The organism is Nonomuraea sp. H19 (genome assembly GCF_052068215.1).
GTDB lineage: Bacteria > Actinomycetota > Actinomycetes > Streptosporangiales > Streptosporangiaceae > Nonomuraea.
Window position 1 is genome coordinate 1 of record NZ_JBQHCV010000039.1, and the last position, 51,344, is coordinate 51,344.

The window sequence follows — 51,344 nt, forward strand, 5'->3', positions numbered from 1 at the left end:
CCCCGCGTCCGCTACGACCAGCTCATGTCTCTGGGCTGGAAGGTGCTGATTCCGGTCAACCTGGCGTGGATCCTGCTGGTGGCCGCAGTGCGCAATGTGGTGGTCAACGACGGCGACAAGACGCTGGGCATCGGGCTCGGCGTGATCATCGTGATCGGCGCGCTGGCCGTCTGGATGCGGTTCGACACCGTCAACCAGCGGCGCAAGGAGGTCAAGAAGGAACAGGTGGAGACCGAGTTCGAGGAACTGTCCAACGAGCCGACGGCCAGCGGCTTCCCGGTGCCACCGCTCGACCTGCCGCACTACCACGGCGTTTCCCGGCCGTGAGCGACTCGGACAGGACGCGTCGCGGTTCGTCGTCTTCCGGCTTCCAGCTCGGCTCGCGCCGTTGGCTGTTCGATGGCCAGGCGGCCCGTCGCGTCCCGGTACGCCCGAGCGTCCCCGGCCGAGCACGACCCCGGCACAGCGGGTCCACGTACCAGATATTGAGTGAGTGCTTGATCGCGGGAGTTTCGTCGCTCAGCCCTTCCCGCTGACCAGAGCGAGCATCTCCCGGTTGTCGGGTTGAGCCGGCTTCGGCCCGCGGGCCGGGCGCTCGGGCCGCATCCAGATGCTCACGTACTCGGCGTCGGTCACCGTTTCACCCCCTCAGTTGCGTACGTGATACCCAGTAACTTAATCTGGCCACCCATCATCGCGTACAAAGTACCCAGTAGAGGGACTAGGGGGAACCGATCGTGCCGCCACTGATCAGCGAAGACGACCGCGACACGGCCGTGCAGCGCCTGCAGGAGGCGTACACCGAAGGGCACATCTCGCACGAGGAGCTGGACGAACGCCTCCACCAGGTGCTCACCGCCAAGACGCACAGCGAACTCGTGCCGGCTCTGGCCTCGCTCCCGGAGGAGAATGCGGGCACCACGTCCACGATTGCCGCCGTCAGCGGACTGATCCAGCGGCGCGGCGCATGGCGGGTACCTCGGATCCTCAAGGTCGAGTCCGCACTCGGAAGGGTGCACCTGGACCTGTCCCGGGCGGTCATCGAGCATCCGGTAGTGGACATCGAGTTGCAACTCGGCACCGGCAGGGCCAAGATCACGGTGCCTCGCGACGCGGCCGTCGACGTCGAGGATCTGCGCACCGGGTGGAAGGCCCCGCTCTACAAGCCCCGGCGACGCTCCCGCCCCGGCGGGCCGATGATCCGGATCTCTGGGACCATGGGGTTAGGACGGTTGAAGATCCGCCACACGCGGCGTTGAGGCCCCATCCGGCACCAGGACCACCTGTCCGGCACTGCTTCGTCCCCGCTCGACTGCGAGTGCCTGCGCCTGCCATTCGCCGACAATATTCAGCGAGAGAACGAGACTCCCGACGACTGGGGCGCCGCAGGCTGGACCGTCGAACACCACGGCGCCACGGGCATGCGCGTCCTCGAGGTCGCCAGGGCTGAACCGAGGGGTTGGTCCCCCGTCTAGCCTAAGGTCGGGGCGTGCGGTCACGCAGTGGGGGCCGCGTTCGGCGAGTGAGGGAGACGATGTCGGCGACGCGACTGCTGGTCCTCGGCGTTGTACGGCTGCTCGGCCAAGCACACGGCTATCTGGTGGGCGCCGAACTGGAGTCGTGGGAGGCCGAGCGATGGGCCGGCCTCAGGTCGGGATCGATCTACCACGCCCTGCGTCAACTGGCCAAGGACGGGCTGGTGGACGTCACCGAGGTGCACGAGTGGCCCGGCCGCGTCGACTACGCCATCAACGACAAGGGCGAGGCGGAGTTCCTGCGGCTGCTCAGGACCGCGTTGAAGGTGCCCGACCGGCGTCCGGAAGTGTTCGGCGCGGCCCTGGCGCTGCTGCCGGCGCTGCCGAAGGAGGAAACGATCGCGCTGCTCAAGGAGCGGTTGCGCGCCTTGGAGGACGAGGAGGCGCGGATCGTGGCCGCGATGCGCGAGGGAACGCGGCCGCAACACCTGGCGGGGCTGTTCGACCTGCGCGCGAAGCAGGTGGCGGGCGACGCGGCCTGGACGCAGGGCTTGATCGTACGGCTGGAACGGGGTGAGGAGCCGGCCTGACCGGCCGGCCGCCGGTTTGACGGTGGGCGGGCACGTGCCTCATAGTTCGATAACCAAATTTGGGTACCCAAATTTGGTTACCCTCTCCGAAGGAGCTCCATGCCCCTCCGTACCGCAGCAGCAGCACTCCTCCTCACCCTCACCCCACCCCCACAAGCCGCCAACGCCGCCACCGCCACCTGTGAACATGACCGGCTGCGCATCCCGACCCGCTCATCCGCCGCGCTACGTGCCCAGAAGGCCCCCTTCTACGGCCCCCGCGCGAAACTGGAGGCCATCGTGGTCCCTGGCACCGGACACGTGCTCAACGTGCACCGCACCGCGTCCGGCTGGTTCGCCAAGGCTCGGGACTGGGCCGACCGCCGCGCGGGCGGAGCGGCCCGTTGAGTCACGAGCCCATCGACAGCCCGACCACGTGGGTAGCCGACCACGTTAAGAAATACGTCGAGTCCGGCGGCGCCCATGGCCACCTCTTCCACGGCGCGCCCACTCTGCTGATCACCACCACCGGCCGCCGCTCAGGGCTGCCCCGCCGTACCGCACTTATCTACGGCCGCGACGGCGAGCGCTATCTGGTGGTCGCCTCGAACGGCGGCGCCGCCGACCATCCGCTCTGGTTCCACAACCTGCTCAGCCAGCCGCGGGTCCGGGTACAGGTCGGCGCCGACGTGTTCGACGCGGTGGCCCGACCGGCGACCAGCGATGAGCGACCCCGCATGTGGGAGATCATGGCCGGGATCTGGCCGCACTACACGGGCTATCAGCGAAAGGCGGCGCGGGAGATCCCGGTCGTGGTCATCGAGCGGGCGGCGCCATCGCGCGCGCTCGATGAGCTGGACGAACAGGCTTAGTGTGAACCCTGGCCATTGCCATGGCGCGCGGAGCCCTCGCCGATGTCGACGGGTGCGCTCAGCACCCAGACGATCATCGCAGCGAGTGTCTGCGGCCGGATGCAGAGCTCGGGGTCATGCGGGCGGCCGAAGGTGCTCCTCACTTCGCCCAGCAGGTCCGTCGCCGTCGGGCCCGGATAGACCGTGGTGACGCGCACCCCCTGCGCCGCCTCCTCCTCGCGCAGCGAATCGGCTAACTCCCGCAGTGCCGCCTTGCTGGCGACGAAACGCCGACCAACGGGCGACGCCGGACATCCCGGGTGCGGCGTTGACGAAGACCACATGGCCTCGGGACCGCCGCAACGCGGGCAGCGTGAGTCGTACCAGCTCGGCGGCGGAGGCCACGTTCACCGCCAGCGTCCGCCGCCACGTCTCGGGGCCGGCGTCGGCGGCGGCCGCGACGGGGGAGATTCCCGCGCAATGCACCAGCGCCTGCACCTCCCCCAACTCCCCCGCCTCCGCCGCCATAGCGGCGGCCAATGTTCCGGGCTCGGCGAGATCCACCTCGATCCCCCGCACGTTCAGCCGGCCGACGTCGCGCCCCACGGCAGTCACCCGATGCCCGGCCTCCACCAGCGCGCCGACCAGCGCGACCCCGATTCCGCCGGTGGCTCCGGTCACCAGCACATGTCCCATGACGGCTCCCATCCACGGCGCAGCATGATCATCGTACGCGTCGGCGACGGCCTATCCTGCGGACCGGCTTTCTGTACCTTTAAGTGAGCGGAGCCTGAAGTGCAGTTTTCCTGCGGTGTATGGCTATCGCCGCGCCGAGGGCGAGGGCGGCATATCCGCAGGTCACGGTCAAACCTGCCCATGGCGGGAGCGGGTAATAGCCCCCGAGAAGTGACTGGTCCACGTCCACATGCGCGAACGTGGGGACACTCTGCGTGATCGCGAACCCGGCGGCAGGGGTGATCATCAGCAGCCATGGCACCAGACCCGCGGTCGCCAGCAGGTAAGGCACGACGACCAGCGCGATGGCCAGCCCGATGGCGACGATGCCCCGCTTGACCAGCGCGGCGAGGCCCAGAGCCAGCACGGCGGCAGCCGCGGTCAGCGCCGCGTAGCCGACGATCACCCGCAGCTCGGTACCCAGGGTGATCGGCTGAATCGGGTTCTGATTGGCCCGCAACATCGCCAGGCCGGCAGGGACCACGACCCCCGAGGTCACCAGCCCCGTCACGAACGCGACCGCGCCGACCACCGCGGCCTTGGCCGCCAGCAGCCGCGCTGGATGCGGCTCGGCCGGCAGACCGGTCCCGATCAGCCCCCGCCGGTGTTCCGCGGTGAAGAACATGACCGCCGCCACGAGCACCGGGATCAGCCCCACGGCCCCGCCGATCAGCATGAGGTCAGCGCGCAGACCGCCATCCACCGTGGCGGGCCCGATGTCACCGACCCCGGTAACGAGGAGCTTGTCACCGGACTCGACGACCCCGCCGGGATGATGCGGTGTCTTGCCGTCGGACTCCATGACGACGCCGACGTCGTCACGCCGCCACGAACCGCTCGCGCCCTGCAGCTTGATCTGGTCGAAGGTGGCGGTGGCCTGGGCGAAGGCTTGCGCCATCTCCCACAAGACGCCTGGTGAGGTGGCGAACAGCCCGATCTCGACCGTCTCCGGCAGCCCGGTCAGCTTGACCGTGCCGACCTCGGTCCATGTCTTGCCGTCGTCTGACTCGTAGCCGGTGATGGTGTCGCCCGACCTGGTCAGCCGCAGCCACTGCGGGCCATTGTGAGGACCGCCGGGCACGTCGTGGATGTAGTTGTACTGCATCCGCACGCCGTGGGCTCCGGTGAGCATGACGGCGGCATACGGTGTGCCCTGCTTGAGGCTCTGCCTGACCAGGAGTCCGGCCTTCGCCCACGGCACCACCCCCTCCTTGACATTGCGCACCCCGGGTACGACGTCCGGCAGCCGGATCTGTCCGGTCATGTCCGACACGCGGGCGGTGATGCTGCCGTTCCCCTTGAGCGGCTGGTGCACGAAGTAGTACCTGTCGTTCACCGCCGTTCCATCGGGACCCACCAAAGGCGCGGGGCAGGGACCCTCGCCCTTCCCGGTCACGCAGGCGCTGTGGGCACCGCCGGCGATCAGCAGTCCGAGCGACACGGTGACCAGCACGGAGGCCGCCATGGCGAGCACCCAGCCCCGCACGGTGCGGAACTTGGTCCACTCCGCGCGCAGCACCTGGGGGAAACCGCCCTGCTCGACCCGTTGGCTGGATCGGTGAGGCGTGAATGGATTCATGCCGACGGTTGTACGAGGCACCCGGTTCCAGCACGGTCGCAGCCGCTGCGACCCGGCTGAGACCTGGGATCTGCCATCGTTGACGCATGACACCTCGGCCCCGCGCCCGTACGACCACCGACGGTGAGTGGCGGTGAGGGTCCTCGTCGTCGAGGACTTCGAAATCCTCGCGCGCTCCATCGGAACCGGGCTGCGCCGCGAGGGCATGGCCGTCGACGTCGTCCTGGACGGAACCGCCGCCCTCGACCGCCTGGCCGCCACCCGCTACGACGTGGTGATCCTCGACCGCGACCTGCCCGGCGTCCACGGAGACGAGATCTGCCGGCAACTCGCCCACGGCCGTTGCGAGACCCGCGTACTGATGCTCACCGCCTCCGGCACGATCGAGGACCGCGTCGACGGGCTCAGCCTCGGCGCCGACGACTACCTGCCCAAGCCGTTCGCGTTCGCCGAGCTGGTCGCCCGCGTCCGCGCCCTGGCCCGCCGCGCCACCCCGCCGTTACCGCCCACCCTGGCATGCGGGGACATCACCCTCGATCCGGCCCGCCGTATCGCGTTCCGGGCCGGCCGGCGCCTTGACCTGAGCCCCAGGGAATTCGCCCTGCTCGAATGCCTGCTCGCCGTACCCGGCCTGGTCATCTCCGCCGAGGAACTGCTCGAACGCGTCTGGGACGAGGCCGCCGACCCCTTCAGCAGCGCCGTCAAGCACACCGTGCACCGGTTGCGGGCCAAGCTCGGCGACCCGCCGGTGATCGAGACCATCCGCGAAGGCGGCTACCGCATCGGACCGTCATGACCCCCCAGAAGCTCGCCAGAAGGTCCCTGCAGACGCGGCTCGCGCTCGCCTACGCGGCGGGCATCTACACCGCCGGGGTCTTGGTGCTCGTATTCGTCGCCGTCCCGCTCACCAGCATCCACGCGGCCACACCCAAAGGCGGCCCCTCATCGAGCACGATCACCGAAACCGGGCCCGGGATCAGCCTGCCCCAACTCCTCACGGGATCCGCCGTCGCCCTGGTCCTTCTGATTCCCGTAGCCCTGGCTCTGGGCTGGTACGTCGCCGGCCGGTTCCTGCAACCGCTGCGCGCCATCACCGCCACCGCCCAAATCATCTCCGCCGGAAACCTCCACCGGCGCCTTGATCTCGGCGAGCCCACGGACGAGCTGACCGAGCTCGGCCACACCCTCGACGACCTGTTCGCCCGCCTGCAAGCCGCCTTCGACGCCCAACGCCACTTCGTCGCCAACGCCTCCCACGAGCTGCGCACCCCTCTCGCCGGCCTGCGCACCCTCCTTGAAGTCGCCCTCGCCGACCCCGATGCCGACACCGACACCCTGCGCTCGGCCTGCCAGGAGGCCCTCGCTCTGGGCGGATACCAGGAGCGGCTCGTCCAAGCACTGCTCGCTCTGGCCACCAGCGAGCGCGGCGTCACCCGCTGGGACACCCTCGACCTCGCCCACCTCGTCGAAGGAGTGCTCGCCTCCCGCCGCGACCAAGCAACGGAGACAGGCATTCACCTCGCCGAACGCCTGACGCCCGCAGTGACGGCCGGGGACCCGAGACTGATCGAAAGCCTCGTCGCCAACCTCATTGACAACGCCATCCGCCACAACCACGCAGACGGGCACGTGGAGGTCACCACGCAGACCTCCGGCACGCAGGTGGCCCTTACGGTCACCAACAGCGGGCCAGTCATCCCCGGCAACCAGATCCAGCGCCTCTTTCAACCCTTCCAGAAGCTGGCGCCTGAACGTCACGGCCGCCACGACGGCTACGGCCTCGGCCTCGCCATCGTCAATGCCGTCGCCCAAGCTCACCACGCCATCCTCACCACCAGCGCACGCCCCGAAGGCGGCTTGTCCGTCACCGTGCGGTTCGCGCACGGACCTCATCCGAACTTTCCCTGACGTCAGGGGACGACTGCGTGAGGGCGGCACCTGCCACCCGCATCGCAGCGCGTGCCGGCTCGCTATCGTCACTGGCCGATTGGTGGCTGCTCAAGGGCCTATCCCTTCACGCTGGACCTGGCCGATGACATGGGCGCCGCCGCCATGGGCCAGGTGGGATCACTCCTTACGCGCGTGGGGCCCGGATGAGCGGCTTGTGCGAGTCGAGCGGCGCCAGCGGAAGCGGCGGGGTGGGGCGGGGTGGCGGACCAGCAAGGAGCCCGAAGGAAGTGCGGCTTCAAGAAACTTAAGATCAACTTCTTGAAAGTTGAAGATACTGCAGATATAACTTTAAATATGACAGATCGGGCGATGGACTGGCAGGAACTCACGAACCTGACCCGGGGCCAGCCGTTCGTCGTCGAGCGGGTGCGCCTGGCAGGCAACGGCATCGCGATCGAGGGCGAGTTCGAGCTGCCGCAACTGGCTCAGCTCAACGTCGAGGATCAGGTCTTCGTCACGGCGTTCGTGCGGTGCCACGGCTCCATCAAGCAGATGGAACGGATCTTCGGGGTGAGCTACCCGACGATCAAATCGCGACTGAACCGGATCACGCAGATGCTCGACTTTGTCGAGACCGATCCGGCGCCACCGCCGGCCGAGGTCATCGATCGGTTGCGCCGCGGCGAGATCACCGCACACCAGGCGTTGTCCGAGTTGGAGGGGCGCACGTGATACCGCAGTTGCTGACCGTAGGGGTCAAACGCCCGGACCGTCGTCGGATCCGGGTCTGGGTCCCGGTACTCCCTGCCGTGCTCGTGCTCTCACCGGTCGTGATCCTGGCCGTCCTGGCGGGGGTCGTGGCCTGCCTCATGTACGGCATCAGCGTGGTGCGGGCACTGGGCACCGGCTGGCGCATCGTCTGCGCGTTGTCCGGTACCCGGTTCGACATCGAGTTCAGCCGTACGGCTGTGCTCGTAGCCATCCGATAGGAGAGGTCGCGATGAACGAACAGCGCAAGGACGTCCTCGGCATGCTGGCCGAGGGCAAGATCACCGCAGAGGAGGCGGAGCGGCTCATCACCGCGCTCGAACGAGCCCAGCCGCCGACGGCGGCCAGTCCCGCCGCCCGGCCGAAGGGCAAGGCGAAGTACCTGCGGGTGATGATGGAGTTCGTCGAGGACGGCGACGAGTCGGGGCGGCTCAACGTGCGAGTACCGCTGCAACTGCTGCGGGCCGGCGTACAGCTGGCGGCCCTGATCCCGCCGCAGGCACTGGAGCGGGCCAACGCCGAGCTGAGCAAGTCGGGTGTGCCGTTCGACCTGACGCAGCTCAAGCCCGAACACCTCGAAGCGCTCGTGGAGCACCTCGACGAGGTGAGCGTGGAGATGGACCAGCCCGACGGCTACTTGCGTGTCTTCTGCGAGTAGGCGCCGTCCGGTTGCACGGGCCCCCGGGAGGGTGCTGCAACACCCCCTCCGAGGCCGCGCCCGCTACAGCAGAGCACGGTTGGACTGCCAATCTGGCCTCTGGCCGCTCATCGGCGCGCCCCGGTCGACCTCCACATCGGCAGCGGCGAGGTCCGCGTCCGCGCGATCGGCGCCTGCGGGGTCATCAAGACTCCGGCGGATACCCCCGAATCGGCGAGGCCACCGGCGACCTGCGGGTGAACTCGGCCAGCGGCGACATCGTCGTCGACCACGCGCACGGCGCGCTCACTGCGAAGACCGCCTCGGGCTCCATCCGGGTCGGAGGGGCCGCCGCGCAAGGCGCGCGTGCAGCGGCTTCCCGCCACCTATCACACGGCGATCAATGCGCTGCAGCGGTGCCTGCAGTACTTCGGGCCGGGGAAGGCGAACAGCCTGCCGGCGCCGGCGATGCTGGAGGATCTCGCCGATCTGTTCGAGCAGAGCGCGGCGGACGGAACCCCGCTCCGCGACGTCGTCCGGGGATGACCCGGTGGAGTTCGCCGAGGCGTTTCTTGCGAACTACCCGCAGGTCAGTGGATCGCCCTCGCCTGGTGCGTCGGCATCCTCATCGTCGCCTACGCCTTCGCCATGAACACCTACCGCCGCAGAATCGCCTAGGTAGCTGTCTCCTTAGACCGATCAGTCAGCGATTTCGGTGGCACGGTGCCACCACCTCACCACGGAGGAGGCCGGGATGCCGGCAGATCCGCCCAGCTCACCCGCGCTGCGCGCGTCCGACGCGGACCGCGACAGGATCATCGAACTGCTGCGCGCCGCCGTCGCCGACGGCCGGCTCGACCCGGTCGAGTTCGACGAGCGGCTGGACGCGGCGCTGGCCGCCCGCACCATCGACGCGCTGACCCCGCTCATCACCGACCTGATGGCGGCGCCAGGCAGCGACGGCGCACTCACGCTGACGCTCGCCGGGACGCCGGCCGAGCCGGCCGCCGAACTGCTCACCATCAAGGAGCGGCACGGCTCGGTGCGCCGTGACGGCCGGTGGACACTGCCGCACCGACTGGCGCTGCGCACCGCGTGGTGCGAGGTGATGCTGGATCTGACCAGCGCGGTGCGCACCGCACCCGAACTGGTCATCGAGCTGCGGGTGAACGGCGGCAACGTGGAGCTGATCCTCGCGCCGGGCATGGTGGTGAACGCCAACGAGCTGTCGGTACGGCACAGCATGGTGGCGATCAGCAGGGACGCGGGCGACAACACGCCGGAGACGCTGCACGTCCGCTTGGTAGGCCGAATGCGGCACGGCCGGCTCGACACCCGGTGGCAGGTGCCGCACCGGTGACGCGGCAGGGCCCTGATACCGCAGTATCCGGGGCGCGCGGACTGGGCCACCAACGCCGGCAGGATCGGATAGCGGCGCGCCCCGCGATCAGGAGGTGGATGCGCTCGCTCGCGGCCCGGTCAGCCCGTACAGCAGGAGGTCGGTGAGGGTGTCGATGACGCGGTCGTCGTCGATGGAATCGTCGCCGGCGAGCATCGCGTAGCCCAGCGTGGAGAGCATGGCGCCCATCGCCGCCGCGATCAGTTCAGGTTCGCCGGGCAACTGATGCCCGCGATCGCGCAGGTACTCCAGATGCTGCCGGAAAACGGCGGTATCGTCGACGATGCTGCGCCAGGCCTGCCCGGAGCCGGGATCGGCGGCGATCCGGGCCTGGAAGAGCGCCACCATGGCGGGCCGATGGTCGCGGAACATGGTCCAGACGATCCGCAGGTGGTCACGTAGCTGGCGGCGGTCGGTCAGGTCGTGGTCGTGCGGGTGACCGGTGAGCGCCACCTCTTCGTCGGCGTCTGCCTCCATGTCGCCCAAAAGGGCCTGAAGCAATTCTTCTTTGCTGGCGAAGTGCTCATAGAACGAGCCGGTGGCCCGTCCCGCCGCCGCCGTGATGTCAGTGATCTTGGTGTTGAGGTAGCCGCGCTCGGTGAACACCCGCCGGGCGGCATCCAGCAGCGCCGCCTTGGTCTCGGCCGCCTTCGCCTTGCGTACGCCTGACGTCGTCGCGCCCCGCCGGCGGGCCGTGCTCTCCCCCATGGTCGCTGCGCCTTTCCGCCCTACGGGTTGACCTCGGCAATCATACCGGACATACTTTCACCGAATTCAGATTCAGTGAATGCATATTCAGGGAGTTGGTATGCGCATCATCGTGATCGGTGGGGGCGTCGCCGGAGCCGCTGCCGCACTCGCTCTGCGCCGCATCGGCGCAGAGGTCACCGTGTACGAGGCGTACGCGAACCCGGCCGGCGACGTCGGCTCGTTCGTCAGCCTCGCCACGAACGGGCTGCGCGGTCTGGAGACGCTGGGCTGTCTGGCTGAGGTCCAGCGCCGCGGGGTCGACGTGCCCCGCCAGCGCATGTGGTCGGCGTCCGGGACGCTGCTCGCCGACGTTCCGCGTGGCCGGCGCGGCCGCGACACGCTGCACAGCGCCACCCTGATGCGGGGCGGGCTCGTGGAGGCCCTGCGCACCGCGGCATCGGAGGCGGGCGCGACGATTGTCACCGGCGAACGCTTGACCGACGTCGCCGAGACGGCCACCGGCCTCACCGCCCGGTTCCTCAGCGGCCACCGCGCCACCGCAGACCTGCTCGTAGCCGCCGACGGCATCTGGTCCACCGTGCGCGGCGCGCTGGACCCTGCCGCGCCGCGGCCGGAGTACGCCGGTCTTTACGCCATCTCCGGCGTCTCCCACGGCATCGACGTCGAGCCCGGCGTGTTCAATATGACCTTCGCCCGCAACGGTGCCTTCATCCACCTCGCGGCGCGCGATGGAGAGGTGTGGTGGTCGGCGCAGATCGCCGACCCGACCGAACCGGACCGCCACGGCGTCACCGACACCGAATGGCTGCGGCGCACCAGCGAGCTGTACCGACGCGAGGCGGTCCCGTCAGCGGTCATCGCGGCCACCACCCACCTGCATCCGGCCGTGATCATGCATGCGGTCGATCCGATCCCCACCTGGCACAGCAGCCGGATCGTCCTCATCGGCGACGCCGCCCACCCGGTGGGCGCCGGTCAAGGCGCCTCCATCGCCATCGAAGACGCCCTCGTCCTGGCCGGAGCGCTGCAGGCCGGCCCCAGCATCCCCGACGCCCTCGCCCACTACGACGCCGAGCGGCGGCCTCGCATCATCAAACTCCTCGGCACCGCCGAGGACAACCGCGGCGCCAAGAAGGCCGGTCCCGTAAGGCGGCGCCTGCAAGCCGCCGTGATGCGCGTCTTCATGCCCCTCTTCTATGAGAAGGCCACCGCCTGGCTCTACGACTACACCCCGGACACCGGCCTGAACACGAACATCACGACCATGTCAGAGCGTGCAACGCGCTGACGCTTGCCCACCCCGCCACGTCGCCCTCGCCGTACAGGGTCCAGGAGGCGTTGAGGACGATGGAGCCGTTGTCCGCGATCAGGGGCAGCGCCTTCTGGATCGCGATGAACACGCCTTTGAAGTTCACGTCGTCGGTGTGATCGAAGTCAGCTGTGTCCGCCCCACGCCGAGGGCGCGCGGGCCGAGCATCGCGGTGGCCTGGTCCACACACTGCTGGGTGCGCCCAGTGACGATCACGTGGGCGCCTTCGGCGATGAGGCGGTGTGCGGTGGCCAGTCCCATGCCGCTCGTGCCGCCGATGATCAGCGCGGCCTTGTCGGTGAAACCTGTCATGTGAGTGCTCAAACCACGCGGAGCGTCATATCTCCTGATCCGCGAGTCTCGCCGCCAGCCCACTGCCCCTTTAAGGCGTACTTGGTCTGCCCCCTTATGGGGTCAGGCCTGGTCGGGGGCGCAGGCGGTTTCGTGCGGCCGACCGTCCTCGACTCTCGCGATGGGGTCGCCGACGAGATGCCGCAGCGCGCTCTTCAGGGTGGTCCGTTCCGAGGGGGCGAGGCCGGTCAGGAGTCGGTCCTCGATCGCCTCGATGTCACTGCGGGCGGCTTTGAGAGCGCGGCTTCCTTGGGCGGTGACCTCGATGATGCGGGCCCTGCGGTCGGCGGGGTCCGGCCGGCGGCTGACCAGGCCGGCGTTTTCCAGCTCGTCGAGGATGATGACCAGTTTGCTCTTGTCGACCGACACGGCCTGGGCGAGGGCGAGTTGGGTACGGGCGGGGGCTTCCACGATTGCCATCAGCACCGTGTAGCCCCACAGGGTCATCCCGTGCTCCCGCACCACCGCGGCCTCCGCCGTGGCGAGGCCTTGCTTCAGCCGGGCGAACAGCCAGTGCAGGTCCTGGTGCAACCAGCTGCCGGGCGAGCCTTCGGAGGCGGGAGAGACGGCCATAGCGGCATGATAGCAAGCCTAGATGTTCTTGACTCACAACCATCTTGGTCTATATTGATCTGGAATCCAGATCATCTTGATTGTGAGGCAACCTTGTGACGCATCTTCTGCATCTGGACGCGAGCGGACGCACCGACTCGTTTTCGCGCAAGCTCGGCGAGGCTTTCGTGGCCGACTGGCGCGCGACCCATCCCCATGGGATCTATACCTACCGCGACCTGGTGGCGGACCCGGTTCCACCCATCGACGAGGAGCGGGTCCAACTCGCCACCCGTTCCTCCATGAACGGGGTGCGCGACATCGAGGCCATGGACGAAGTTGCCGCTGCCACCCTCGAACTGGCCAGGAGCTGGGCAGCCACCCGCCCCCTGGTGGAGCAGCTGCTCGCGGCGGACGTCCTGCTCCTGGGCGTTCCGATGTACAACTTCTCAGTGCCCGCCGCGCTCAAAGCGTGGATCGACCGCGTGACCCTGCCCTGGCTGCCGCTCAAGGGAAAGTCCGCCGTGGTGCTGAGCGCGCGGGGCGGGGGCTACGGGCCGGGCACGCCCCGTGAGCAGTTCGACTTCCAGGAGCCCTACCTGCGCGCGTACTTCTCCGTGCTCGGACTGGACGATGTGGAGTTCGTCCATGCCGAGCTCACGCACGCCGCGGTCATGCCTTTCCTCGCTCAGTTCCGCGAGCAGCATGAGGCCTCCCACGCCGCGGCGCTCGACGCGGTGCACACCCTGGCCACCCGAGTGCGCGCCGGGACGCGTTCCTCGGCATGACTCTCCACCCTTTCAGCGAAGACAAGAGGAAAACCACACGATGAACACAGATCTCAACGGCCGCGTGGTCCTGGTCACCGGCGCGTCGACCGGGATAGGAGCCGCGACCGCCCGCGCTTACGGGCGCGAAGGCGCTCAGGTGGCGATCACCTTTCGGAACAACCCGGAGCGCGCCGAGAAGGTGGCCGCGGATGTCGAGGCGTCCGGCGGACAGGCGCACGTCGTCCGGCTCGACCTCGAAGATCTGCCGACCATTGATCAGGCCGTCGCGAGCGTCGTCGAGCGCTGGGGCGGGATCGACGTCCTCGTCGCCAATGCTGTGCGCTGGGGCGGCGACGGCCCGCCCGACCCCAGCCTCCGGTTCGAGGACGTGCCACTGCAGGAGTGGGACGCGATGATCAATGCCAACCTCGTCGGAACGGCGGCCACGGTCCGCGCGGTCCTGCCCAGCATGCGCTCCAGGGGCTGGGGCCGCATCGTGCTGATCTCTTCGAGCGTCGCAGAGGAGGGCCTGCCCGGGCCGGGCCCCTACGGCACCGCCAAATCCGGCCTGTACGGGCTCGCCCGCAGCCTCGCCTGGAACGGCGGACGGGACGGGATCCTGGTCAACGTCGTGGCGCCGGGCCTCACCCTGACCGACAGCCGCCCGGACATTCCGGCGTTCGTCACCGACGCCCTCGCCGCCGCCACGCCCACCCGCAGGCTCTCCAACGCCGACGATGTGGCCAACCTCATCGTCTTCCTGGGCTCGGGAGCCAACGGCAACCTCACCGGTGAGGTGATCCGGGACGGTTCCGCCGCCGCACGCGCACCACACATCGGCGGATAGCAGGCCAAGCTTCCCGTCCGGCCGAGCGGGCGGGAAACCGAATCCGGGTGCTGGACAGGAGGACCGGCGTGGGCACGTTGTCCAGGTAATCCCGGAGTTCGCCGAGGTCGGGGTGGCGGTTGACGGTGTGCCAGGCCGACGACCACGGGTAGACGGGCGTGGGGCCGCTCGTCAGACCCTGCCCGCGTCGGGCAGGGTCGGTCGAGGGATACCTCACAAGGCGTAGGGGCCGAAGCGGCCCCAGGCGATGACGGCCGCTGCGATGAACAGCACAGCGTTGACCGCGATCGCCGCGGACTCTTTGCGTCGCACGTGAGTCAATGCGGCCGGCACCATGACCAGCGCCAGGCCGGTCGCCGCCAGCGGGGTGAGGATCGCGGCGATGCCGGTGGCGGCGGGCAGGATGAGCCCGAGCGCGCCGGCCAGCTCGGCGAGTCCGATGAAGCGGACGGTGCCGGCCGAGAAGTCGGCCGTCCAGGGCAGCTTGGGTTCGAGCTTCTCCTTGGGCTGGGTGGACTTCATCACCCCCAGTGCGGCGAACATCGTCGCCAGCACCGCCTGCAGGATCCACAACAACACGTTCATGGTCTGGGTGTTCCTCATCGTTGAGAGGGAGGGAATGGGAACGCCGGTCAATGACTCCGGCGGTAGTAGCCGCGCATGACTCGGTGGTCCAGGTGGGCGGTGCCGATTGCGCATCGCCCATCCTGTTCTTCGTTTCTAGTAGCGGCCGAGGGTGCCGCGGTGTTTGGCGAGGTGTTCGAGTCGGGTGAAGACGATCACCCCGGCGGCCGCGATGAGCACCGGCTGGATGAGCAGCCAGCCAAGACCCCAGCCGGTCGGGAGGGCGGCCAGGGAGTGGCCACCGAGCAGGATGTCGCGCATGGCCTCGACACCGGGCGCGACGGGGACCAGCAGCCGGCTGAGGAAGGCGATCGGGTCGGGCATGGCGGCCAGCGGGACCAGGGTGCCGCCGGCGATGGCGTAGACGGCCACGGACAACTGCGTGATGATCTCGATGCGCTTGAACACCAGAGTGAGTCCGCACAGGATGAGGGCCAGCCCGCAGGTGCCGAGCACGATGGCGGTCAGGGGCACGATCACCTGCGCGTCGAAGGGCAGCCGTCCGCCTTGCAGGACGATGGCGGTGGCGCCGGTGGCCAGGACGGCCAGCGCCGTGGGCAGCGCCGCGATCACGGCGGCGACCTGCCGGCCGAGGATGAGCGCGGCCGAGGGCAGCGGGGTGAGATAGGTCTGTTCCAGCACACCGGATTGGATGTCACCCAGATAGCTCCAGAACACGCGGTTGACCTGCTCGTGGATGAACGTCAGCGCCACCATGCCGAGCAGTATCGGCAGCAGGAGTTCGGCACGGAGCTGCCCCCGCCCCATGAACAGCACGATGAGCAGGTAGAACAGCGGGAACGTGATCATCTGCAGCAGGGCTTCGCGCCATCCGGCGAGGAGGCTGAGCAGGCCCTTGCGGACTTCTGCGGCGAAGCCGCGGGCGAAGGTCATGACGACTCCTGCAGGGCTCGGCGGTGGTTGCGGACGAAGAGCAGACCGCTGACGACTGTGAGCGCGAGCGTGTGGGCGATCAGCCAGGGCAGGGTGCCGCCGGTCCAGATCGCGGCCAGGGTCCGGTCTTCGAACAGCGTCTGGGTGATCGCCTCGACGCCCAGCGTGGTCGGCAGCAGCCTGGCCAGTACGGCCAGCCAGTCCGGATAGAACGACAGCGGCAGGAACGAACCGTTGAGCAGCAACACCAGCGAGGTGAACAGCGACTGCAGGGCGCCGATCATCGGGGAGCGCAGGGCGAGTGCGGCCAGCAGGAAGGTGAAGGCCAGCGCGTTGGCCCCCACCAGCAGGGCAGGCAGGACCGCCGCCCAGCGCAGCGGGATCGTGATTCCGGCCACCAGCATCGGGACCAGAGCGGCCACGGCGGCCACCGCCAGTCCGAACACCGAGGCGGTGATCAGCCGGCCGAGCATCGGGAGCCAGGCCGGCGCCGGCGTCATCTGCGCTTGGGCGAAGGTGCCGGCGCGTTTCTCCTCGATGAGGTCGGCCACCATCACCAGTGCGGCGTACTGCAGGAACCAGTAGCCGCCGATCGCGATCAGGGTCTGCGGCAGCAGGTCCGCGCGTAACTGCCCCTGGCCCATCACGAACTGCAGGCCGAGGTACATCATGGTGCTGATCAACAGTGTGATGATGTGGCCGGTGGGGTGGGCCAGCTGAATGCGCAGGCCCTTGCCGATCTCCGCGCCCAGGACGTCAAGCATGGGACGGCTCGTTCACCAGGGCGAGGAACACGTCTTCCAGGTCCGGCTGGACCTGAGTCAGCGACTCCATGACGACTCCTTGGGCGCGCAGGCGCTCGACCACGTCGTACACCTCGATCGGATCGCTCACTCGTACGCTGATGGTGCTCACGCCCTCACTGGTCAGGGCGTCGAACCCGGGCGGCGCCGCTCCTTCGACGCGGATCTCGTACCTGTCGCGTTCGCGGAAGGTCGCCAGCAGCTCACGCGTGGGCAGGTCGGCCACGAGCCGGCCCTGGCGCATGACCGCCACCCGGTCGCACAGCTCCTGGACCACGTCCAGCTGATGGGTGGTGAGCAGGATGGTGGTGCCCAGCTCGCGGGCCAGTTCGGCGATCCACCTCTTGACCGTGCGGGTGGCCTCGACGTCCAGGCCGAGCGTCGGCTCGTCCAGCAGCACGATCGGCGGGTCGGCGATCAGCGCGGCGGCGATCGCGACCTTCTGCTGCATGCCGCGCGAGAAGCCGCCGACCTTGTCGTCGCGCCGCTCCCACAGGCCGAGGCCGGTCAGCAGATCGCGGGCGCGCTCCTTGATCTGGGCCTTGCGCATGCCTTTGAGACGGCCGAAGTACATCAGGTTCTGCCAGGCGGACAGGCTCCAGTAGACGTTGCGCGAGCCTTCCAGCACGGCGCCGAACTGCGCCATGGCGGCCGAACGCTGGCGGGCCACGTCGAAGCCGCCCAGCCGGACCTGGCCCGAGGTGGGGGTCAGCAGGCCGGCCATCATCTTGATGGTGCTGGTCTTGCCGGCGCCGTTGGGTCCCAGGAAGCCGAAGACCGATCCGGCGGGCACGCGCAGCGACACCTCGTCGACCGCTCGGACCTGCGCCGTGCCGTACACCTTGGTCAACGCCTCGATTTCGATCATGTCGTTTCCTTGGTCGGGGGGAAGCCCGGCCCCGGGGTTCCGGGGCCGGAGAGAGCGGTCAGTCCTCATCGAGGATCTCGATGTCGTCCACGGTGGCCTCGCGGGTCAGCGCGAAGGCCGCGGCGGCCTCGGCGTTGCCCGGTACGGCCTGGCGGGCCGCTTGCAGGCTGGCGGCGCAATCCCAGCGCCAGATGCCGACCCAGGTCTCGTCGTCGAGCCGGCCGAGGCGCGCCTCGGTGAGTCCGGGCAGCGCGGCTCTGATCGCGGAGACCAGGGCGGCGTGCCGGGTCCGGAGCTGTCCGGCGTCTGCGGGATCGATCTGGAAGCGGGTGACGGTGATGACAGACATGACTGTACCTGTTCTCTAGAGTTGACTTCTAGTGAGTGAATCTAGAGATAGACTCTAGCCATGAGTGATGTCAAGCGGACGAGCAAGCGGGCACAGAAGGCACAAGAGACCCGCCGCCGCATCCTGCAGGCGGCGCTAGAGCTGTTCTTGCAGGCCGGATACGGCGCGACGAACCTGCAGGACGTCGCGGACAAGGCCGGAGTCGCGGTGCAGACGATCTACTTCGTCTTCGGCAACAAGCGCGCCCTGCTGAAGGAACTGGTCGACGTCACGATCGCCGGTGACGACGAGCCGGTGGCCACGATGGACCGGCCGTGGTACACCGCCGCGCTGGCCGCTGGCACGGCCCAGGACATGCTGCATGCCTATGTCGCGGGCACGACCTCGGTGCTGGAGCGGGTCGCGCCGATCGGCAGGGTGCTGCAGGCGGCGGCCGCGAGCGATCCCGAAGTCGCCGCCCTGTGGCCATACGACGTCGACCCGCGTTACGTCGTCCAGCAGAACGCGGCCAAGGCGCTCGCCGGCAAGCCGGGCGCGCGCGCGGACATGTCAGTGGAGGAGATGGCGGACCTGCTGTACGGCCTGCTCAGCCCTGAGCTGTACCTGCTGTTCGTCCGCGAGCGCGGCTGGTCGCGCGAGCGCTGGGAGCGGTGGGCCGGCGAGACCTTGCGCGCCCAGCTCTGCCGCACCTGACCACGCGGGCTCGCTCTGACGGCGGGCGCGGTGGGCCGTGATGATCCCGCGGCCTGGCCCGCCCTCCATGGCCAGCACCTCAGCCGGCGGAGGAGTCGGCCGGCCACGGCGCCTCATGGGAGCAGGAGGCGCGACTCGCCGGGCGCACTCCGGCCAGCGCGAGGTTGAGCAGCCGGTCGGCCTCGGCCACGCCGTCGGGTTCTTGCTCGGCGGCCAGGGAGATGGCGTTGACGAGCTTGAGCAGGTCCCTGATCGAGACGTCGGGTCGTACGGCGCTCGCCTGGCGGGCGCGGGTCAGCAGATCCTCTCCGGCGTTCACGATCATCGTGTGGCAGGTGTCGCCCAGAGTGGGGTCGCCGTCTTGGGCGCCTCCCATCAGTGAGGCGGCCAGGCCGCGGTTGGACACGGCGTGCCTGGCCACGGCGCGGAGCCAGGTCATCAGCGCATGTCCCGGGTCCGGTTCGGTGACCAGGTCGCCGGCGGCGGCGCGCAAGGCCTCGACCTTGCCCCGGAAGACGGCCTCCAGCAGCCGCTGCCGGGAGGGAAAGTGCCGATGGAGCGTGGCCGAGCCGACGCCCGCGCGGCGGGCGATCTCTTCCAGGGATGCCTCGGCGCCGTGTTCGGCGATGGCTTCGGCGGCCGCGGCCAGGATGCGGTCGTAGTTGCGGCGCGCGTCCGCACGCATCGGTCGTGTGGGCGACGTCGCACTTTCCTGCGGCATGTGATCTCCGGCGAGCTTGCAAAACGGGGTGGCCCTCCATATCGTACTCACTCAGAACCGGAGGGGTCCCCCACTTAAGGGGCGGCCTCCGCATGCCTACCACCTGGAGACACATCGTGAAGACCATCGTGGTGATGGGGGCGACCGGCCTGCAGGGCCGGGCCGTGACGACGCAGTTGCTCGCCGACGGCTGGCGGGTACGAGCGGTAACCCGCGATCCGGACGCCGCAGCGGCCCGAACGCTCGCGCGGGCGGGTGCACAGCTTGTCCGTGCGGAGATGGACGACGTCGCCTCACTCATCGCCGTGGCCGAGGGCGCCTACGGCCTGTTCAGCGTGCAGCCCACCGTCGGCTCCCCCGGCACCCCGCCCGGCTTTTCCGCCGATGACGAGGTCCGCTGGGGTTGCAACGTCGCTGACGCGGCACACGCCGCCGATGTGCGGCACCTGGTCTACACCTCCGTCGCCGGCGCGGGCCGCCACGACACCGAGAAGCTGCCGCAGAACGTGGTGAGCAAGTGGCGGATCGAACGGCACATCACCCGGCTGGGCCTGCCCGCGACCTTCCTGCAGCCGGTCTCCTTCATGGAGAACTACACCGGCGCCTACCACCTGCGCGACGGTACGGTGGCCACCGCTTTCGCGGCCGGCGTACCGCAGCAGATCATGGCCGTCGACGACCTCGGCCTCTTCGCCGCCCTGGCCTTCGCCGAGCCGGGCGACTGGATCGGCCGCGCGGTGGACCTGGCCGGGGACGAGTTGACCCCGGTGCAGATCGCCGCGGCCATCTCCGAGGCCGTCGGCCGGCCGCTGCCGTACGTGGAGATCCCGATCGAGGCGATCGCGAAGGCCGGTAAGGAGTTCGCCTTCGCCTACACCTGGCTCAACGAACGTGGCTGGCGCGCCGATGTCGCCTTCGCCCGCGCGCTGCACCCCGGCCTGATGGATCTGCGCACCTGGCTGGCGCGGACCGGAGCGGCCCAGATCACAGGCTTCCTGGCCACACAGGACACTGCGAAGCAGGACCAGTGAGCACGCCTGACCTCGGACGGGTCGGCATCTGGGCGGGCGAGATGGACCGCTATCGCGCACCCGTCCTCCGCGAAGCAGCCGCCGCCGTCGAGGACCTCGGTTACCCGGCCCTGTGGTTTCCCGAGACGACCGGCCGCGAGGCCATGGCGCAGGCCGCGCTGCTGCTGTCGGCCACCCGCCGGACCGTCATCGCCACCGGCGTCGCCGGCATCTACGCCCGCGACGCCGTCACCACCGCGGCGGCGCAACGCACCCTTGAGGAGGCATTCCCCGGGCGGTTCCTGCTCGGGCTCGGGGTAAGCCACCCTGCTCTGGTCACCGACGTACGCGGCCACCGCTTCGGCCCGCCGCTGGCGACCATGCGCGCCTACCTGGACGCGATGGACGCCGCTCCCTTCGGCCCGCCGATCCCCGCACCGCCTCGGGTCCTGGCCGCGCTGGGCCCGAAGATGCTCAAGCTTGCCGCCGAACGAGCTCTGGGTGCCCACCCTCTGGGCATGCCGGTCGAGCACACCCGCCACGCCAGAAACCTGCTCGGGCCGCAGGCGCTGCTCGCCGTCACCCAGCTCGTCGTCCTCGACCCCTCCCGCGCCCGCGCGGCCGGGCTGGCCCGCGCCCACGCGGCCGCCGCCCTGCCCAACCAGCTCACGCTGCTGCGCGACCTGGGATTCGACAACGCCGAGTCCCTCGACGACCGGCTGGTAGAAGCACTGGTGGCCACCGGCGGCGCCGACGACATCGCGCGGCGGGTCGGTGATCACCTCGACGCCGGTGCAGATCACGTCAGCCTTCACCTGCTCACGGCCACACCGGACAAGCCGCCACTGGGCCAATGGGAAGAGCTCGCCGCACAACTCAGGTGAGCCCGCGGGACACGTTCGCCCGTATGGACGGAGGGCTTTCGGCGCCCGGCAAAGGGCTATGTCGGGCTGCACATCATGCACCGCGCGCTCTGACCGGGGCCAGGAACCGGCGCTCTTCCCTCGGTCACCGCGGACGTCCTTGGACCGCCCCGACCTCCGGACCGCCGCGCGCGTCCGGGGAGGCGGTGTGCTCGCGGATGGCCTGGGCGACGTCGTCCGGGTGCGTCAGCTGGGGGTGGTGGCCGGCGCCGGCGATCACCGTCACGGTGGCCCGCGGGAGCGTGTCCAGCAGGGCCTGCCCTTCGGGGGTGAGCGGATCGTGGGAGCCCACGATGACGTGGATGTGCCCCGGGTACTGCCGCAGCTTGGCCCGGAGGTCTTCCCGCCACCGTGGCCTCGCGGTGCCGGCCAGGAGCCGGGCGGCGGTGGCCGCGACCGTGCCACGGCGCAGGTCCGCCACGCTCGAGTGGAGCGCGCTCGCGTGCGCCGCGTTGCCGGTGAGCCGCTCGGCCAGCGCCTCGGGGTGCACTCGGCTGAGGAACCAGCGGGTCAGGGGCGCCCATCGAGTGGCGAGAGCGGGGCGCGCCTGCAGGAAGAACGGCGACACGAGCGTGAGCTGATCCACCGCGCCGGGATGGGCGGCGGCGGCCTCGACGGCGGCCGCGGCGCCGATGGAGTGGCCCACCAGATGACGGGCGCCGGTCTCGGTCAGGAGCGCGGTCAGCCAGGCCTGCCAGTCGTCGCGGCGTCCCGCGGTCATCCCCAGCCCGGGCAGGTCGACGGCGCGGGCGCGGCCCACCCCCGCGACGACCGGCGCCCAGGTGTCGGCGTTGACCGGCAGGCCCGGCAGCATCACCGTGAGAGCACCCGGTTCGCCGAGCTCGAACGTCCGGATCTTGCCCGGCGCGGTGAACCGCCTGCCACCGGCAGAGGCGTCCCCGAAGCGGTGCGCCGCCAGGTAGTCGGCCCAGCGGCGGATCGTGGCGGCGGTCTCCGGCATGGCCAGCCCGTGACGGGTGGCGAAGGCACGCGCCGACTCGGTCGGGTAGCGGTCGCTCGACAGGAACGTCAAGGTCTCCGGATCGGCCTTGGTGAGCCACTGGGGCAGGCGCTTCACGAGCGGCACCGGAATCCGCGCACGGGGCGCCTTGACCCGGTAGTGCTCCGCGACGAGCGCGAGCAGGCCGGGCAGTGGGGGCGTGTCGTCGTCCAGCAGCCAGTACGCGGCGCGCTCGGCGGCCTCGTCCACCGGCAGCAGGGTCATGAACCGGGCGAGGTGGTCGACCGCGAGCACGGGGACGAACGTCCGCGCGTTCCCCGGCACCGCCGCAAGGGTGCCCCGCCAGATGTCCTTCACACTCGACGCGAGCCCCAGGTACTGATCGGACTCGCCGGTGATGCTGTCACCGATCACGCTCGCCGGGTTGACGATGGACCAGGGAACGCCCAGCCGGTCTGCCTCGGCCTGGAAAACGGCGTCCGCCTCGGCCTTGGACGCCTCGTAGGCGCCCAGGACCTGGTAGGTATTCCGCCTCCGCTCTTCACTCCAGGGAGCAGGGTCCTGCCCGCCCACGCGATAGCCGGAGACGTGAACCAGGCGGCGCAGGCGCGGCTGCCGCGCCGCGAAGGCGACGACCGCGCGGACGCTGTCGACGTTGGCGCGACGGGCCTCGTCCGCCGACATCCCGAAGCGGTAGGCGCCGGCACAGTTGTAGATCTCAGTGACGTCGTCACACTGGCCGTCGATCAGCGACGGACTCGTGAAGTCCACCCGGAGGTCGGCTGGAGCCTCGTCATGCCCGTGCTCGGCCAGCCATCGGGCGAGCCGCCGGTAGGACTCGTGGTTCCGGCCGGCCGTACTCACCCGGACACCGGCACGGCCGAGCTCGAGAACCAGATGGCGCCCGATGAAGCCGGTCGCCCCGAACACCAGCGCGTGCCGCTCCTCACCGCTCACGACGAGGCCTCCGCACCCTCGTCCAGCAGTACGGCGAGCGCCTGGCCGGCGCAGTGCAGCGGCTCGGTCGACCGCTGCGCGCGCGACACGATCATCGCTCCCTCCACCATGCTGACCACGGCCGTGGCCATTGCCCGGGCGGCGGGACGAGGACGGCCGTGTGTGACGAGATACTCGGTCACCGGCGCGATCCAGGACTCGAAGGCGTTCGCGCAGGCGCCCCGCAGCCGCTCACTTTGCGCGCCCATCTCCAATGTCACCACCGAGACCGGGCATCCCAGATGGAAGTCGCTGTCCGTGAGCATCCCGGCCAGCACGTCGATCACGCGGCGCACCACGTCACCCGGCGTGGCCGACTCCAGCGCGGAGTCGGCGACAAGGGAGCCGAACCGTGCGGCCGCAAGTTCGACGGCCTTCTCTCCGAGCGCCTCCTTCCCCTGCGGGAAATGGAAGTACAGCGACCCCTTGGGGGCGCCCGCGTGCTCCACCACCGTGTTGAGTCCCGTGCCGCTGTAGCCGCGCGTCTGGATCAGCTCGAGCATCGACTCCACCAGCCGCGTGCTGGTCCTGGCTCCTTTGGTTCCAACCATGGAAGAAAAATAGACCGGTCTATATATTTTTCCAAGCGCAGACCGGTGTCAGGTAGGCGAATGCGGCCACTCAGGCGAGGGCAGGGATCTCGATCCGGGTGCGGCCGCCGGGCGCGACCAGGCACGGCAGCACGACTTCCCCCTCAAGAAGGCGGATGTGGCTCTACCGCAACGGCGCCGATGCGGGGCGCGGCAACCGCCTCGCCGTACCCATTTGCTTTGATTGATACCCCCTAGGGTATAGTGAGGGCATGGAGCTGAACGAGGGCATGGTGGGCGACGCACTGACCCGGTTGAAGCGGGCGCATGGCCAGCTGGCCGGAGTGATCGCGATGATCGAGGCCGGCGAGGACTGCACGAAGGTGCTCACCCAGCTCGCCGCCGTGTCCAAGGCACTGGACCGCGCCGGCTTCAAGATCGTCGCATCCGGGCTGCGGCACTGCCAGGACGCCCAGAACCGCGGCGAGCAGCCCCCGATGAGCGTCACCGAATTGGAGAAGCTCTTCCTGGCCCTCGCATAGACCAGCGGCCGCGGGCTCCGCGGCCGCATTTTTGTATCCCATCGATACCCCCAGGGGTATGGAAGGAGCACGTTCATGGACGTCTTGTCATTTCGCACACCTGGACTGGGCGACCAGACCTACCTGCTGACACACGAGGGCAAGGGGGTGCTCGTCGATCCCCAGCGCGACATCGACCGTTTCCTGGAGGCCGCCGCGGAGCATGACGTGGACCTGCGGTTCGTCCTGGAGACGCACCTGCACAACGACTACCTCTCAGGCGCCGAGCAGGCCGCCCTGCGTACCGGCGCCGAGCTGGTGCTGCCCGCCGCCGCGGCGGCGGCCTACCGGCACACGCCCGCCTTCCACCTGGAGGACATCGACGGCGGCGGCCTGACCATCCGGCCGGTCCACACGCCGGGCCACACCCCCGAGCACACCAGCTACCTGGTGCTCATCGCCGGGGAGCCGGTCGCGGTGTTCTCCGGCGGCAGCCTGCTGATGGCCTCGGCCGGGCGGACCGACCTGCTCGGCCCCGAGCGCGCCCGCTCGCTGGCCCGCCTCCAGCACATCTCGCTGCGCCGGCTGGCCGCGCTGCCACCCGGCGTCGGGCTGTACCCCACGCACGGCGCGGGCTCCTTCTGCACCACCACCGGCGCCGGAAGCCTCACCTCCACCATCGGCGCGGAGGTCAAGGACAACCCGCTGCTGGCCATCGACGAGAGCGAGAAGTTCGCCGACGCGCTGCTGGCCGCGCCGATGCCCATCCCCGCCTTCTACAAGTACATGGGCCCGGCCAACACTCTCGGCGTGCCACCCATGCCGCCCGTCAAGGTCTCAGAACTCGACCGGGTCCCGGACGGGACGCAGGTCGTCGACATCCGGCCGCGGCAGGCGCAGGCCCGCGGCATGTTGCCCGGCTCCCTCGGCATCGAGCTGGACGACGACTTCGGCAGTTGGACCGGGTGGCTGCTGCCTTATCAGGAGCCGATCACGCTGGTCGCCGAGTCCGGGCAGGACGTCGCCGGGGCCGTTGCCCAGCTCGCCCGGATCGGCATCGACAGCGTCCAGGGCGTCGTCCGCGACCTCGGCGAGGCCGCAGCGCAGACGTACGAGCTGCTGGAGCTCGACGCCTTCGTCGAGCGGCTCGCCCGGCCCGGCGCGCAGGTGCTGGACGTGCGCATGCCCAGCGAGAGGGAAGAGGCGCGGCTGGAGGGCGCGATCGAGCGCTTCCTGCCCGAGCTGTTCATCCAGGGCATCCCCGGCGAACTCGATTCGGCGCGTCCGGTCTTGGTCGCCTGCGGCTCCGGACGCCGCGCCGCCATCGCCGCCGGACACCTCGCCCGCAAGGGATACCGGCCGATCGCACTCACCGGCGCCGGCATCCCCGAGGTCGCCGCCGTACTCAAGAAGCACCACGCCGCCTGACCGCCGTACGTGACCACGCCAGAGCAGGAGAACCCCATCTTGTCCCGCATCGACACCGCATCCGCCCGCTCGCTGCTCGCCGCCGGCACCGATGTCCTCGTCGTGGACGTCCGCACCCCGGCCGAGTTCGAGTCCGCACACATCGACGGCGCCATCAACCTGCCCCTCGACCAGATCGACGCCCTCATGCGGCGCCTCGTCACCGACGCCGACGGGCGCATGCTGCTCATCTGCCAGTCCGGCAACCGCGCGGAACGCGCCAGAACGGCCCTCGCCGATGCCGGGCTCTCCGACGTCACGGTCCTGGACGGCGGCATGAACGCCTGGATCGCCTCCGGCGCGCCGGTCAACCGCGGCCGAGCGCGCTGGCCGCTGGAGCGGCAGATCCGCCTCGTCGCGGGCACCATCGTGTTCGTCTCCGTCGTGGCGAGCCTCTGGATTCCCGCGGCGGTGATCGTGGCCGCGTTCATCGGCGGCGGCCTGATGGTGGCCGCGCTCACCGACACCTGCGCCATGGGCATGCTGCTGTCGAAGCTGCCCTACAACCAGGCGGGCGGGGTCGACGTCGAGGCCGCCATGACGCGCCTGCGCCGTACCTCTGCCGGTCCCGGCGCCTGACCCCGCAGACCGCCGCACCAAGGCCGACCCGTCACCGTCACATACCCCCGGAGGTATCTATGATCGCCTTGAGCCTCACCGCCGCTGTCCTGGTCGGCGTGATGCTCGGCCTGTTCGGCGGTGGAGGGTCGATCCTCACCGTGCCGATGCTCGTCTACCTCGCGGGGGTCCCGTCCAAGGCGGCCATCGCCATGTCATTGTTCGTCGTGGCCGTGACCAGCGCGGTCAGCGCCATCAGCCACGCCCGAGCCGGGCGCGTCCGGTGGCGAACCGGGCTGGTCTTCGGCGCGGCGGGCATGGCGGGTGCGTACGGCGGCGGGCTGATCGGCCCGCACCTGCCCGAGCAGCTGCTGATGACGGCATTCGCGGCCATGATGCTGGCCACCGCCATCGCCATGATCCGCGACCGCCGCATCACGGCCGTCGCGCCGCCGCGGCGAGACCTGCCCGTGCCGCATGTGATCGCCGAGGGCATCGCGGTCGGCCTGGTGACCGGGCTCGTCGGAGCGGGCGGAGGGTTCCTGGTCGTCCCCGCGCTCGTGCTGCTCGGCGGCCTGCCCATGGGGATGGCGGTGGGCACCTCACTGTTCGTCGTCGCCATGAAGTCGCTGGCCGGACTGGCCGGATACCTGCAGAGCGTGCCCATCGACTGGTCCCTGGCCCTCATGGTCACTGTGGCGGCCATCAGCGGCGGGCTCGCCGGCGGTGCCCTCGCCGGCCGGTTGGACGCCGACCGCCTGCGCCGGGCGTTCGGCTGGTTCGTCCTCGCCATGGGCGCTTTCATGCTCGTCCAACAGGCGCCGCCGGCGTTGCTCCACAGCACGTGGGGCGCCGCGCTGGCCGCCATCGCGGGCCTGTCGGCCACCCTCGCACTTGCCCTGCGCTTGCGCCATCGCAGAGCGAGGGCGAGGAATCCATCGTCGCCGGTATCTGGGGACGGGAATGCGCTGTCAACTACCACCGGCTGAAGCCGGTGGCTTGCTCTCACGGTCCCGCCTGGCTGAGGGGAGGCCGGTAGCGTGTGGCTGGTTGACAGCAGCCCAGCCCGCAACGCCGCGTGCGGCGATGTTGCGGGCCGCGATGTGGTCGGCGTGCCCAGCGAGGCCACATCCGGTGCAGACGAACCGGCCCCGTGCCGGCCGATTCGCTCTGGAGACACACCCGCAGTCGGGACAGGCCTGCGAGGTGTGGGCCGGGTCGACCAGCATGAAGGCGACTCCGGCGCGTTCGGCCTTGTAGCGGGTGAACGCGATCTGCTGGGCGAGGGCCCAGTTGTGCAGGGTGCGCCGCTGGAGCCGGTGAGCCCTTACCCGCCCGCGGATGCCCTGCAACTCCTCCAGGTCGACCCCGCGGCCGGTGCGTTCGGCTTCGCGCACCACGTACTTCGAGATTTGGTGGTTGAGGTCGGTCATCATCCGGTGCTCACGCCCGGACAGGCGGCGCAGCACCCGCCGCGCCGCGCTGGTGCCCTCGGCCTCCAGGCGGCGGCGTTGCCGATGCCGCCGCTCCCGCAGCGTGCTTCCTCGCGGTCCTGAAGGACCGGGTCTCCGCGCCACAATTCAGATGAAGCCCGTCACTCTCGCCGCCGCCAACTGGACCGCCGGCGGTTACCCGGTCAGCGGTGAGGGCTGTTCAGGGGTTGTGGTCATATCCGGCCGGAATTCCGTTATGCGATGAGGTGCAGGTCAGCGCTCGGGCACCGGGATGTGCTTGAGGTAGGGGTGCCGGGTGGGAGGTCAGGGCGGGCCGAGCACGTCCGGGGTGACCAGGGCGCGGGCGGCGTCGGCGAAGTACTGCTCCGGGCCCGCGTGGGTCAGTCCGAGGATGACGCCCTGGCTAAGACCGACCAGGAGGGCGCGCAGCGCCGTGGCCAGGCGTTGCGCCTGCCGCGGCGTAAGCGCGGCCCCGTTGTGGCACCTGCCGGCCAGCAGCGCGGCCAGCCGTTCCTCGTGCGCCAGGACAGAGGCGGCGAGCTTGGCCCGCAGTTCGGGGTCGCGCAGCGCCAGGTCCTGCAGGCTGATCTCGAACGACAGGTGGCTCAGCGCGTCGGGGTCATCGCACAGGCGGCGGTAGTGGCGAGCGAAGTCCTCCACCGCCTCGACCAGATCGAGACCGGTGGAGACGGCCTGTTCGATGCCGTCGTAGTGCGGGCCGAGGTAGTCGATGACCAGGGCGATCAGCAGGCCGTTCTTGCTGCCGAACAGCGAGTAGACGGCGCCAGTGGTCAGCCCGGCCTGTTCGGCGATCTCCTCCAGCTTGGCTCGATAGCCGTCCTTGGCCACGATCCGGCGGGCGGCGTCCAGCAGCGCCCGCCGGTTCCGCTCCTTGGCCTCGGCCCTTGTCACTCTCATAATCTTATTATTACAGTAATGCCGTTATGAATATCGCGGAGTACATGAACCGAGTCCCCGGCTATGCCACGTTCCCGTCGGTCGACGCCATGCAGGCCGAGCTGGAGGAGGTCGCCACCGCCCATCCCGGCCTGGTGCAGTTGCGGCACATCGGCGCCTCGCGGCTCGGTGAGCCGTTGCGCGCCCTGACCATCGGCGACGGCCCAGCCGATGCGGTGGTCATCGCCGGACCACATCCCAACGAGCCCGTCGGCGCCCTGACCGCCCTCACGCTGATCAGGCTGCTGTGCCAGGAGCCGGCCTCGCTGGGCTATCGCTGGCACATCGTCGCGTGCGCGGATCCGGACGGCGCCCGGCTGAACGAGGGCTGGTACGGCAGGCCGGGCGACCGCCGCGCCTACGCCGAGCACTTGTACCGCCCCGACCTGGCCGACCAGGTCGAGTGGACCTTCCCGCTGACCACCGGCGACTACCGGTTCGACCGCCCGCTACCGGAGACGGCCGCGCTCATGCGGCTGATGGACGAGGTACGCCCGTCGCTGGTCTACTCCCTGCACAACGGTGAGTACCAGGGCGCGTTCTTCTACATCAACCGTGAAGACCTGGCGCTCGCCGAGCAACTGGCCGCTTTGCCGGGCCTGGAAGGCCTCCCGCTGCACCACGGCGAGCCGGAACTGCCCGGCGCCACGCCGATCGCCCCCGCCGTCTACCTGACTCCGCCCGGGTCACAGGTGGGCGCGGCCTTCGGCGTCGGCGGCAGCAGCGCCGACTACGCAGCCAGATACGGCGCGCTCCACCTGGTCACCGAGGTGCCCTACTGGACCGACGAGCGCGTGTCGGACCGGAGCCCTACCGGCCGCACCTACGGGGAGATCGCCGCCGAGGGAGTCGCGGCCCGGCGCGAGCTGATCGACACGCTGCAGGTGAGCATGCAGGCTGTCGCCGGGGATCTGACCGTGCATTCGCCGTTCCGCCGCTCGACCGAGGGAACGCTGGAGGTCTTCCGTAAGCTCGGCGAGCTGGAAGAGGCCTCGCACGATCCCGAGCGGCCGGGCACGGTCGCCGAGGAGTTCGGCAACCGCCAGATGCTGCACCTGCTGCGGCTGCGCCTGCTCGGAGTATTCCTGCGCATGCTGGACGCAGAGCTCGCCGCCGGCAATCTGGCATCAGCCATCCGCCAGCAGCGCCGCCTGCTCGCCGAACGCTTCGACCTCTGGTTCGGTCAGGCCGAGGCCGACTCCCCCGGCCCGCCGATCGAGATCCGCAAGCTGGTCGCGGTGCAGCTCGGTGCCGCCCTGATCGCCGCCACGCACACGGCGCGGTGAACCGCCGCGCCTGTCGATCGGCGCTGAACCCTGTTGATGGTCCCGCTCCACAGGCCTATTCAGGGGCGCCACCTGGTATCCCACCGAAGTTCGCTTAGAAACGTTAGCTGAATCAAGGGAAATACATGGAAGTCGAACAGGCCCAGAAGTTCCTGCGCAATCACCATCACGCGGTTCTCAATACCTGGCGCAAAGATGGATGCCCCCAGCTCTCACCCGTGATCGTCGCACTCGACGGTGCTGGTCGCGTTGTGTTGAGTACGACGGAGACGCGAGCCAAGACCCGCAACCTGCGGCGAGACCCACGAGGTTCGGTGTGCGTCTTCACAGACCGATTTTTCGGGCCATGGGTGCAGGTCGAGGGGCATGCAGAGATTCTTTCACCGGACGTGGGGCTGGATGCTGAGGCTCTCAAGAACCTGCACGGCGCGCTCAGCGACGAATACCCCGACTGGGAGACGTTCCTGTCGAACATTCATGCTGAAGGACGCGTAGCGATCCGCTTCACAATCGAGCGCGCCAGCGGTGTTACCCAGCTATAAGGCACCTGACGGGCAGGCCGCGTCCCTGCGGATCGGCAACGGAACGTTGTCGGGCATGACAAAGACGCCTTTCTGCGGACATTTGGAGGAATTACGCCTTTTCGAGCCGGCTGGTGAGCGGAAGCAGCACCAGCGGGATCACGACGGACGCCGTGAGTGCGGTCAGCAACGGCACGCGCTCGCCGGGCGTGATGGTGCAGCAGCTGGATGTGGATCGCCAGGTGCGGCGCGGCGCGGCCGGGCCGCCGGTCTCGCGGAGCTGATCCCACCGTCCGGCACGCGCCCAGCCCACGAGATCTCCGCGAGGGTTGAGCACGAACTGGCCGCCGCTGGGGTGGGGCTCACCGACCTGGACGGCGTCGAGTTCTGATCGGACGGTCGCGAGCCCTGGTCGTCATCTTGCCGGCTGCCGGTTTCTCGTCTGGTCGCCGTGCCGGGGCTGTGGGATGCCTGCGGTGCCGTTCGCCCGGCCCGTGTCGGGGGCCGGCAGACGCATGTGCAGGCTGAGCAGCGAACCGAGCCCGGTGTGCTCTAGTTCGACCTTGTCGCACAGGTACTGGATCAACCACAGGCCGAATCCGTGCGGGCGTGTCGGGTCGAGCTCGGCGGCGGCCAGGTGATCCCGGCTGAGCCGGCCGCCGACGTCGAGCACCTCCACCGCCAGCTCGTCGCGGGTGCTGCGCGCTGTGACCAGGCCCGCCTTGCCGCCGTGGATCAGCACGTTGGCGACCGCCTCGTTGACCGCCAGCACCAGGTCCTCCAGCCGCTCGCCGGTCAGCCCGACGTAGCGGCCGCACAGGCGTACCAGGTCCCGGATGAAGTCCAGGTCTGCGCGGATGGGGCAATGCAGCTCGAACGCCACACTCATGATCGTCTCGCCTCTCCGGGGGGCAGGAACGGATAGACGGCTACAACTCCCCTGCCCGTGGGCTGACCGCCAAACGAGGCACCCCAGACGGGCACGTCCCAGGGCATGCGCTTGGCAGAGGATCTCCAGCCCAGACAGAGCCAGAAGCGGCCTGCAGGTTTGATCGCGCTCGTGGCAGGCCCGAGTTGTCCAGGAAGGACAGTTCGGGCCGCCGCCCGGAAGGGCCCCGCGTCAGCCCGCCGTAGCACTTCGGTGGCGGAAGATGTGGCGGTACGTCTGCGGGGAGACCGTGGTGAGCCGGCCGAAGTGGCGGCGCAGGTTGGCGGCGTTGCCGAAGCCGGTTCGCCGGGCGACGGACTCGACCGGGTCGTCGGTTGTCTCCAGCAGGTCCTGGGCGAGCCGCACCCGCTCCTGGAGGAGCCACTGGAGCGGCGTCGTGCCCAGGGTGTCGCGGAAGCGGCGGGCGAAGGTGCGCTCGCTGAGGTGGGCCTCGCGGGCCAGGCGGGCGACGGTCAGCGGCTCGTGGAGCCGCTCCCGCGCCCAGTCCAGCGCCGGGCCGAGGCCCTCGTCGCGCCGCCGGGCGCGCGGCGGCAGAGGCTTGGCGTACTGGGTCTGCCCGCCCTCGCGGTGCGGCGGCACCACCATGCGCCGGGCGACCTCGTTGGCAACCGCCGAGCCGTGGTCGTGGCGCACCAGGTGCAGGCAGAGGTCGATCACGGCGCCGGTCCCGGCCGAGGTGAACACCGTGCCGTCCTCGATGTAGAGCGAGGACGGGTCGTAGGTGACCAGCGGGAAGCGGTGCGCGAAGTCGACCGCGTTCATCCAGTGGGTCGTCGCCCGTCGGCCGTCGAGCAGCCCGGCGGCGGCCAGCACATAGGCGCCGCTGCACAGGGAGACGATCCGCTTGCCGCGCTCGTGGGCGGCGCGCACGGCGTCGAGCAGGGCGGGCGGCGGATCGAGCTGGACGCGGCGGGGGCAGGCCGCCACCACCACCGTGTCCGCCTCCACCAGCTCGTCCAGGCCGTACGGGCTGTGCAGGGTCAGCCCGGCGGAGGTCTGCAGCGGACCCGGCTCGGCGGCACAGAGCCGCAGTTCGTACCACGGGTCGGTGATGTCGCTGCGGTCGATGCCGAACACCTCGCAGGGGACGGCGAGCTCAAAGGTGGCCGCGCCGCCGGTGACCGCCACCGCGACGACGTGCCGGCGGTTCTCGTCCTTCTTCGCCTCCTTGGTCATGGCAGGAATGTAGCGCACGTCGTCGTTTCCGCCACTGGTCCGGTGTGGCCGGTGCTCGGAAGGCTGGCGGCATGCCTTATCAGACGACCAGCCCCGCCGCGGGACGGCTCACCGCTGCGCAGGGCACCGCCCTGTACGTGGGCGCCGTGCTCGGCACCGGAGTCATCGCCCTGCCCGCGCTGGCCGCCGAGATCGCCGGACCGGCCTCGCTGCTGGCCTGGCTCGCCCTCGTCGTGCTCTCCGCGCCGCTCGCTGCGGCCTTCGCCGCGCTCGGCGCACGCCATCCCGATGCCGGCGGGGTGTCGACGTACGCCCGGCTCGCGTTCGGCGAGCGGACCGCCGCGGTGGCCGGCTGGTGCTTCTACCTGGCCATTCCTCTGGGCGCCACGGCAGCCGCCCTCTTCGGCGGCTCCTACGTCGCGGCCGCGCTCGGCGGCGGAACGACGACCACCGTGGTCACGGCCGCCGCGCTGATGGCCGTGGTCACCGCGGTCAACGCCATGGGCCTGCGGCTCACCGGCCGACTGCAGTTCGTGCTCTTCGGGCTGCTGCTCGTGCTGCTGACGGTGTCCGTCCTGCTGTCCCTGCCGCACGCGCGGGGCGAGAACCTGCAGCCGTTCGCCCCGCACGGCTGGTCGGCCGTCGGCCCGGCAGCGGCTCTGCTGGTCTTCAGCTTCGCCGGTTGGGAGGCCGTCGCTCACCTCGCGGGCGAGTTCCGCCGCCCCGCCCGTGACCTGCCGAGGGCCACGGCGGCCGCGGTGGTGATCGTGGGCGTGCTGTACCTGGCGGCGGCCTTCGCGGTGGTCGCGGTGCTCGGCGACACGGCGGCCCGTTCCAGCGCGCCGCTCGGCGACCTCATCGCGCTCGCCCTCGGCGGCGGGGCGCGGCCGCTCGCCGCGGTGGCCGCGGTGCTGCTCACCTTCGGCACCATGAACACCTACTACGCGGGCGCCGCCAAGCTCGGCGCAGCACTGGGCCGCGACGGGGCGCTGCCCCGCTGGTTCGCGCGGGGCAGCACGGCGGGCGAGACGCCTCGCCGCAGCCTGTTCTTCGTCTCCGCGCTCGCCCTCCTCACGCTCGCCCTGGTGGCTGCGACGGGGCTGGGCGCGCGGCCGGCGGTCATGCTCTCTGCCGCTTCCTTCGCCGTGGTGTACGCCATCGGCGTGGCCGCCGCCATCCGCATCCTGCCCCGCCGCAGCGCGGGCCGTTGGTCGGCCTGGGCGGCCCTGGTCGCCGTACTGCTCCTCCTGGTCTTCTCCGGGCCGTACCTGCTCTGGCCGCTCCTGGTGACCGGCGCGGCGCTCCTCTCGGTCCGGGCCCGAAGGACGGCAGCACGTACGCGGACACGCTTCTGGAGAAGGAGCCCGGCAGCCGCGCCCGACTCCTGATCAGCCGGCGGGCGCGTGTGCCGAAGGAGTCGACGGGATGGCCATGTGCGGCCGCTCTTCACTCACCCACCGTGCCCCTTCAGGGGAGTAGTTCCCAGTGGGCGCCGGTGATGTGGTTGCCGATCGGTCAGATCACAGCCGGTCCGTGATGGCGATCGGCCGCCCGCTGCCCGGGCCTGGTCATGGCTGCGTCGACCGAGCGATCGCCTCCTGCCATGAACGCAGGAACGAGGGGTATTCGGTGGCGAACTGGCGCAGTTCCCCGGCTGCGTGGGGGGTCAGTGCCGTGAGGTCGTAGACGACATGGACGGTCGAGTGCCCGTCGCCGTCCTTGTCGAGCGTGACCGTGACGGTCCCGGCGCGTGATCCGGGGGTGACTCTGGCGTAGGAGATGCGGCGGCCCTGTTCTCGATCGAGCACCACCCAGGTCGTCTGCTCTCCATGCGTGGTCTCAAAGACGGTCCCGGGGGCGGTGTCATCGCGCGTCGGGACTGGGAAGCGCGGCAGCCAGCCGTCGACCCAGCGCTCCTCGCCCCGGGGTGTGAACAGCTTGAACGCCTTCTCCGGCGGGAGGTCGACCTTGATCTGCCCTTCCAGGCGGTGCCGGGCGCTCACTTTTCGGCCAGCCGATGGGCGTCTGCGGTGGTCAGCGTCATGTCATAGACCGCCTTCAGTTGTTTGATCTTCTCGATCGTCTCGGCAGAGAAGGGCGCCTTGCCTTCGAAAGCGTGCAGCGTGATTCCTTCGACGAGATCCCCGAGGGGCATGTCCAGGTACTCGGCCAGGCCCTTGAGGACCTTGAGCAGACTCCGCTCGATCCTGAGTCCGGTTTGTACACGTTCTACGGTTACCATGGTAACAAAGTACCAGGGTGGTTACACTCGTCCCCGGAATGGGCGTGGTGAACGCGGCGGTGTCATGGCGCAGGAACGTGGCGTGACCGGTCAGATAGCGGGCGGCCGCGTCGATGCCACCGCGGTGCCCTGGAGCAAGAGCGGCGGCTTGGGCGTCGAGTGCCGTGGCGGCCTGGATGGCCTGGGTGGCTAGGCGGACTCGGCCTCCGGCAACGGGATCCACTTGTGCGCCCAGGTCACGAGCTCGTCCAGCACCGGCCGCAACTCCTGCCCCATCTCGGTCAGGTGGTATTCGACCCGCACCGGCGACGTGGCCAGGACGCGACGCTCGATGAGCCCGGCGGCCTCGAGCTCGCGCAGCCGCCGGGCCAGCATCGTGTCGTTGATGCCGGGAATGGCCGCCTTGAGCTCGGCGTACCGGTGGGCACCATCGAAGATCATGCGGATCACCGCGCCCGACCACCTGGCGCCGATCAGCTCCAAGGCGGTGTGGAAACGCACGCAGACCAAATTGCGACTCACGCCACAGATCATACCAGTTGCTCTGGAATGTGTAGTTACTCAATAATGTTTAGCAGCTAGTCGCCAGTGAAGGAGCACGTCATGGAAAACCCGGTCCTGCAGATCATCGTCGCCAGCACGCGTCCGGGCCGCGCGGGGCGCACCATCGCCGACTGGTTCCACGCCAGGGCCGTGGACTCCGGGCTTTTCCAGGTCGAGCTCATCGACCTCGCCGAAGTCGGGCTGCCGTTCCTGGACGAGCCCAACCACCCCAGGCTGCGGCAGTACGTGAACGCGCACACCAAGGAGTGGAGCGCCACCATCGACCGCGGCGACGCGTACGTGTTCGTGACCCCCGAGTACAACCACAGCTTCAACGCCGTGCTGAAGAACGCCCTCGACTACCTGCACCAGGAGTGGCAGCACAAGACGGCCGGTTTCGTCAGCTACGGCGGAGTCTCCGGCGGCACCCGCGCCGCGAACAGCCTGCGCCAGGTCACCAGCACGCTGAAGATGATCCCGGTGCTCGAGGCGGTGAACATCCCCTTCCACGCGCAGTTCATAGGCGAGGACGGCAAGCTGCACCCCAACGACGTCATGGACGCCGCCGCCGACGCCATGCTCGCCGAGATGGCCAGGCTGACCGGCGCCCTGCGCCCGATGCGCGTCGCCTGAGCCGCGCTGCGCACGTGTCGCCGGGCCGTAGGTGTGTCCGGAAGCGCTCCCCCCGTTCGTCACTATGGTGAATGGCCCTTCAAGGCAAGGAGCGCAGGGTTGAAGTACATGATGTTCGTCTGCACCGACCTCGAACCGGACACTGACCAGGAGAACGAGCCGGACATCGACGCCTGGGTGTCGGAGAACGACGCTCGTGGGCGACGCTTGCAGGGCACGGCGCTCGCCCCGACATCCGCGGCCACCACCGTCCGCGTCCGCAACGGCGAGCTGTTGATCTCCGATGGTCCCTTCACCGAGACCAAAGAGGTGATCGTCGGTTTCGACCTGCTCGAGTGCGCCGACCTGGACGAGGCGATCGAGGTCGCTCGCGCCCACCCCATGGCACGAGCGGGACGGCTGGAGCTGCGGCCGTTCGCCGACCTCGACCAGTAGACCGTGACCGACAGGCAGCGGGCCGCGGCGGCTTCGGCCGCCGCGGCCGCGTCCGACGCATATCCCCGCATCGTCGCCGCCCTGATCCGCGTGACCGGCGACTGGACGCTGGCCGAGGACTGCGCCCAGGAGGCGCTGGCACTGGCCCTGCAGCGGTGGCCCGCGGACGGTGTACCGGTGAACCCCGGGGGCTGGCTCATGACGGTGGCCCGCAACCGTGCGATCGACACGTTGCGGCGCGCGTCGGTGGAGCGCAGAAAGCTACGCGACCTCGCGGTGCTCGAATTCACCACCGAGAACGCGGACATCGCCACGGAAACAGCCCAAGCGAAGGAACAAGTTGTGGACGATCGGCTACGGCTCATCTTCACGTGCTGCCACCCTGCGCTCGCACTCGAGTCACGCGTGGCGCTGACCCTGCGGACGATCTGCGCAGTGCCGACCGCCGACATCGCCCGCGCCTTCCTGTCCAGCGAATCGGCGATGACTCGCCGGCTGACCCGGGCCAAGTCGAAGATCGCCGCTGCCGGGATCCCGTACCGAGTGCCCAGTGGCCCTGCGCTCGCCGAGCGGCTGCCCGGCGTCCTCGCCGTGCTCTACCTGCTGTTCACCCGCGGCTACAACGCCGACGGCGAGCCCGCGTTCGCCGAGGAGGCGATACGCCTGGCACGGCTGCTCAATGAGCTCATGCCAGGACAGCCCGAAGTGTCCGCGCTGCTGGCCCTGTTCCTCTTCCAGCACTCCCGCTGTGAGGCCCGCCGCGACGCCGACGGCAACCTGCTCGCCCTTGACCAGCAGGACCGGTCCCGCTGGAACCACGCCGCGATCGCCGAAGGCCGCGACATCCTGACCGGGATCGAGCAGGACGGCCCCTATGCGCTACAGGCGCGCATCGCCGCCTGCCACGCCACCGCCGCCACCGCATCCGCCACAGATTGGCCGACGATCGCCCAGTGCTACGACGAACTCGCCCGCATCCATCCCACACCCGTGGTCGAGCTGAATCGCGCTGTGGCGCACGGCTACGCACATGGGCCCGTGGCCGGGCTGGCGCTGCTCGCCCAGGCACGCTCCGGCGGGGCTCTCGACGGCTATCCCCTCGCCATCGCCGCAGAGGCCGACCTCACCGCCCGCCTCGGTGACCACGACCGCGCCGCCGCCTTGTTCCGGCAGGCCGCCGCCGTCGCCCACAGCGAGCCCGAGCGCCGGGCCCTGCTCGACCGCGCCAACGAGAATGCTCGATAGGAAGCGAAAGCCATGCAGAACGTCGAAACCACGACTCTTCTTGCTTACCAGAACGCTCAACGGCGGCACGTCCAGGGAATCCTGGAGGGCCTGAGTGAGCGGGAGCGGGAAGTCCTCCTGCACGTCATTGCCACGCCGGTCATCTAGACGCGACCCGTGAGCTCATCGACGGCAGACCTGGCCGGTGCTGTAGGTAAGACGCAGTTCAGTGGGCGCGTCCGGGACATCACCACCGGCCGGCCCCCTGCGCCGGCCGGCGGCGTCCGGCCGCTTCATGACCCGAGTCCTTCTTGTGCCGGCTGTCACCCGGCCAGCGTCCGGTCGCCTTGCGAACGCCGGAGGCACCGGCGCGTTGCACGGCCGCCTTCACCAGGCCGAAGATGGCACCCTGCAGCATGGCGGCCACCAGCACCTCACGCCAGGTGTAGTCCTCGTCGTCGGCGTCAGGGGCGTCGTCCTCGTCCGCGATGACCTTCCACAGCTGCTTGAACAGCGCGCTGGCGATCAGCCCGCCCAGCACGCCGAACAGCAGTGTCAGTGATTTGTAGATCAGAGTCATTGTGATCATTCCATTCGGGTCTGCCGGCGGCCGTGTTGGCGGCGCCGTAGCCACATCAGCAGGAGCAGGGCGACCGTGGCGGCTACTGCGCCCTGCGCCCTGGGCGCGACCACTGGTGAGGCAGCGGCAAGGCGAGCCCTGGCTGCGGCCGTGGTGGCGATGTCGCCGGCCATGACCGCGCCACCGAGGTCGGCGGCCTTCTCGCGCAGCTGTGCTCCGCGCTGCCATGCCGCGTGTATTACTCGTTGCCAGGTGGTCTGCCGAGGAGCGGTACGGCGGCGCCACTGTAGCCATGCCGCGATGGCGGCGGCACCGGCGGCTGTGATTACGGCACCGCGACGCACCGCTGGAGCATTGCCCTGCGAGGTGATCTGCCGCGCCTTGGCGGTGAACTGGGTGGCCATGCTTTGGGTTTGTGAAGCGGCCTGCCGCGTCCGGGCGGCGACGATCGCCTTGGCCTGCTCGGCCTTGTCCTTGGCTCGGGCCTTGACATCCGCCTTGGCGGTCAGCGCGTCCACCGTGTCCGCCAGACTCTCGCGCGTCTCGGCGATATCCGCACGTAGCTGCTCCGTGGAGCCGGCCTTGTCATCATCCTTGTGGGGCGGTCCGCCTCTTGCGGCCTCGGTGCTGCCGTGAGGTGATCGGCTGGTGGTCATCGTGGTGCTCTTTCCTTGATCGCGGTGACGTCTTGTCTGGTGCTGTCCATGGCCTGCTCAGGCACCAGCGCGTCGCATGAGTGACCTGTTCGCGGCCTGTCAGGCCCAGCACCGCGGCCGCCGCCGGCAGTATTTCGCTCGCCCGGCTCCAGACGCCCCGGCAGGCGGTTGTGCCGCATTCATCCCGCGTCTCCTTGCCGCTGAGCGAAGTCTGCGAATCCTTCCTTCCTTAGCCGTACCGCTGCCCTGAACAGCCCGCAGCATGTCCCCCGGGACTTGACCGTCGTGACCGTTCAGCGACTGCCCGTGACGACGGAGGAGAGCGCCGCCCCAGCGGATCGCGAACGGTGCTCACCCGCTCGCTGCCGGACTCGCCGGACCGGCGTCCCCGGCCTGTTCGCGCACCAGGTACTGCGCGTACCAGTCCGGCCAGTCGGGGTCGGGCTGCCCGGTCTCCTGCTCATGCCGGCCGTGCGCGGCCTCCGCGCGGCGCAGGGCCTCGGCCAGGTCGGCCACGGAGTCATAGGTCAGGTACATCTCGGTACTCCTGCTGTGAGGACAGTCATCCGGCCACCGCGCTCCGGCTCCGGGCTCACCGGCCCGGAAGGCGGGTGGTGACCTCCTGGAGCATCCAGCCGTTGCCATCGGGGTCACTGAACGAGGCGAAAGAGCCGTAGCTCTTGCGGTCCGGAGCCGGGCCGGACACTCGTCCCGCGGTCCCGGCATGGTGCCACACCCCGCCCTCGTCATGGAACACCTCACCGACGTCGGCCCCGCGGTCGATGAGCTCGGACCGTGCCGCCTCGATGTCGTCGACGATCAGGTACAGGCCCTGCATCGAGCCGGGCGCGGCCGAGGTGATCCCGCTGCCGAAGATGACCGAGCACCCAGAGCCGGGTGGAGTCACCTGCACCACCCGGAAGCCGTCACCAGCGGCGAAGTCGGCGTCCTCCCGCCACCCGAGCGCCTTGTAGAAGTCCTTGGCCCGGTCCACGTCGGCGACCGGCACCACCACGACCTCGAGCTTCACGTCCACGCGTGGGCTCCTCCCCCGCTGATGCCCATGGCCGGTGTCTGCCAACGGCCGGCGTCCTTTCCACACTCGCGCTCCCGGCCGTCTCCGTCCAGGAGAAGCAGATTCAAATATCAGCAGGCGGTCGCCCAGCTCTTTGAGGGGTACGTCAGGGAATGGCGCCGAATGAGACAAGACACCTCCTGGCCAAACCGCATGAAATATCACCCGATCCTGGCCCATTCCCCTGTTTTTGGCGTACTCCGGTGGCCGGCCCCGGCCGGAGCGGCTCAGCCCAGGTAGAAGTCCCGGCGAGCGGTCACGAACGCCTCGATCGTCTGGGCAGGTACGCCCGTCACGCGTTCGACGTCGTCGGACGCGCGGTCGTAGCGGTTCTCGCGGTGCAATCGGGCCATGGTGGCGATGTGCTGTTCGGCGTGCGGCGGCAGGCCCGCCTTCGCGAGCACCTCGGCCCGCCACCGGTCCAGCGGCACGTCCACATAGGACACCGGACGCCCCCACGCCCGCGAGAACTCCTCGGCCATCTCCGTCATGTCGACCGTTCGTGGCCCGGTCAGCTCGTAGACGTGCCCAACGTGCGGAGCCGGATCGCGGAGCACGGTGGCGACCACCCGGGCGACGTCGTCCACGGCGACCGGCGACGTGCGCCCGCTGCCGAACGGCAGTGCGATCGTGCCGTTCTCCCGGATCGATCGCGCCGCCAGCGTGGTGAACAGCGGATTGTCCAGGAACGACGTCGGCCGGATGTGTACCACCGGCAGGCCCGACCAGTCGAGCACCTGCTCCGCGAGCCAGTGCAGCCGCTGCTGGTGCGACTCCGCGGTGCTGGTGGCGGTCATCTGCGACACCGTCATCTGTGACATGCCGACCAGGCCGGCCAGTTCCCCGTGCTCCCGCGCCACGGTGGCCACGACGGTCGCCGCCAGCAGATGGTCCGGCGACACGGGCATCGCGAAGTACATCCGCCCGACCCCCTCCAGCGCGGCCGCGACGCTCTCGGGCCGGGTCAGATCGCCGACGACCACCTCCGCGCCGAGCGCACGCAACTCAGCCGCACGATCGTCGTCTCGGCGGACCATCGCGCGTACCGGCACGTCCTGCGCGCGCAGTTGGCCGAGGACCGTGCGGCCCACGCCACCGGCCCCGGCGATGAGAACAAGGTTCCTGGCAACCATCGGTCGATCGCTTTCTGTAGCCGACCATCTGAGCGGAGGTGTGATCACACGTGCGTGTGCCCGGCAGCAGGATCCGCTCCTTCAGCGGTGTACCCGCGCCCGTACATCGCGACCTGGGCAACCACGGCGAGCGCCTGACTCCTCCCGCAGGTCCAGTCGATCAAATCAGTTTGATGTATGGTGGTGACCATGGCACTGTCCGGACAAGCCGCCCCGCCGCCGTTCGTCCGGTTGGCCGCCAACCCGGTGCGTTGGCGGCTGCTGAGCGAACTGGCGCACAGCGATCTACGCGTGCGGGAGCTGGTAGCCCTGGTCGACCAGCCGCAAAACCTGGTCTCCTACCATCTGCGGCTGCTGCGCTCCAGCGGGCTGGTCGTGGCCCGCCGGAGCAGCTTCGACGGCCGCGACAGCTACTACCACCTGGACCTGGAGCGCTGTGCGGACGCGCTGGCCGCCGCCGGCACTTCCCTGCATCCCGCGCTACGTCTGGTCCCCGCGACGATCGCGGCCGAAGACTCGACGGCACCCTCCGTGCTGTTCGTGTGCACCGGCAACAGCGCCCGCTCACCCATCGCGGAAGCCCTGCTGCGCCACCGCACCCGCAGCCGCGCCGAGGTGACCAGCGCCGGCAGCCACCCCAAACCGCGCCTGCACCCCAACACCGTGCGTGTGCTGCGGCAGCAGTACGGAATCGACATCGCTGATCAGCGTCCGCGGCATCTGGACACGATGACCGGCCGCCGCTTCGACTACGTCATCAGCCTGTGCGACAAGGTCCGCGAGGTGTGCCCCGAGTTCGATGACCACCCGCAACGCCTGCACTGGAGCATTCCCGACCCGGCCGCCACCGGCGACGACACCGCCCAGGCCGGCTACCCCGCGTTCGACCGTACCGCTGCCGAGATCGACACCCGCATCCGATACCTGCTGCCCATCCTTGCCCACACCCCACACCGGGAGGTCCAGCCATGACACCCGACCAGTTCGCCAGCGTCCGCTACATCGTCGACGATGTCCAGGCGGCCATCGACTTCTACACCACCCACCTTGGATTCACCGTGCACACCAGCGCCGCACCCGCGTTCGCCGATGTCATCCGCGGCCCGCTGCGGCTGTTGCTGTCGGGACCGGCCAGCTCCGGTGCCCGCGCCACGCCCAATGACGTCACCACCGGCGGCCGCAATCGCATCCATCTCATCGTCGCCGATCTCGACGCCGAAATCGGCCGGCTACGCACCGCGGGACTCGCTTTCCACGGCGACGTGGTCGCCGGCCCCGGCGGACGCCAAATCCTGCTCACCGACCCCGCCGGCAACCTCATCGAACTCTTCCAACCCGCCCACCGGCCGGCCGAGAACGGCGCCTGACGCCCACGTCCCTGGCAGTCGCAAGGATCAAGACCTCGTGGTCGGAACACAGTAGCCCGCGTGAACATCGAGGACACGGTGGAGCGACTACTCCGGTGGCGCCCGCTTGGACCAGCCGGTCGATCAAGGGATCAACGTCGCGGATCTGTGCGCGCCGTCGCCGGTGAGCAAGGCAGGCCGGTCGTCAATCTCTGGAGAGCTTCAGCAGGTTGTAGGGATTCTTGGCGGCGCTTCGGACTGCTTCGCGGAGTTGCTGTGTCGATAGCCCTGTGGCCAGTGGCTCGACCTGCGCGCTGAGGACCTCGACCGGGTCGACGTCCTGCCCGGGGCGGCATGGCCGGCAGACCGGTCGGCCCTCTCGATCGGGATGCCGGAACGTCGGGGTGACCGCACTGATGGCAGACGTGTCCGGCACTCCGAACGCGGGCCTTGCATTTCGCGCAGATCCCGGTGCCTTGCCGGCGCTCGCTGCAGATACGGGTGCCAGCACAGGAAGGGCAGCGTGGGAGCACGATCCGCCGAGCGCCGGCCGCGGCCAGGCGGTGGATGGTCGACGGCAACCGGACCTTCAGGTCGACCGCAAGTCAGCAGCGCGGGATCGGCGGTGATGGGGACGGCCATGCGGCGCCGTTTGGCCGTCCCCGATGCGCAGGCTTCTCGATTGCGCCCAGGATCGCCTCGTGGGTCAGGGCGGATTCCAGCGCTGCCACGAACACAGGACAGAGACATGATCACCACAGCCGCCGCGTCGTTAGCCTCAAGGAAACACCTGGTCGTGGAGGAAGTCCCGCAGGTGGGCGGTGAGGACGGTGGGCTGGTCTTCAGGGATGAGGGTGTAGCTGTCGGCGATCTCGACGAGCTTGGCCTGCGGCAGTAGCTCGGCCAGGCGGCGGCCGTGGGAGGGGGGCATCACGCGGTCCTCGGCGGCCCAGGCGACAAGGGCGGGGCGATCGAAGGTGCGAAGCGCCTCGGACCAGGCGAGCAGCTCGGCCTTCGGCGGGGTGCTGAGGACGTATTTGCGCAGGTCGCGGCGTACCTCGGCGGAGCTGACCACGGGCTGGAACCAAGCGTCCATGATCTCGGACGGCACCGGCCGCTTGGTCATCCAGCCCCAGGTCACCGGGAGTCGGCGCATGAATTTCAGGCGGAGCAGGTTGAAGGCCAGGGCCAGGCCGCCGGGCAGCCTGGCGGAGGTGACCAGGTTGCTGCCGGGCAGGCCGGGCGGGTAGTTGTCGAAGGCCTCGCAGGAGGTGATGACGAGCCGGCCGATGCGGGCCGTGCGGCCGTCGGCGACAAGGCTCTGTGCACCACCCCAGTCGTTGAGCACCAGCGTGACATCGCTCAGGTCAAGCTGTTCGAGGAACTCGTCCACCAACCGGGCGACGCCGAGGATCGACAGGTCGGCGTCCGGGTGCATCGGCCGGCGGTGGCCACCGAGCGGGAGAGTAGGGACGACGCAGCGGAAGTCGTCCCGGAGTCCGGCGACAACGTGGCGCCAGAGCGAACCGTCCATGGCGACGCCGTGCAGCAGGACGACCACGGGGCCGTCACCGCCGGTGTCCTGGTAGTCGATGGTCCCTGCCGAGAGTTCCAGCTCGGGCATGAAGGCCCCTTTACGCTCGTGACGATGGATCGGCCGTGTTAGATGCGTGGTGCTGGAGTTGCTGAGGGAGCTCAACACCGCAGCACCTTGATGCACCTGATTTGTAGTCGGGTCGGCAGTCACGGGGGTGGTGGCCGTGGAAGCGTAGAGACTCGATGATCGGGCGAACCGTCCCGAAGGATCATCAGGCTGGTCGCCAAAGCTGCAGCGGCAGTCCATCGGAGGGCATTGCGTTCGAAGCTGAATCGCGTGGCGAGCCACTGGAAAGGAGTCGCCATACCCGGAAATGTCCCTTTGGTGCTCGTTGGTTGCTGCGCTTGGGCGGAGACTGCCGAGACGCCTGCTTCGGGCCTTTATTCTACAAGTCGTAGAGCTTGTGGTGGTGCTCGGCGTCCGGAGGTGGGGGGCGCGCCGATCGGCCCGCTCGTGCGGTCGGCTGGCACCCTGGGGTGGCCCAGTGCACGTAGTCGATCGCGCCGCCCTTGGAGACGACGTGGGCGCAGCGGACCGCGATGTCGAGGTCTTCGACGTTCAAGGTAAGGATCTCCTCAGGAGCGAGCGGCCCCACAGACAGTTTCCTGTCCGAAGAGCAACGCAGCCGCTGGGGAGCCTTCAACCACGCCCCGGACATCACGCAACTGGGCGCCTTCTTCCACCACCTGGACGCCGCCGCCCGACGGCGCGCGATGGCGGCCAACGGCGCCCGTAACCAGCTCGGCTGGGCCCTGCAACTGGGAACCGTACGTTTCCTCGGCACGTTCCTGGCCGACCCCACCGCCGCCCCGGCCGTCGTGGTCGACTACCTGGCCGAGCAACTCGGCCTGGATCTCGCCGATTTGAAGGGCTACGGGGGCAAGGAGGCGCGCTGGGATCACCAGCAGCAGATCCGCGACGCCTCGGCTACACCAGCTTCGGCTTCGAGCAGTGGTTCGCCGTGGTCCGCTGGGTGTACCGGCGGGCCTGGAACGGCAGCGTACGCCCCATCGTGCTGTTCGACCTGGCCACCCACCACCTGGTGGAGACCAAGATCCTGCTGCCCGGCGTCACCACCCTGGAACCGGAGTCCATCCGGATCCGGCGCAAGGGACTGGGCCGGCCGCGTACGCGCCCGGCGCGGATGCTGGCCGACAAGGCGTACTCCTCCTCGGCACCAAGGGCGGGCGGCCACCGGCCTTCGACCGCGACCGCTACCAGGAGCGCAACACCGTTGAACGCTGCGCCAACAAGCTCCGCCAGCATCGCGCCGTGGCCACCCGCTACGACAAGCGTGAGCGGATCTACCAGGGCACCCTCGACGTCGCCTCGATCCGCATCTGGCTCCGGCACCCCGTCACGTGATAACAGGACACGCTTTATGTCGCCGGGCAGAACACCGATTTGAGAGCGTTGGTGATGCGTTGCGGCGTGGTCATGCGCTCGGCATCGTCCATGGCCACCGTCACGGACACGGCGAACTGCAGGCGGCCGTCCGAGGAGGTGTAGGTCGCGGCGGTGAAGCCGGGGGCGCTGCCCCCGCCCCCTGGGGCGAACGCGGGGTTGCCGGCGCACGGGCCGCCCGAAGGCAGCGGCGGCTGGCCAGGCGCCGGATCGGTGATCACTTTGCGCAGTGACTCCGGCAGGAGCCTGCCCTGGCGGAATGCGCGCTGGAAGGCGCTCATGTCGCGCGCGGTGGAGACCACTCCGCCGGCGCCGAGCAGGGTGGTGGCGTTGAGCCTGTCGACATCGCGCAGCTTGCCCGTCTCGTCCGGGGCGTAGCCGTGCCCGTGCGGGCCCTTGATGCCCACCGAAGCCTTCATGGGCAGGTAGGTGTCACGCATTCCGAGCGGAGCGAAGAGCCTGCGGTTGAATTCGGCCGCCAGTGACCTCCCTGCCAGTTTCTCGATGATCATGCCGAGCAGGATGTAGTTAGTGTTGGAGTAGTTGAAGGTCCCGATCTCCACGGGCCGAGGCTTCTTGCGCGAGGCCGCCAGCAGGTCGGTCGGGCGGTAGTCGATTGTGGGGTCCAGGGGATCCACGTCCGCGCCGATATAGTCAGGGATGCCCGAGGTCAGCTGGATCAGGTTGCGTACCGTGATCTCGTCGGCCCGCTCCACCAGGTCCTTCTCCGCCACCTCCGGCAGGACCGCGCTGAGTTTGTCATCCAGGCTCAACTTGCCCTCCTTGACCAGTTGCAGGGCCACGGTGGCGGTCATGGCCTTGGTCTGCGAGCCGATCCGGTAGCGGGCGGTAGACGGGATCGGGCCGCCCTTGCCGTCGAGCAAGCGGGACCCGGCCGATCCTTTCCCGACCCGCTTGCCGTCCACATACACCTCGCCGATGGCGCCCACCACATGGCCCGTCCGCACCAAGGCTTCCATAGCCTTCTGCACATCCCCGACCTTGACAGGGCCGGGAGATGCCGAGGCGGTGGCGGGCGCGGCCACGCTCAGAGCCAGCGCCGCGCACGCCACCGAGGCGACGCGAGCCACTGCCGCTCGACGCGAAATCATGAAGTCTCCCTCTGCGGAAGTCCGAATAAACAGATGTCGAGCCACAGTTCTAGGGCAAGACGTGTTTCCTCGGTGTTGGCCCGACCGTGCGGCTACGGCTTCCGCCCCCGGTAATCGCGCAACACGGCGGCACCGGCCGCGGCCGCCTCCCCGGCGAAGTCGGTGACCTTGCCGGCGGGGACCTCCTGATCAGCTTCCGCTGCAGCTCGGCCAGGACCGACAGCATGCCGAACATCGCGCGGCCCTCCATGGTGTCGGTGTCGATACCCTGCTTGATCACATGCCGGCCCACCCCGCGTTCGCGCAGGTCCGCCCCAAGGGTGACCAAGTGCAGGACTGAGCGCGACAGCCGGTCCAACCGGGTGACCTTCAGCGTGTCGCCCTCACGCAGCAGCTTGAGAACCAGGTCAAGGCAGGGCCGGGATGCCTTCGCGCCCACACGACGGTCCCCAGGCGGCGTTCGTCGTCGAGAGGCAGGGCCTGCTCGCATGCCGAGCGCAGCCTCTCGTGGACGGTGCTCTGGGCGGCGAGTGCTTCGACGCGGTCGGCCATGCGGTGGTGCATGAGGGATCTGGCGTGGGCCAGCAGGGCCTTCCTGTCCCGGAAGTAGTGGGTCACCATGCCGGTGGTGCAGCCTGCGGCAGTGGCGAACTCGGCTCCACTTGGCGATCTTGCGCAGCTTGATCGTGGGCTGAATGCGGCCAGCCGCCGCCTGCAGGCGGCGACCGCGGTCAACGCGGGCCAGACCTTCGAGGTCGATGGCCAGCGCTGGCACCGCCCCGTTCTGGCCCGAGACCGGCGGCTAACGCGGCTGATATGGGCCATCGACCCGGCCACCGGCAGCCGCCCGGAGCACGGCCCAGATCGCGCGCGATCTTCCGGACCGACGCCTTTTCCCGCACCCGATCTGCGATATGGATGCGCTCGTGCAGCGCGCCGTCACGGCTAACGCCGGGAACGCCGCACCGCGGTGGCTTCCCGCCCTGTTCCGGCCGCACTCCGTGTTGCGTCCACGCGCTCGAGCTTGGTCCAGCCGGTCCAGCCCCGCTTCTTCAGCAGCTCGATCAGTCGACGGGCCGGCGGCGCGGTGTCGAACGCCAGGGTGTCCATCAGCCTGACGAACGGTGGCTCGATGTCGGCATCGTCAACGTAGTCCTCGCCCTGCTCGTCGGCCATCCGCGTGATGTAGGCGGCCAGCTTGTCGGCCAGCTCGACCAGCCGGGGGTCGTCGTCGGTCCGGTCGAGAGCCTGCCCCAGGGTGAGATAGAAGTCGATGAGCTGCGGGTCGGCGATCTGCTCCCGCTTGCGTGCCATCCACTCCGGGACTCGCTCGGGTGAGTGCGCGGCCAGCGGGATCCAGCCGTCGCGTTCGACCTGGACGATCCGCTCGTCGACCCCGAGCGCCCGCAGTCGGTCGAGGAACTCGACCACCTCCGGGGGCAGCGCCAGGTTGTCCCCGGAGGCGAGGCGGGCGATCCGCTCGCGGTGCCGCTGCCGCTCCCGGATCTCCGTCCGCAGCCGCTTGTCGATGTCTGCGACGGCCGCGGCGAACTCTTCCTCGTCGGCCTGTAGCAGCTCCCGCACGCGCGCCAGCGGGACCCCCGCCTCGGCGAGGGTACGGATTTTGATCAGTTCGATCACGGCGCCGGCGTCGTACCTCCGATAGCCGGAGTGATCCCGCTCCGGCTCCGGCAGCAGCCCCTTGGCGTGATAGTGCCTCACCGCGCGCACCGTCACTCCGGCGTACGACGCCAGCTCGCCGATGGTCAGCATCGGACAGTCTCCTAAGTGGGCGGCCGTCCCCGCCAGATCAGTGCAGACGACGAGGCGGCAGTTGGTCGCAGGCGGCCAGAGCGTTAAGGGCTGCGCCTCCTTCAGGCTATCTTCGGTGCCGCCCGCATGCCGAAGTAGACGTAGGATGTGCCGTCCGGAAGCGTCCCGAACACCAGTGGCAGCCATGGCGCGCTGACGGGGCCGAGGCCCGGCATGGCGAGCACCGTGTCGGACACCGTCACCAGGTCGGCCTCGATCGGCGGTGAGTAGCCGGCATTCCCGCCGGTTAGCTGCCACCGCAGACGCGGCACTCCGTCCCGCTCGTTGAGCGTGATGCGCACGCCTTCGCGTTCGTACGTGCCCGCGAGCGCGGCGACATCGACCGGCTGCGGTTCCGCGGCGGGAGCGAAGGCGTCGGGCATCCGCACTCCGGCGAGCTCGCCGAGCAGCTCCTGGAACAGGTCGACGAACAAACCGGTCGCACCGCCGCCATTGGTCAGCAGCGCGGCGACGACGCCGCTGCCAGGCACGACACGCAGGTACGAGAACTGCCCGAGTACGGCGCCGTCGTGACCGTAGCCGGCGACACCGTCCCAGTCGTACAGTGCCCACCCGTAGCCCCATGCGTGCGCCATGAACGACCATACGTCCAGGCAGTCGACGACGCGTCGCCGCATCGTCGCCGCCGACTCCGCGGACAGCACGCGTGTACCGTCGGGCGCGGTGCCGCCGTCGAGATGCATCCGCGCGAAGCGGACGACGTCGGCGGCAGTGACCAGGACGCGCCCGGACGGCCCGGCCGAGCGCGGCAACATGTCCCATACGGGCGCCGGCTCCGGGTCGGTCCCCCGCTCGCCGAGATGGCTCATCGCCGCCCGGAACCGCAGCGCCTCCTCCGGCAAGGTCATCGAATGCTCAAGGCCGAGCGGCGCCAGCAATCGGTCGCGCAACGCGTCGTCCCAGGTTTGACCGGTGACCACCTCCACGATTCTGCCGAGAATCGCATACCCGGTACTGCAGTAGGAAACGACGGCCCCCGGCGGGCAGTCCTGACCCACGTTCGCGCACGCCTCCACGTAACGGGCGAGGCAGTCGTCACCGCGACCGGTGTCGAGGGTGAAGTCCCCGGCGATCCCGCTGGTATGGCTGAGCAGCCGCCCAATCGTCACGCTCTTGGTGACCTCGTCATCGGCGACCGCGAAGCCCGGCAGTACGTCGACGACCCTGCTGTCAAGCCGCAGCTCACCGGCGTCGACGAGCTGCATCACCAGGGTCGCCGTGTACACCTTGGCGATCGAACCGGCCTGAAACACCGAGTCCGTGGTCACCTCCACGCCGGTCCCTCGGTGCAGCACGCCGCTGGCCAACTCGTGGATCTCACCCTCCACCAGCACCGCCAGCGCCGCGCCCGGCACGTGATGACTGGCGCGCAGCAGGTCAAGGCGCTCCTGCCAGCGAGCACGGTCAAAACCCATCTTTTTCGTGGTCATGCCGACCATGCTGAGAGGTTGACCCTGCGTCAGGGTCAACCCGTCGCGGCGGCATTACCTCCACCAGCTCCGCTACTCCCGGCTCTCTACCAGTTCCGAAGACGGCTGGTCGGCCCCGAGGTCGTCACCGCCGCCCTGGCCGAACACGACCCCCGCGCGCCGGGCGTCCAGGTCGAGGGCCAGGGTGATGTCCTGTTTCGCGTAGAACTGCGGCTCCAGGACGTCGAGGTCGCCGACCTCAGTGGTGCCCAGGAGATAGCCCTTGGACAGCGCGGGGCGCTGACGATGCCGGGATCGGCGGGCATCGTGGTGCTCCTCATGAACGGGACTGGGCGGGGTGCGCGGGGATCAGATGATCTCGAGGTTGGCCATCATGGCCATGTCTTCGTGTTCGGCGTTGTGGCAGTGGAAGAGGTAGCGGCCGCGGTAGCCGTCGAAACGGGTGATGATTTCTGCCGCTTCGCCCGGCCGCAGGGAGATGGTGTCCTTGAGGCCCGCGTCGTGCGGCAGCGGCGGGCGGCCGCTGCGCGAGAGCACCCGGAAGCCGGCCAGATGCAGGTGGATGGGATGGTGGACGTCTGCGATCAGCCGCCACACTTCGACGTCGCCGAGGCGGGTGGTGACGTCGGTGCGGACGGGGTCGAACGGGAGCCCGCCGATCACCCAGCCGTGGCCGCCGTGCATCCGCCCGGCGCGGAAGGAGAAGTCGCGCACCCTGACGGCGTCCGTCCGTCGCCAGGCCGGCAGATCGTCCGAGAGGGTGCGGGGGATGCGGCTGTCGTCGGTGACGCGGCGTGCGATGCGGAAGGCCATCACGTCGCGGGTACGGCCGGAGCCGAGCCGGTTGAGGAGTCTGACGCGGCCGCCGATCGGGACGCCGGAGAAGTCGATGATCAGGTCGTAGCGTTCGGCCGGCGCGATCGGCAGGAGCCGGTGGGTGACCGGTGCGGCGAGCAGTCCCTGGTCGGCGCCGATCTGGACGAGATCCAGCCGGCGTCCGTCATCACTGACGGCTTCGAGCTCGTAGTGGCGGGCGTTGGAGGCGTTCAGGATGCGCAGCCGGTAGCGGGCCGCGTCGACCTCGTGCACGGGCCACGGGGCGCCGTTGACCAAGATCACATCGCCTAGGACACCGGCGAGATAGGGTTCGTGCACGCCCGGCCGCTCCCGCAGGGCAGGGTCGAGGGCGGGGTAATCGAGGCTGCCGTCGGCGGTGAACGCACGGTCGGCGATCATGATCGGCAGTTCGCGTGGCCCCGCGGGCAGGCCGAGATTGTCCTCGGCGTCGTCGCGGACGATGTGCAGCCCGGCCAGGCCCCGCCAGATCGCGGGGCCGGTGAAGTCCATCCGGTGGTCGTGGTACCACAGCAGCGCCGGCCGCTGGTCCAGCGGGAAGG

General features: G+C 69.6%; 69 protein-coding genes and 1 pseudogene (1 of these 70 running past the window's edge). 32 read left to right on the forward strand and 38 right to left on the reverse strand.

Going from position 1 to position 51,344, the window contains the following annotated elements:
* The 5 genes from ACTMTI_RS50095 to ACTMTI_RS50115 form a co-directional block, all read left to right on the forward strand.
* The coding region (locus ACTMTI_RS50095) for an NADH-quinone oxidoreductase subunit H (RefSeq protein ID WP_441127974.1) at positions 1-327 on the forward strand (327 nt) is incomplete at its 5' end.
* A 410-nt stretch (positions 328-737) separates the two neighbouring features.
* Positions 738-1,259, forward strand: a complete 522-nt coding sequence (locus tag ACTMTI_RS50100) for a DUF1707 SHOCT-like domain-containing protein (protein WP_441127975.1) — start codon at positions 738-740, stop codon at positions 1,257-1,259.
* Positions 1,260-1,534: 275 nt separating this feature from the next.
* A complete protein-coding gene (locus ACTMTI_RS50105) occupies positions 1,535-2,065 on the forward strand; it encodes a PadR family transcriptional regulator (protein ID WP_441127976.1) in 531 nt (176 codons plus the stop codon).
* A 99-nt stretch (positions 2,066-2,164) separates the two neighbouring features.
* On the forward strand, positions 2,165-2,452 hold the full coding sequence (locus ACTMTI_RS50110; RefSeq protein WP_441127977.1) for a hypothetical protein: 288 nt from the start codon (positions 2,165-2,167) through the stop codon (positions 2,450-2,452).
* Entirely contained in the window at positions 2,449-2,916 is a 468-nt protein-coding gene (locus ACTMTI_RS50115) for a nitroreductase family deazaflavin-dependent oxidoreductase (protein ID WP_441127978.1), read from the forward strand. The genes ACTMTI_RS50110 and ACTMTI_RS50115 overlap by 4 nt, the downstream gene beginning before the upstream one ends.
* Here ACTMTI_RS50115 and ACTMTI_RS50120 read toward each other — a convergent pair.
* From ACTMTI_RS50120 to ACTMTI_RS50130, 3 genes are all read right to left on the reverse strand, one after another.
* Entirely contained in the window at positions 2,913-3,140 is a 228-nt protein-coding gene (locus ACTMTI_RS50120) for a hypothetical protein (RefSeq protein ID WP_441128062.1), read from the reverse strand. The two genes, ACTMTI_RS50115 and ACTMTI_RS50120, sit on opposite strands and share 4 nt — an antisense overlap.
* Positions 3,031-3,591, reverse strand: coding sequence for an SDR family NAD(P)-dependent oxidoreductase (locus ACTMTI_RS50125; protein WP_441127979.1), 561 nt, complete (start codon positions 3,589-3,591; stop codon positions 3,031-3,033). Before ACTMTI_RS50125 ends, ACTMTI_RS50120 begins: the two co-directional genes overlap by 110 nt.
* 79 nt (positions 3,592-3,670) lie before the next feature.
* Complete coding sequence (locus ACTMTI_RS50130; protein WP_441127980.1) at positions 3,671-5,209, reverse strand: hypothetical protein; 1,539 nt, start codon at positions 5,207-5,209, stop codon at positions 3,671-3,673.
* Between the two features lie 133 nt (positions 5,210-5,342).
* Between ACTMTI_RS50130 and ACTMTI_RS50135 the strand changes: the two genes are divergently transcribed.
* From ACTMTI_RS50135 to ACTMTI_RS50165, 7 genes are all read left to right on the forward strand, one after another.
* Complete coding sequence (locus ACTMTI_RS50135; RefSeq protein WP_441127981.1) at positions 5,343-6,005, forward strand: response regulator transcription factor; 663 nt, start codon at positions 5,343-5,345, stop codon at positions 6,003-6,005.
* On the forward strand, positions 6,002-7,117 hold the full coding sequence (locus ACTMTI_RS50140; protein WP_441127982.1) for a sensor histidine kinase: 1,116 nt from the start codon (positions 6,002-6,004) through the stop codon (positions 7,115-7,117). Before ACTMTI_RS50135 ends, ACTMTI_RS50140 begins: the two co-directional genes overlap by 4 nt.
* A 351-nt stretch (positions 7,118-7,468) precedes the next feature.
* A complete protein-coding gene (locus ACTMTI_RS50145; protein ID WP_441127983.1) occupies positions 7,469-7,831 on the forward strand; it encodes a DUF2089 domain-containing protein in 363 nt (120 codons plus the stop codon).
* A 77-nt stretch (positions 7,832-7,908) separates the two neighbouring features.
* The gene (locus tag ACTMTI_RS50150) at positions 7,909-8,088 is read left to right on the forward strand and encodes a hypothetical protein (RefSeq protein WP_441127984.1); all 180 of its coding nucleotides are present in this window, start codon (positions 7,909-7,911) and stop codon (positions 8,086-8,088) included.
* An 11-nt stretch (positions 8,089-8,099) separates the two neighbouring features.
* On the forward strand, positions 8,100-8,525 hold the full coding sequence (locus ACTMTI_RS50155) for an SHOCT-like domain-containing protein (RefSeq protein WP_441127985.1): 426 nt from the start codon (positions 8,100-8,102) through the stop codon (positions 8,523-8,525).
* A gap of 345 nt (positions 8,526-8,870) precedes the next feature.
* Entirely contained in the window at positions 8,871-9,050 is a 180-nt protein-coding gene (locus ACTMTI_RS50160) for a hypothetical protein (RefSeq protein ID WP_441127986.1), read from the forward strand.
* A gap of 208 nt (positions 9,051-9,258) precedes the next feature.
* Positions 9,259-9,864, forward strand: a complete 606-nt coding sequence (locus tag ACTMTI_RS50165; RefSeq protein ID WP_441127987.1) for a DUF1707 SHOCT-like domain-containing protein — start codon at positions 9,259-9,261, stop codon at positions 9,862-9,864.
* 87 nt (positions 9,865-9,951) lie between these two features.
* On the opposite strand, the gene ACTMTI_RS50170 is transcribed toward ACTMTI_RS50165, so the two are convergent.
* A complete protein-coding gene (locus ACTMTI_RS50170; RefSeq protein ID WP_441127988.1) occupies positions 9,952-10,611 on the reverse strand; it encodes a TetR/AcrR family transcriptional regulator in 660 nt (219 codons plus the stop codon).
* Positions 10,612-10,711: 100 nt separating this feature from the next.
* Between ACTMTI_RS50170 and ACTMTI_RS50175 the strand changes: the two genes are divergently transcribed.
* Positions 10,712-11,902 (forward strand): FAD-dependent oxidoreductase, encoded by a 1,191-nt coding sequence (locus tag ACTMTI_RS50175; RefSeq protein WP_441127989.1) that lies wholly within the window; start codon positions 10,712-10,714, stop codon positions 11,900-11,902.
* On the opposite strand, the gene ACTMTI_RS50180 is transcribed toward ACTMTI_RS50175, so the two are convergent.
* From ACTMTI_RS50180 to ACTMTI_RS50190, 3 genes are all read right to left on the reverse strand, one after another.
* Positions 11,871-12,029, reverse strand: coding sequence for a hypothetical protein (locus ACTMTI_RS50180; protein ID WP_441127990.1), 159 nt, complete (start codon positions 12,027-12,029; stop codon positions 11,871-11,873). The genes ACTMTI_RS50175 and ACTMTI_RS50180 overlap by 32 nt on opposite strands.
* Complete coding sequence (locus tag ACTMTI_RS50185; RefSeq protein ID WP_441127991.1) at positions 12,026-12,235, reverse strand: SDR family NAD(P)-dependent oxidoreductase; 210 nt, start codon at positions 12,233-12,235, stop codon at positions 12,026-12,028. The genes ACTMTI_RS50180 and ACTMTI_RS50185 overlap by 4 nt, the downstream gene beginning before the upstream one ends.
* Before the next feature lie 102 nt (positions 12,236-12,337).
* On the reverse strand, positions 12,338-12,847 hold the full coding sequence (locus ACTMTI_RS50190; RefSeq protein WP_441127992.1) for a MarR family winged helix-turn-helix transcriptional regulator: 510 nt from the start codon (positions 12,845-12,847) through the stop codon (positions 12,338-12,340).
* 95 nt (positions 12,848-12,942) lie between these two features.
* Between ACTMTI_RS50190 and ACTMTI_RS50195 the strand changes: the two genes are divergently transcribed.
* Positions 12,943-13,614 (forward strand): FMN-dependent NADH-azoreductase, encoded by a 672-nt coding sequence (locus ACTMTI_RS50195; RefSeq protein WP_441127993.1) that lies wholly within the window; start codon positions 12,943-12,945, stop codon positions 13,612-13,614.
* Positions 13,615-13,654: 40 nt separating this feature from the next.
* Positions 13,655-14,443, forward strand: a complete 789-nt coding sequence (locus tag ACTMTI_RS50200; RefSeq protein ID WP_441127994.1) for an SDR family NAD(P)-dependent oxidoreductase — start codon at positions 13,655-13,657, stop codon at positions 14,441-14,443.
* Between the two features lie 213 nt (positions 14,444-14,656).
* Here the strand turns inward: ACTMTI_RS50200 and ACTMTI_RS50205 are convergent, their stop codons facing one another.
* The 5 genes from ACTMTI_RS50205 to ACTMTI_RS50225 all read right to left on the reverse strand — a co-directional run bounded on the left by ACTMTI_RS50205 (position 14,657) and on the right by ACTMTI_RS50225 (position 17,981).
* Complete coding sequence (locus tag ACTMTI_RS50205) at positions 14,657-15,046, reverse strand: DoxX family protein (RefSeq protein WP_441127995.1); 390 nt, start codon at positions 15,044-15,046, stop codon at positions 14,657-14,659.
* 117 nt (positions 15,047-15,163) lie between these two features.
* Positions 15,164-15,961 carry an ABC transporter permease gene (locus tag ACTMTI_RS50210; protein WP_441127996.1) on the reverse strand — a complete coding sequence of 266 codons (798 nt, stop codon included), beginning with the start codon at positions 15,959-15,961 and terminating at the stop codon, positions 15,164-15,166.
* On the reverse strand, positions 15,958-16,725 hold the full coding sequence (locus tag ACTMTI_RS50215; RefSeq protein WP_441127997.1) for an ABC transporter permease: 768 nt from the start codon (positions 16,723-16,725) through the stop codon (positions 15,958-15,960). The genes ACTMTI_RS50210 and ACTMTI_RS50215 overlap by 4 nt, the downstream gene beginning before the upstream one ends.
* A complete protein-coding gene (locus tag ACTMTI_RS50220) occupies positions 16,718-17,632 on the reverse strand; it encodes an ATP-binding cassette domain-containing protein (RefSeq protein WP_441127998.1) in 915 nt (304 codons plus the stop codon). Before ACTMTI_RS50220 ends, ACTMTI_RS50215 begins: the two co-directional genes overlap by 8 nt.
* A 58-nt stretch (positions 17,633-17,690) precedes the next feature.
* Positions 17,691-17,981 carry a hypothetical protein gene (locus tag ACTMTI_RS50225; RefSeq protein WP_441127999.1) on the reverse strand — a complete coding sequence of 97 codons (291 nt, stop codon included), beginning with the start codon at positions 17,979-17,981 and terminating at the stop codon, positions 17,691-17,693.
* Between the two features lie 60 nt (positions 17,982-18,041).
* On the opposite strand from ACTMTI_RS50225, the gene ACTMTI_RS50230 reads away from it, so the two are divergent.
* Complete coding sequence (locus ACTMTI_RS50230; RefSeq protein WP_441128000.1) at positions 18,042-18,674, forward strand: TetR/AcrR family transcriptional regulator; 633 nt, start codon at positions 18,042-18,044, stop codon at positions 18,672-18,674.
* A 79-nt stretch (positions 18,675-18,753) separates the two neighbouring features.
* Here the strand turns inward: ACTMTI_RS50230 and ACTMTI_RS50235 are convergent, their stop codons facing one another.
* Positions 18,754-19,359, reverse strand: a complete 606-nt coding sequence (locus tag ACTMTI_RS50235; RefSeq protein ID WP_441128001.1) for a TetR/AcrR family transcriptional regulator — start codon at positions 19,357-19,359, stop codon at positions 18,754-18,756.
* Positions 19,360-19,511: 152 nt separating this feature from the next.
* On the opposite strand from ACTMTI_RS50235, the gene ACTMTI_RS50240 reads away from it, so the two are divergent.
* Together ACTMTI_RS50240 and ACTMTI_RS50245 are read left to right on the forward strand one after the other, a co-directional pair.
* Positions 19,512-20,426 carry an NmrA family NAD(P)-binding protein gene (locus ACTMTI_RS50240; protein WP_441128002.1) on the forward strand — a complete coding sequence of 305 codons (915 nt, stop codon included), beginning with the start codon at positions 19,512-19,514 and terminating at the stop codon, positions 20,424-20,426.
* Positions 20,423-21,289, forward strand: coding sequence for a TIGR03620 family F420-dependent LLM class oxidoreductase (locus ACTMTI_RS50245; RefSeq protein WP_441128003.1), 867 nt, complete (start codon positions 20,423-20,425; stop codon positions 21,287-21,289). The genes ACTMTI_RS50240 and ACTMTI_RS50245 overlap by 4 nt, the downstream gene beginning before the upstream one ends.
* Positions 21,290-21,413: 124 nt before the next feature.
* On the opposite strand, the gene ACTMTI_RS50250 is transcribed toward ACTMTI_RS50245, so the two are convergent.
* Entirely contained in the window at positions 21,414-23,246 is a 1,833-nt protein-coding gene (locus ACTMTI_RS50250) for an alpha/beta fold hydrolase (RefSeq protein ID WP_441128004.1), read from the reverse strand.
* On the reverse strand, positions 23,243-23,836 hold the full coding sequence (locus tag ACTMTI_RS50255; RefSeq protein ID WP_441128005.1) for a TetR/AcrR family transcriptional regulator: 594 nt from the start codon (positions 23,834-23,836) through the stop codon (positions 23,243-23,245). The genes ACTMTI_RS50250 and ACTMTI_RS50255 overlap by 4 nt, the downstream gene beginning before the upstream one ends.
* Before the next feature lie 251 nt (positions 23,837-24,087).
* Here ACTMTI_RS50255 and ACTMTI_RS50260 point away from each other — a divergent pair, with 251 nt between their 5' ends.
* From ACTMTI_RS50260 to ACTMTI_RS50275, 4 genes are all read left to right on the forward strand, one after another.
* Positions 24,088-24,357: a metal-sensitive transcriptional regulator gene (locus ACTMTI_RS50260; protein WP_441128006.1), complete on the forward strand. Its 270-nt coding sequence runs from the start codon at positions 24,088-24,090 to the stop codon at positions 24,355-24,357.
* A gap of 75 nt (positions 24,358-24,432) precedes the next feature.
* A complete protein-coding gene (locus tag ACTMTI_RS50265) occupies positions 24,433-25,764 on the forward strand; it encodes an MBL fold metallo-hydrolase (RefSeq protein WP_441128007.1) in 1,332 nt (443 codons plus the stop codon).
* A gap of 39 nt (positions 25,765-25,803) precedes the next feature.
* Positions 25,804-26,382: a rhodanese-like domain-containing protein gene (locus ACTMTI_RS50270; protein WP_441128008.1), complete on the forward strand. Its 579-nt coding sequence runs from the start codon at positions 25,804-25,806 to the stop codon at positions 26,380-26,382.
* A gap of 59 nt (positions 26,383-26,441) precedes the next feature.
* Positions 26,442-27,350, forward strand: a complete 909-nt coding sequence (locus ACTMTI_RS50275; RefSeq protein WP_441128009.1) for a sulfite exporter TauE/SafE family protein — start codon at positions 26,442-26,444, stop codon at positions 27,348-27,350.
* Here ACTMTI_RS50275 and ACTMTI_RS50280 read toward each other — a convergent pair.
* Both ACTMTI_RS50280 and ACTMTI_RS50285 read right to left on the reverse strand, forming a co-directional pair.
* Complete coding sequence (locus tag ACTMTI_RS50280; protein WP_441128010.1) at positions 27,333-27,938, reverse strand: RNA-guided endonuclease InsQ/TnpB family protein; 606 nt, start codon at positions 27,936-27,938, stop codon at positions 27,333-27,335. The two genes, ACTMTI_RS50275 and ACTMTI_RS50280, sit on opposite strands and share 18 nt — an antisense overlap.
* Before the next feature lie 180 nt (positions 27,939-28,118).
* A complete protein-coding gene (locus ACTMTI_RS50285; protein WP_441128011.1) occupies positions 28,119-28,733 on the reverse strand; it encodes a TetR/AcrR family transcriptional regulator in 615 nt (204 codons plus the stop codon).
* A 44-nt stretch (positions 28,734-28,777) separates the two neighbouring features.
* Between ACTMTI_RS50285 and ACTMTI_RS50290 the strand changes: the two genes are divergently transcribed.
* The gene (locus tag ACTMTI_RS50290) at positions 28,778-30,058 is read left to right on the forward strand and encodes a M14 family zinc carboxypeptidase (protein WP_441128012.1); all 1,281 of its coding nucleotides are present in this window, start codon (positions 28,778-28,780) and stop codon (positions 30,056-30,058) included.
* A 125-nt stretch (positions 30,059-30,183) separates the two neighbouring features.
* Positions 30,184-30,600: a PPOX class F420-dependent oxidoreductase gene (locus ACTMTI_RS50295; protein WP_441128013.1), complete on the forward strand. Its 417-nt coding sequence runs from the start codon at positions 30,184-30,186 to the stop codon at positions 30,598-30,600.
* A 91-nt stretch (positions 30,601-30,691) separates the two neighbouring features.
* Here ACTMTI_RS50295 and ACTMTI_RS50300 read toward each other — a convergent pair whose 3' ends face one another.
* The 3 genes from ACTMTI_RS50300 to ACTMTI_RS50310 form a co-directional block, all read right to left on the reverse strand.
* Positions 30,692-30,892 carry a hypothetical protein gene (locus ACTMTI_RS50300; protein WP_441128014.1) on the reverse strand — a complete coding sequence of 67 codons (201 nt, stop codon included), beginning with the start codon at positions 30,890-30,892 and terminating at the stop codon, positions 30,692-30,694.
* Between the two features lie 102 nt (positions 30,893-30,994).
* On the reverse strand, positions 30,995-31,468 hold the full coding sequence (locus tag ACTMTI_RS50305; protein ID WP_441128015.1) for an ATP-binding protein: 474 nt from the start codon (positions 31,466-31,468) through the stop codon (positions 30,995-30,997).
* 231 nt (positions 31,469-31,699) lie between these two features.
* Entirely contained in the window at positions 31,700-32,704 is a 1,005-nt protein-coding gene (locus tag ACTMTI_RS50310) for a GlxA family transcriptional regulator (protein WP_441128016.1), read from the reverse strand.
* Positions 32,705-32,775: 71 nt separating this feature from the next.
* Here ACTMTI_RS50310 and ACTMTI_RS50315 point away from each other — a divergent pair, with 71 nt between their 5' ends.
* The gene (locus tag ACTMTI_RS50315; RefSeq protein ID WP_441128017.1) at positions 32,776-34,092 is read left to right on the forward strand and encodes an APC family permease; all 1,317 of its coding nucleotides are present in this window, start codon (positions 32,776-32,778) and stop codon (positions 34,090-34,092) included.
* 180 nt (positions 34,093-34,272) lie between these two features.
* Here ACTMTI_RS50315 and ACTMTI_RS50320 read toward each other — a convergent pair whose 3' ends face one another.
* The 3 genes from ACTMTI_RS50320 to ACTMTI_RS50330 form a co-directional block, all read right to left on the reverse strand.
* Complete coding sequence (locus tag ACTMTI_RS50320) at positions 34,273-34,707, reverse strand: SRPBCC family protein (protein WP_441128018.1); 435 nt, start codon at positions 34,705-34,707, stop codon at positions 34,273-34,275.
* Positions 34,704-34,946, reverse strand: coding sequence for a hypothetical protein (locus ACTMTI_RS50325; RefSeq protein WP_441128019.1), 243 nt, complete (start codon positions 34,944-34,946; stop codon positions 34,704-34,706). Before ACTMTI_RS50325 ends, ACTMTI_RS50320 begins: the two co-directional genes overlap by 4 nt.
* A gap of 189 nt (positions 34,947-35,135) precedes the next feature.
* Positions 35,136-35,468: a winged helix-turn-helix transcriptional regulator gene (locus tag ACTMTI_RS50330; protein ID WP_441128020.1), complete on the reverse strand. Its 333-nt coding sequence runs from the start codon at positions 35,466-35,468 to the stop codon at positions 35,136-35,138.
* Positions 35,469-35,549: 81 nt separating this feature from the next.
* Between ACTMTI_RS50330 and ACTMTI_RS50335 the strand changes: the two genes are divergently transcribed.
* The 4 genes from ACTMTI_RS50335 to ACTMTI_RS50350 all read left to right on the forward strand — a co-directional run bounded on the left by ACTMTI_RS50335 (position 35,550) and on the right by ACTMTI_RS50350 (position 37,949).
* Positions 35,550-36,122: an NADPH-dependent FMN reductase gene (locus tag ACTMTI_RS50335; RefSeq protein WP_441128021.1), complete on the forward strand. Its 573-nt coding sequence runs from the start codon at positions 35,550-35,552 to the stop codon at positions 36,120-36,122.
* Positions 36,123-36,230: 108 nt separating this feature from the next.
* A complete protein-coding gene (locus ACTMTI_RS50340) occupies positions 36,231-36,557 on the forward strand; it encodes a YciI family protein (RefSeq protein ID WP_441128063.1) in 327 nt (108 codons plus the stop codon).
* A 3-nt stretch (positions 36,558-36,560) separates the two neighbouring features.
* Positions 36,561-37,802, forward strand: coding sequence for an RNA polymerase sigma factor (locus tag ACTMTI_RS50345; RefSeq protein WP_441128022.1), 1,242 nt, complete (start codon positions 36,561-36,563; stop codon positions 37,800-37,802).
* 12 nt (positions 37,803-37,814) lie between these two features.
* Positions 37,815-37,949, forward strand: coding sequence for a hypothetical protein (locus ACTMTI_RS50350; RefSeq protein WP_441128023.1), 135 nt, complete (start codon positions 37,815-37,817; stop codon positions 37,947-37,949).
* A gap of 79 nt (positions 37,950-38,028) precedes the next feature.
* On the opposite strand, the gene ACTMTI_RS50355 is transcribed toward ACTMTI_RS50350, so the two are convergent.
* The 5 genes from ACTMTI_RS50355 to ACTMTI_RS50375 all read right to left on the reverse strand — a co-directional run bounded on the left by ACTMTI_RS50355 (position 38,029) and on the right by ACTMTI_RS50375 (position 41,225).
* Positions 38,029-38,361, reverse strand: coding sequence for a DUF4235 domain-containing protein (locus ACTMTI_RS50355; RefSeq protein WP_441128024.1), 333 nt, complete (start codon positions 38,359-38,361; stop codon positions 38,029-38,031).
* A 5-nt stretch (positions 38,362-38,366) separates the two neighbouring features.
* Positions 38,367-39,017, reverse strand: a complete 651-nt coding sequence (locus tag ACTMTI_RS50360; RefSeq protein ID WP_441128025.1) for a DUF3618 domain-containing protein — start codon at positions 39,015-39,017, stop codon at positions 38,367-38,369.
* A gap of 351 nt (positions 39,018-39,368) precedes the next feature.
* Positions 39,369-39,554, reverse strand: a complete 186-nt coding sequence (locus tag ACTMTI_RS50365) for a hypothetical protein (RefSeq protein ID WP_441128026.1) — start codon at positions 39,552-39,554, stop codon at positions 39,369-39,371.
* 55 nt (positions 39,555-39,609) lie between these two features.
* Positions 39,610-40,053, reverse strand: coding sequence for a VOC family protein (locus tag ACTMTI_RS50370; RefSeq protein WP_441128027.1), 444 nt, complete (start codon positions 40,051-40,053; stop codon positions 39,610-39,612).
* 266 nt (positions 40,054-40,319) lie between these two features.
* Positions 40,320-41,225, reverse strand: coding sequence for an NmrA family NAD(P)-binding protein (locus tag ACTMTI_RS50375; protein ID WP_441128028.1), 906 nt, complete (start codon positions 41,223-41,225; stop codon positions 40,320-40,322).
* Between the two features lie 189 nt (positions 41,226-41,414).
* On the opposite strand from ACTMTI_RS50375, the gene ACTMTI_RS50380 reads away from it, so the two are divergent.
* Together ACTMTI_RS50380 and ACTMTI_RS50385 are read left to right on the forward strand one after the other, a co-directional pair.
* Entirely contained in the window at positions 41,415-42,197 is a 783-nt protein-coding gene (locus ACTMTI_RS50380) for an arsenate reductase/protein-tyrosine-phosphatase family protein (protein ID WP_441128029.1), read from the forward strand.
* Positions 42,194-42,592, forward strand: coding sequence for a VOC family protein (locus ACTMTI_RS50385; RefSeq protein ID WP_441128030.1), 399 nt, complete (start codon positions 42,194-42,196; stop codon positions 42,590-42,592). Before ACTMTI_RS50380 ends, ACTMTI_RS50385 begins: the two co-directional genes overlap by 4 nt.
* Before the next feature lie 757 nt (positions 42,593-43,349).
* Here the strand turns inward: ACTMTI_RS50385 and ACTMTI_RS50390 are convergent.
* Positions 43,350-44,195 carry an alpha/beta fold hydrolase gene (locus ACTMTI_RS50390; protein WP_441128031.1) on the reverse strand — a complete coding sequence of 282 codons (846 nt, stop codon included), beginning with the start codon at positions 44,193-44,195 and terminating at the stop codon, positions 43,350-43,352.
* Between the two features lie 358 nt (positions 44,196-44,553).
* Complete coding sequence (locus ACTMTI_RS50395; protein ID WP_441128032.1) at positions 44,554-44,730, reverse strand: hypothetical protein; 177 nt, start codon at positions 44,728-44,730, stop codon at positions 44,554-44,556.
* On the opposite strand from ACTMTI_RS50395, the pseudogene ACTMTI_RS50400 reads away from it, so the two are divergent.
* A pseudogene (locus tag ACTMTI_RS50400) lies at positions 44,708-45,192 on the forward strand (DUF4158 domain-containing protein); the annotation flags it as partial. The gene ACTMTI_RS50395 and the pseudogene ACTMTI_RS50400 overlap by 23 nt on opposite strands.
* On the opposite strand, the gene ACTMTI_RS50405 reads toward ACTMTI_RS50400, so the two are convergent.
* From ACTMTI_RS50405 to ACTMTI_RS50440, 8 genes are all read right to left on the reverse strand, one after another.
* A complete protein-coding gene (locus ACTMTI_RS50405; RefSeq protein ID WP_441128064.1) occupies positions 45,096-45,326 on the reverse strand; it encodes a hypothetical protein in 231 nt (76 codons plus the stop codon). The pseudogene ACTMTI_RS50400 and the gene ACTMTI_RS50405 sit on opposite strands and share 97 nt — an antisense overlap.
* Positions 45,327-45,547: 221 nt before the next feature.
* On the reverse strand, positions 45,548-46,729 hold the full coding sequence (locus ACTMTI_RS50410) for a serine hydrolase domain-containing protein (RefSeq protein WP_441128033.1): 1,182 nt from the start codon (positions 46,727-46,729) through the stop codon (positions 45,548-45,550).
* A 4-nt stretch (positions 46,730-46,733) separates the two neighbouring features.
* Positions 46,734-47,123 (reverse strand): recombinase family protein, encoded by a 390-nt coding sequence (locus ACTMTI_RS50415; protein ID WP_441128034.1) that lies wholly within the window; start codon positions 47,121-47,123, stop codon positions 46,734-46,736.
* Positions 47,054-47,305, reverse strand: coding sequence for a hypothetical protein (locus ACTMTI_RS50420; protein ID WP_441128065.1), 252 nt, complete (start codon positions 47,303-47,305; stop codon positions 47,054-47,056). Before ACTMTI_RS50420 ends, ACTMTI_RS50415 begins: the two co-directional genes overlap by 70 nt.
* Before the next feature lie 110 nt (positions 47,306-47,415).
* Positions 47,416-47,682, reverse strand: a complete 267-nt coding sequence (locus ACTMTI_RS50425) for a helix-turn-helix domain-containing protein (RefSeq protein ID WP_441128035.1) — start codon at positions 47,680-47,682, stop codon at positions 47,416-47,418.
* Positions 47,630-48,457 (reverse strand): MerR family transcriptional regulator, encoded by an 828-nt coding sequence (locus tag ACTMTI_RS50430; protein WP_441128036.1) that lies wholly within the window; start codon positions 48,455-48,457, stop codon positions 47,630-47,632. Before ACTMTI_RS50430 ends, ACTMTI_RS50425 begins: the two co-directional genes overlap by 53 nt.
* 101 nt (positions 48,458-48,558) lie before the next feature.
* Positions 48,559-49,947 carry a serine hydrolase domain-containing protein gene (locus ACTMTI_RS50435; RefSeq protein WP_441128037.1) on the reverse strand — a complete coding sequence of 463 codons (1,389 nt, stop codon included), beginning with the start codon at positions 49,945-49,947 and terminating at the stop codon, positions 48,559-48,561.
* A 348-nt stretch (positions 49,948-50,295) separates the two neighbouring features.
* On the reverse strand, positions 50,296-51,344 hold the 3' portion of the coding sequence (locus tag ACTMTI_RS50440; RefSeq protein WP_441128038.1) for a multicopper oxidase family protein. 556 nt of this gene lie beyond the right edge of the window; only the last 1,049 of its 1,605 coding nucleotides appear in the window; its start codon lies beyond the right edge, outside the window; its stop codon occupies positions 50,296-50,298.

What these genes read in the sequence shown, in the direction of transcription:
- ACTMTI_RS50105 (WP_441127976.1), top strand. Translation starts at nt 1,535, where the DNA reads ATGTCGGCGACGCGACTGCTGGTCCTCGGCGTTGTACGGCTGCTCGGC.
- ACTMTI_RS50110 (WP_441127977.1), top strand. Translation starts at nt 2,165, where the DNA reads ATGCCCCTCCGTACCGCAGCAGCAGCACTCCTCCTCACCCTCACCCCA.
- ACTMTI_RS50125 (WP_441127979.1), bottom strand. Translation starts at nt 3,591, where the DNA reads ATGGGACATGTGCTGGTGACCGGAGCCACCGGCGGAATCGGGGTCGCG.
- ACTMTI_RS50130 (WP_441127980.1), bottom strand. Translation starts at nt 5,209, where the DNA reads ATGAATCCATTCACGCCTCACCGATCCAGCCAACGGGTCGAGCAGGGC.
- ACTMTI_RS50140 (WP_441127982.1), top strand. Translation starts at nt 6,002, where the DNA reads ATGACCCCCCAGAAGCTCGCCAGAAGGTCCCTGCAGACGCGGCTCGCG.
- ACTMTI_RS50145 (WP_441127983.1), top strand. Translation starts at nt 7,469, where the DNA reads ATGGACTGGCAGGAACTCACGAACCTGACCCGGGGCCAGCCGTTCGTC.
- ACTMTI_RS50155 (WP_441127985.1), top strand. Translation starts at nt 8,100, where the DNA reads ATGAACGAACAGCGCAAGGACGTCCTCGGCATGCTGGCCGAGGGCAAG.
- ACTMTI_RS50165 (WP_441127987.1), top strand. Translation starts at nt 9,259, where the DNA reads ATGCCGGCAGATCCGCCCAGCTCACCCGCGCTGCGCGCGTCCGACGCG.
- ACTMTI_RS50170 (WP_441127988.1), bottom strand. Translation starts at nt 10,611, where the DNA reads ATGGGGGAGAGCACGGCCCGCCGGCGGGGCGCGACGACGTCAGGCGTA.
- ACTMTI_RS50175 (WP_441127989.1), top strand. Translation starts at nt 10,712, where the DNA reads ATGCGCATCATCGTGATCGGTGGGGGCGTCGCCGGAGCCGCTGCCGCA.
- ACTMTI_RS50185 (WP_441127991.1), bottom strand. Translation starts at nt 12,235, where the DNA reads ATGACAGGTTTCACCGACAAGGCCGCGCTGATCATCGGCGGCACGAGC.
- ACTMTI_RS50190 (WP_441127992.1), bottom strand. Translation starts at nt 12,847, where the DNA reads ATGGCCGTCTCTCCCGCCTCCGAAGGCTCGCCCGGCAGCTGGTTGCAC.
- ACTMTI_RS50200 (WP_441127994.1), top strand. Translation starts at nt 13,655, where the DNA reads ATGAACACAGATCTCAACGGCCGCGTGGTCCTGGTCACCGGCGCGTCG.
- ACTMTI_RS50205 (WP_441127995.1), bottom strand. Translation starts at nt 15,046, where the DNA reads ATGAGGAACACCCAGACCATGAACGTGTTGTTGTGGATCCTGCAGGCG.
- ACTMTI_RS50210 (WP_441127996.1), bottom strand. Translation starts at nt 15,961, where the DNA reads ATGACCTTCGCCCGCGGCTTCGCCGCAGAAGTCCGCAAGGGCCTGCTC.
- ACTMTI_RS50215 (WP_441127997.1), bottom strand. Translation starts at nt 16,725, where the DNA reads ATGCTTGACGTCCTGGGCGCGGAGATCGGCAAGGGCCTGCGCATTCAG.
- ACTMTI_RS50220 (WP_441127998.1), bottom strand. Translation starts at nt 17,632, where the DNA reads ATGATCGAAATCGAGGCGTTGACCAAGGTGTACGGCACGGCGCAGGTC.
- ACTMTI_RS50225 (WP_441127999.1), bottom strand. Translation starts at nt 17,981, where the DNA reads ATGTCTGTCATCACCGTCACCCGCTTCCAGATCGATCCCGCAGACGCC.
- ACTMTI_RS50230 (WP_441128000.1), top strand. Translation starts at nt 18,042, where the DNA reads ATGAGTGATGTCAAGCGGACGAGCAAGCGGGCACAGAAGGCACAAGAG.
- ACTMTI_RS50235 (WP_441128001.1), bottom strand. Translation starts at nt 19,359, where the DNA reads ATGCGTGCGGACGCGCGCCGCAACTACGACCGCATCCTGGCCGCGGCC.
- ACTMTI_RS50255 (WP_441128005.1), bottom strand. Translation starts at nt 23,836, where the DNA reads ATGGTTGGAACCAAAGGAGCCAGGACCAGCACGCGGCTGGTGGAGTCG.
- ACTMTI_RS50260 (WP_441128006.1), top strand. Translation starts at nt 24,088, where the DNA reads ATGGAGCTGAACGAGGGCATGGTGGGCGACGCACTGACCCGGTTGAAG.
- ACTMTI_RS50265 (WP_441128007.1), top strand. Translation starts at nt 24,433, where the DNA reads ATGGACGTCTTGTCATTTCGCACACCTGGACTGGGCGACCAGACCTAC.
- ACTMTI_RS50275 (WP_441128009.1), top strand. Translation starts at nt 26,442, where the DNA reads ATGATCGCCTTGAGCCTCACCGCCGCTGTCCTGGTCGGCGTGATGCTC.
- ACTMTI_RS50285 (WP_441128011.1), bottom strand. Translation starts at nt 28,733, where the DNA reads ATGAGAGTGACAAGGGCCGAGGCCAAGGAGCGGAACCGGCGGGCGCTG.
- ACTMTI_RS50290 (WP_441128012.1), top strand. Translation starts at nt 28,778, where the DNA reads ATGAACCGAGTCCCCGGCTATGCCACGTTCCCGTCGGTCGACGCCATG.
- ACTMTI_RS50295 (WP_441128013.1), top strand. Translation starts at nt 30,184, where the DNA reads ATGGAAGTCGAACAGGCCCAGAAGTTCCTGCGCAATCACCATCACGCG.
- ACTMTI_RS50305 (WP_441128015.1), bottom strand. Translation starts at nt 31,468, where the DNA reads ATGAGTGTGGCGTTCGAGCTGCATTGCCCCATCCGCGCAGACCTGGAC.
- ACTMTI_RS50310 (WP_441128016.1), bottom strand. Translation starts at nt 32,704, where the DNA reads ATGACCAAGGAGGCGAAGAAGGACGAGAACCGCCGGCACGTCGTCGCG.
- ACTMTI_RS50315 (WP_441128017.1), top strand. Translation starts at nt 32,776, where the DNA reads ATGCCTTATCAGACGACCAGCCCCGCCGCGGGACGGCTCACCGCTGCG.
- ACTMTI_RS50325 (WP_441128019.1), bottom strand. Translation starts at nt 34,946, where the DNA reads ATGGTAACCGTAGAACGTGTACAAACCGGACTCAGGATCGAGCGGAGT.
- ACTMTI_RS50335 (WP_441128021.1), top strand. Translation starts at nt 35,550, where the DNA reads ATGGAAAACCCGGTCCTGCAGATCATCGTCGCCAGCACGCGTCCGGGC.
- ACTMTI_RS50340 (WP_441128063.1), top strand. Translation starts at nt 36,231, where the DNA reads ATGATGTTCGTCTGCACCGACCTCGAACCGGACACTGACCAGGAGAAC.
- ACTMTI_RS50350 (WP_441128023.1), top strand. Translation starts at nt 37,815, where the DNA reads ATGCAGAACGTCGAAACCACGACTCTTCTTGCTTACCAGAACGCTCAA.
- ACTMTI_RS50355 (WP_441128024.1), bottom strand. Translation starts at nt 38,361, where the DNA reads ATGACTCTGATCTACAAATCACTGACACTGCTGTTCGGCGTGCTGGGC.
- ACTMTI_RS50360 (WP_441128025.1), bottom strand. Translation starts at nt 39,017, where the DNA reads ATGACCACCAGCCGATCACCTCACGGCAGCACCGAGGCCGCAAGAGGC.
- ACTMTI_RS50365 (WP_441128026.1), bottom strand. Translation starts at nt 39,554, where the DNA reads ATGTACCTGACCTATGACTCCGTGGCCGACCTGGCCGAGGCCCTGCGC.
- ACTMTI_RS50375 (WP_441128028.1), bottom strand. Translation starts at nt 41,225, where the DNA reads ATGGTTGCCAGGAACCTTGTTCTCATCGCCGGGGCCGGTGGCGTGGGC.
- ACTMTI_RS50380 (WP_441128029.1), top strand. Translation starts at nt 41,415, where the DNA reads ATGGCACTGTCCGGACAAGCCGCCCCGCCGCCGTTCGTCCGGTTGGCC.
- ACTMTI_RS50385 (WP_441128030.1), top strand. Translation starts at nt 42,194, where the DNA reads ATGACACCCGACCAGTTCGCCAGCGTCCGCTACATCGTCGACGATGTC.
- ACTMTI_RS50390 (WP_441128031.1), bottom strand. Translation starts at nt 44,195, where the DNA reads ATGCCCGAGCTGGAACTCTCGGCAGGGACCATCGACTACCAGGACACC.
- ACTMTI_RS50420 (WP_441128065.1), bottom strand. Translation starts at nt 47,305, where the DNA reads ATGGTGACCCACTACTTCCGGGACAGGAAGGCCCTGCTGGCCCACGCC.
- ACTMTI_RS50430 (WP_441128036.1), bottom strand. Translation starts at nt 48,457, where the DNA reads ATGCTGACCATCGGCGAGCTGGCGTCGTACGCCGGAGTGACGGTGCGC.
- ACTMTI_RS50435 (WP_441128037.1), bottom strand. Translation starts at nt 49,947, where the DNA reads ATGACCACGAAAAAGATGGGTTTTGACCGTGCTCGCTGGCAGGAGCGC.